The organism is Microbacterium sp. BWR-S6Y (genome assembly GCF_041379845.1).
GTDB lineage: Bacteria > Actinomycetota > Actinomycetes > Actinomycetales > Microbacteriaceae > Microbacterium > Microbacterium hydrothermale.
In genome coordinates this window covers 1-57,096 of sequence record NZ_JBFECV010000001.1, presented here as the reverse complement: position 1 = coordinate 57,096, position 57,096 = coordinate 1, and the positions used below count along the sequence as shown (strand labels likewise).

The 57,096-nt window shown below is 71.2% G+C and carries 49 protein-coding genes and 1 tRNA gene (1 of these 50 only partly in view); 30 read left to right on the top strand and 20 right to left on the bottom strand.

Features of this window, described 5'->3' with window-relative positions; genetic code table 11:
* Together AB1K56_RS00250 and AB1K56_RS00245 are read right to left on the bottom strand one after the other, a co-directional pair.
* Positions 1-624 carry the 5' portion of an AAA family ATPase gene (locus AB1K56_RS00250; protein ID WP_371204050.1) on the bottom strand. 138 nt of this gene lie to the left of the window's left edge, so the window shows 624 of its 762 coding nt (coding positions 1-624); it begins with the start codon at positions 622-624; the stop codon falls past the left edge of the window.
* 31 nt (positions 625-655) lie between these two features.
* Positions 656-2,227, bottom strand: coding sequence for a dolichyl-phosphate-mannose--protein mannosyltransferase (locus tag AB1K56_RS00245; RefSeq protein ID WP_371204049.1), 1,572 nt, complete (start codon positions 2,225-2,227; stop codon positions 656-658).
* 23 nt (positions 2,228-2,250) lie between these two features.
* Between AB1K56_RS00245 and rsmI the strand changes: the two genes are divergently transcribed.
* Positions 2,251-3,069 (top strand): 16S rRNA (cytidine(1402)-2'-O)-methyltransferase, encoded by an 819-nt coding sequence (gene rsmI / locus AB1K56_RS00240; protein ID WP_264631713.1) that lies wholly within the window; start codon positions 2,251-2,253, stop codon positions 3,067-3,069.
* Between the two features lie 84 nt (positions 3,070-3,153).
* Here the strand turns inward: rsmI and AB1K56_RS00235 are convergent, their stop codons facing one another.
* The 5 genes from AB1K56_RS00235 to AB1K56_RS00215 form a co-directional block, all read right to left on the bottom strand.
* Complete coding sequence (locus AB1K56_RS00235; RefSeq protein WP_371204048.1) at positions 3,154-5,379, bottom strand: glycosyl hydrolase 53 family protein; 2,226 nt, start codon at positions 5,377-5,379, stop codon at positions 3,154-3,156.
* A 37-nt stretch (positions 5,380-5,416) separates the two neighbouring features.
* A complete protein-coding gene (locus AB1K56_RS00230; RefSeq protein WP_371204047.1) occupies positions 5,417-6,316 on the bottom strand; it encodes a sugar ABC transporter permease in 900 nt (299 codons plus the stop codon).
* Entirely contained in the window at positions 6,313-7,947 is a 1,635-nt protein-coding gene (locus tag AB1K56_RS00225) for an ABC transporter permease subunit (protein ID WP_371204046.1), read from the bottom strand. Before AB1K56_RS00225 ends, AB1K56_RS00230 begins: the two co-directional genes overlap by 4 nt.
* A gap of 143 nt (positions 7,948-8,090) precedes the next feature.
* Positions 8,091-9,326 carry an extracellular solute-binding protein gene (locus AB1K56_RS00220; RefSeq protein ID WP_371204045.1) on the bottom strand — a complete coding sequence of 412 codons (1,236 nt, stop codon included), beginning with the start codon at positions 9,324-9,326 and terminating at the stop codon, positions 8,091-8,093.
* A 109-nt stretch (positions 9,327-9,435) separates the two neighbouring features.
* Positions 9,436-11,460, bottom strand: a complete 2,025-nt coding sequence (locus tag AB1K56_RS00215) for a beta-galactosidase (RefSeq protein ID WP_371204044.1) — start codon at positions 11,458-11,460, stop codon at positions 9,436-9,438.
* 169 nt (positions 11,461-11,629) lie between these two features.
* On the opposite strand from AB1K56_RS00215, the gene AB1K56_RS00210 reads away from it, so the two are divergent.
* The 3 genes from AB1K56_RS00210 (at position 11,630) to AB1K56_RS00200 (ending at position 15,241) form a co-directional block, all read left to right on the top strand.
* Entirely contained in the window at positions 11,630-12,646 is a 1,017-nt protein-coding gene (locus AB1K56_RS00210) for a LacI family DNA-binding transcriptional regulator (protein ID WP_371204043.1), read from the top strand.
* Positions 12,647-12,695: 49 nt separating this feature from the next.
* Positions 12,696-14,270 (top strand): methionine--tRNA ligase, encoded by a 1,575-nt coding sequence (gene metG, locus AB1K56_RS00205; protein WP_371204042.1) that lies wholly within the window; start codon positions 12,696-12,698, stop codon positions 14,268-14,270.
* An 80-nt stretch (positions 14,271-14,350) separates the two neighbouring features.
* Positions 14,351-15,241, top strand: a complete 891-nt coding sequence (locus AB1K56_RS00200) for a TatD family hydrolase (RefSeq protein WP_371204636.1) — start codon at positions 14,351-14,353, stop codon at positions 15,239-15,241.
* Positions 15,242-15,489: 248 nt separating this feature from the next.
* On the opposite strand, the gene AB1K56_RS00195 is transcribed toward AB1K56_RS00200, so the two are convergent.
* Complete coding sequence (locus AB1K56_RS00195; RefSeq protein ID WP_371204041.1) at positions 15,490-16,950, bottom strand: sugar porter family MFS transporter; 1,461 nt, start codon at positions 16,948-16,950, stop codon at positions 15,490-15,492.
* 66 nt (positions 16,951-17,016) lie between these two features.
* Between AB1K56_RS00195 and rsmA the strand changes: the two genes are divergently transcribed.
* A complete protein-coding gene (gene rsmA, locus AB1K56_RS00190) occupies positions 17,017-17,856 on the top strand; it encodes a 16S rRNA (adenine(1518)-N(6)/adenine(1519)-N(6))-dimethyltransferase RsmA (RefSeq protein ID WP_371204040.1) in 840 nt (279 codons plus the stop codon).
* 243 nt (positions 17,857-18,099) lie between these two features.
* Positions 18,100-19,038, top strand: coding sequence for a phosphodiesterase (locus tag AB1K56_RS00185; RefSeq protein ID WP_371204039.1), 939 nt, complete (start codon positions 18,100-18,102; stop codon positions 19,036-19,038).
* Here the strand turns inward: AB1K56_RS00185 and AB1K56_RS00180 are convergent.
* Positions 18,989-20,569 (bottom strand): stealth conserved region 3 domain-containing protein, encoded by a 1,581-nt coding sequence (locus tag AB1K56_RS00180; protein WP_371204038.1) that lies wholly within the window; start codon positions 20,567-20,569, stop codon positions 18,989-18,991. The genes AB1K56_RS00185 and AB1K56_RS00180 overlap by 50 nt on opposite strands.
* A 241-nt stretch (positions 20,570-20,810) precedes the next feature.
* Here AB1K56_RS00180 and AB1K56_RS00175 point away from each other — a divergent pair, with 241 nt between their 5' ends.
* The 7 genes from AB1K56_RS00175 (at position 20,811) to AB1K56_RS00145 (ending at position 27,799) form a co-directional block, all read left to right on the top strand.
* A complete protein-coding gene (locus tag AB1K56_RS00175) occupies positions 20,811-21,743 on the top strand; it encodes a 4-(cytidine 5'-diphospho)-2-C-methyl-D-erythritol kinase (RefSeq protein ID WP_136586507.1) in 933 nt (310 codons plus the stop codon).
* A gap of 376 nt (positions 21,744-22,119) precedes the next feature.
* The gene (locus tag AB1K56_RS00170; RefSeq protein ID WP_371204037.1) at positions 22,120-22,422 is read left to right on the top strand and encodes a DUF427 domain-containing protein; all 303 of its coding nucleotides are present in this window, start codon (positions 22,120-22,122) and stop codon (positions 22,420-22,422) included.
* A 13-nt stretch (positions 22,423-22,435) separates the two neighbouring features.
* The gene (locus tag AB1K56_RS00165; RefSeq protein WP_136586505.1) at positions 22,436-23,260 is read left to right on the top strand and encodes an ABC transporter ATP-binding protein; all 825 of its coding nucleotides are present in this window, start codon (positions 22,436-22,438) and stop codon (positions 23,258-23,260) included.
* Positions 23,257-23,940, top strand: coding sequence for an ABC transporter permease (locus tag AB1K56_RS00160; RefSeq protein WP_371204036.1), 684 nt, complete (start codon positions 23,257-23,259; stop codon positions 23,938-23,940). Before AB1K56_RS00165 ends, AB1K56_RS00160 begins: the two co-directional genes overlap by 4 nt.
* On the top strand, positions 23,937-24,698 hold the full coding sequence (locus AB1K56_RS00155; protein WP_136586503.1) for an ABC transporter permease: 762 nt from the start codon (positions 23,937-23,939) through the stop codon (positions 24,696-24,698). The genes AB1K56_RS00160 and AB1K56_RS00155 overlap by 4 nt, the downstream gene beginning before the upstream one ends.
* 38 nt (positions 24,699-24,736) lie before the next feature.
* Positions 24,737-25,654, top strand: a complete 918-nt coding sequence (locus tag AB1K56_RS00150) for an ABC transporter substrate-binding protein (protein ID WP_264631707.1) — start codon at positions 24,737-24,739, stop codon at positions 25,652-25,654.
* Between the two features lie 351 nt (positions 25,655-26,005).
* Positions 26,006-27,799, top strand: a complete 1,794-nt coding sequence (locus AB1K56_RS00145) for an ABC-F family ATP-binding cassette domain-containing protein (RefSeq protein ID WP_371204035.1) — start codon at positions 26,006-26,008, stop codon at positions 27,797-27,799.
* 58 nt (positions 27,800-27,857) lie between these two features.
* Here the strand turns inward: AB1K56_RS00145 and AB1K56_RS00140 are convergent, their stop codons facing one another.
* The gene (locus AB1K56_RS00140) at positions 27,858-28,370 is read right to left on the bottom strand and encodes a hypothetical protein (RefSeq protein WP_371204034.1); all 513 of its coding nucleotides are present in this window, start codon (positions 28,368-28,370) and stop codon (positions 27,858-27,860) included.
* Positions 28,367-28,819: a MarR family winged helix-turn-helix transcriptional regulator gene (locus AB1K56_RS00135; RefSeq protein ID WP_371204635.1), complete on the bottom strand. Its 453-nt coding sequence runs from the start codon at positions 28,817-28,819 to the stop codon at positions 28,367-28,369. The genes AB1K56_RS00140 and AB1K56_RS00135 overlap by 4 nt, the downstream gene beginning before the upstream one ends.
* Positions 28,820-28,947: 128 nt before the next feature.
* On the opposite strand from AB1K56_RS00135, the gene AB1K56_RS00130 reads away from it, so the two are divergent.
* From AB1K56_RS00130 to AB1K56_RS00100, 7 genes are all read left to right on the top strand, one after another.
* Positions 28,948-29,019 (top strand) — tRNA-Gln (locus AB1K56_RS00130).
* Between the two features lies 1 nt (position 29,020).
* Positions 29,021-30,469 carry a bifunctional UDP-N-acetylglucosamine diphosphorylase/glucosamine-1-phosphate N-acetyltransferase GlmU gene (glmU, locus tag AB1K56_RS00125; RefSeq protein ID WP_136586498.1) on the top strand — a complete coding sequence of 483 codons (1,449 nt, stop codon included), beginning with the start codon at positions 29,021-29,023 and terminating at the stop codon, positions 30,467-30,469.
* The gene (locus tag AB1K56_RS00120) at positions 30,459-31,493 is read left to right on the top strand and encodes a ribose-phosphate diphosphokinase (protein ID WP_371204033.1); all 1,035 of its coding nucleotides are present in this window, start codon (positions 30,459-30,461) and stop codon (positions 31,491-31,493) included. The genes glmU and AB1K56_RS00120 overlap by 11 nt, the downstream gene beginning before the upstream one ends.
* A gap of 364 nt (positions 31,494-31,857) precedes the next feature.
* Positions 31,858-32,355: a hypothetical protein gene (locus AB1K56_RS00115; RefSeq protein WP_371204032.1), complete on the top strand. Its 498-nt coding sequence runs from the start codon at positions 31,858-31,860 to the stop codon at positions 32,353-32,355.
* 5 nt (positions 32,356-32,360) lie between these two features.
* Entirely contained in the window at positions 32,361-33,257 is an 897-nt protein-coding gene (locus AB1K56_RS00110; RefSeq protein ID WP_371204031.1) for an FAD:protein FMN transferase, read from the top strand.
* Positions 33,258-33,288: 31 nt separating this feature from the next.
* Positions 33,289-34,842 carry an FAD-dependent oxidoreductase gene (locus AB1K56_RS00105; protein ID WP_371204030.1) on the top strand — a complete coding sequence of 518 codons (1,554 nt, stop codon included), beginning with the start codon at positions 33,289-33,291 and terminating at the stop codon, positions 34,840-34,842.
* Positions 34,843-34,885: 43 nt separating this feature from the next.
* The gene (locus AB1K56_RS00100) at positions 34,886-35,896 is read left to right on the top strand and encodes a S41 family peptidase (protein ID WP_371204029.1); all 1,011 of its coding nucleotides are present in this window, start codon (positions 34,886-34,888) and stop codon (positions 35,894-35,896) included.
* Between the two features lie 4 nt (positions 35,897-35,900).
* On the opposite strand, the gene AB1K56_RS00095 is transcribed toward AB1K56_RS00100, so the two are convergent.
* The 6 genes from AB1K56_RS00095 to AB1K56_RS00070 all read right to left on the bottom strand — a co-directional run bounded on the left by AB1K56_RS00095 (position 35,901) and on the right by AB1K56_RS00070 (position 41,590).
* On the bottom strand, positions 35,901-37,340 hold the full coding sequence (locus AB1K56_RS00095; RefSeq protein WP_371204027.1) for a sensor histidine kinase: 1,440 nt from the start codon (positions 37,338-37,340) through the stop codon (positions 35,901-35,903).
* 110 nt (positions 37,341-37,450) lie between these two features.
* Positions 37,451-38,185 carry a response regulator transcription factor gene (locus AB1K56_RS00090; RefSeq protein ID WP_264631701.1) on the bottom strand — a complete coding sequence of 245 codons (735 nt, stop codon included), beginning with the start codon at positions 38,183-38,185 and terminating at the stop codon, positions 37,451-37,453.
* Positions 38,186-38,190: 5 nt separating this feature from the next.
* Complete coding sequence (locus tag AB1K56_RS00085; protein WP_371204026.1) at positions 38,191-38,616, bottom strand: VanZ family protein; 426 nt, start codon at positions 38,614-38,616, stop codon at positions 38,191-38,193.
* Between the two features lie 50 nt (positions 38,617-38,666).
* Complete coding sequence (gene gndA, locus AB1K56_RS00080; protein ID WP_371204025.1) at positions 38,667-40,262, bottom strand: NADP-dependent phosphogluconate dehydrogenase; 1,596 nt, start codon at positions 40,260-40,262, stop codon at positions 38,667-38,669.
* 86 nt (positions 40,263-40,348) lie between these two features.
* Positions 40,349-40,867, bottom strand: coding sequence for a gluconokinase (locus AB1K56_RS00075; protein ID WP_371204024.1), 519 nt, complete (start codon positions 40,865-40,867; stop codon positions 40,349-40,351).
* Positions 40,868-40,894: 27 nt separating this feature from the next.
* A complete protein-coding gene (locus AB1K56_RS00070; protein WP_371204023.1) occupies positions 40,895-41,590 on the bottom strand; it encodes a FadR/GntR family transcriptional regulator in 696 nt (231 codons plus the stop codon).
* Between the two features lie 144 nt (positions 41,591-41,734).
* On the opposite strand from AB1K56_RS00070, the gene AB1K56_RS00065 reads away from it, so the two are divergent.
* Genes AB1K56_RS00065 through AB1K56_RS00055 form a run of 3 tightly spaced genes read left to right on the top strand, consistent with a single transcriptional unit; the run spans position 41,735 to position 44,920 of the window.
* A complete protein-coding gene (locus AB1K56_RS00065) occupies positions 41,735-43,123 on the top strand; it encodes a GntP family permease (RefSeq protein WP_136586488.1) in 1,389 nt (462 codons plus the stop codon).
* Positions 43,120-43,899, top strand: a complete 780-nt coding sequence (locus tag AB1K56_RS00060; RefSeq protein WP_371204022.1) for an SDR family oxidoreductase — start codon at positions 43,120-43,122, stop codon at positions 43,897-43,899. The genes AB1K56_RS00065 and AB1K56_RS00060 overlap by 4 nt, the downstream gene beginning before the upstream one ends.
* Positions 43,900-43,918: 19 nt before the next feature.
* The gene (locus AB1K56_RS00055) at positions 43,919-44,920 is read left to right on the top strand and encodes a zinc-binding dehydrogenase (RefSeq protein ID WP_371204021.1); all 1,002 of its coding nucleotides are present in this window, start codon (positions 43,919-43,921) and stop codon (positions 44,918-44,920) included.
* A gap of 53 nt (positions 44,921-44,973) precedes the next feature.
* Here the strand turns inward: AB1K56_RS00055 and AB1K56_RS00050 are convergent, their stop codons facing one another.
* Positions 44,974-45,885: an NAD(P)-dependent oxidoreductase gene (locus tag AB1K56_RS00050; RefSeq protein ID WP_371204020.1), complete on the bottom strand. Its 912-nt coding sequence runs from the start codon at positions 45,883-45,885 to the stop codon at positions 44,974-44,976.
* 99 nt (positions 45,886-45,984) lie between these two features.
* On the opposite strand from AB1K56_RS00050, the gene AB1K56_RS00045 reads away from it, so the two are divergent.
* The 4 genes from AB1K56_RS00045 to AB1K56_RS00030 all read left to right on the top strand — a co-directional run bounded on the left by AB1K56_RS00045 (position 45,985) and on the right by AB1K56_RS00030 (position 50,414).
* Positions 45,985-47,040 carry a D-2-hydroxyacid dehydrogenase gene (locus AB1K56_RS00045; RefSeq protein WP_371204018.1) on the top strand — a complete coding sequence of 352 codons (1,056 nt, stop codon included), beginning with the start codon at positions 45,985-45,987 and terminating at the stop codon, positions 47,038-47,040.
* Between the two features lie 37 nt (positions 47,041-47,077).
* On the top strand, positions 47,078-47,872 hold the full coding sequence (locus AB1K56_RS00040) for an IclR family transcriptional regulator (protein WP_371204017.1): 795 nt from the start codon (positions 47,078-47,080) through the stop codon (positions 47,870-47,872).
* 354 nt (positions 47,873-48,226) lie between these two features.
* Positions 48,227-49,642: an MFS transporter gene (locus AB1K56_RS00035; protein ID WP_371204016.1), complete on the top strand. Its 1,416-nt coding sequence runs from the start codon at positions 48,227-48,229 to the stop codon at positions 49,640-49,642.
* Positions 49,643-49,679: 37 nt separating this feature from the next.
* On the top strand, positions 49,680-50,414 hold the full coding sequence (locus tag AB1K56_RS00030; protein WP_371204015.1) for a fumarylacetoacetate hydrolase family protein: 735 nt from the start codon (positions 49,680-49,682) through the stop codon (positions 50,412-50,414).
* 69 nt (positions 50,415-50,483) lie between these two features.
* Here AB1K56_RS00030 and AB1K56_RS00025 read toward each other — a convergent pair whose 3' ends face one another.
* Positions 50,484-50,609, bottom strand: a complete 126-nt coding sequence (locus AB1K56_RS00025; RefSeq protein ID WP_264631692.1) for a hypothetical protein — start codon at positions 50,607-50,609, stop codon at positions 50,484-50,486.
* A gap of 296 nt (positions 50,610-50,905) precedes the next feature.
* On the opposite strand from AB1K56_RS00025, the gene AB1K56_RS00020 reads away from it, so the two are divergent.
* Both AB1K56_RS00020 and pth read left to right on the top strand, forming a co-directional pair.
* Positions 50,906-51,553, top strand: a complete 648-nt coding sequence (locus AB1K56_RS00020) for a 50S ribosomal protein L25/general stress protein Ctc (RefSeq protein WP_136586480.1) — start codon at positions 50,906-50,908, stop codon at positions 51,551-51,553.
* A 108-nt stretch (positions 51,554-51,661) separates the two neighbouring features.
* Entirely contained in the window at positions 51,662-52,246 is a 585-nt protein-coding gene (gene pth / locus AB1K56_RS00015) for an aminoacyl-tRNA hydrolase (protein ID WP_371204014.1), read from the top strand.
* Between the two features lie 55 nt (positions 52,247-52,301).
* Here pth and AB1K56_RS00010 read toward each other — a convergent pair whose 3' ends face one another.
* Complete coding sequence (locus AB1K56_RS00010; RefSeq protein ID WP_371204013.1) at positions 52,302-52,790, bottom strand: hypothetical protein; 489 nt, start codon at positions 52,788-52,790, stop codon at positions 52,302-52,304.
* A 98-nt stretch (positions 52,791-52,888) separates the two neighbouring features.
* On the opposite strand from AB1K56_RS00010, the gene mfd reads away from it, so the two are divergent.
* On the top strand, positions 52,889-56,476 hold the full coding sequence (mfd, locus tag AB1K56_RS00005; RefSeq protein ID WP_371204012.1) for a transcription-repair coupling factor: 3,588 nt from the start codon (positions 52,889-52,891) through the stop codon (positions 56,474-56,476).
* The last annotated feature ends 620 nt before the right edge of the window (positions 56,477-57,096 follow it).

Below are 57,096 nucleotides of genomic sequence, written 5' to 3'. Positions count from 1 at the left end.
GGCGAGCACGGGGGAGTGGGTCGCGCAGATCACCTGGGTGCCGCGGGAGCGCATGCGATCGAGCGAGGCCAACCAGCGCAGGGTCGATGAGAACGACAGGGCGGCCTCGGGTTCGTCGAGGCAGGCCAGCCCCGCGACGTAGCGTTCGTGGTCGAGGGCCTCGTCGAGCAGGCTGTTGAACGACTCGCCGTGGCTCATCGCGTGCAGATCGCGGGCGCCGTCGCGCAGGTCCTCCCGCCACGAGTAGTAGCCGTGCATGGTCTCGGCGCGCAGGAAGAACCCCCAGCGCGGAGCGCGGGGGCTGCGCTCGATGCGCAACCAGTCGCTCAGCGGGCTCTCGGTGCGACGGGTCTCGCCGCCGCCGTTGGTCGATCCGCCCTCGGCGGGCAGTCCCGCGGCCTCCGCGATGCCCTCGATGAGCGTCGATTTGCCCGACCCGTTCTCCCCGACGAGAAAGGTCACGCCGGGGCCGAACTCCCATCCGTCTCCGGCGGCGACGTCGAGGAACTGCGCCACCGCGGGGACGGTCGCAGGCCACGCGTCGCGATCGACCGGGGCGTCGGAGAACAGCCTGACCCGCTGCACCGGCCGCGGGTCGTGCAGCCAGTCGTCGCCTCGTGTCACGCTCGCCCCCTCGGCATCCGTCCCGATCCGGTCAGATCCAGGTGGGCAGCCAGTTGTGCAGGCGCCAGAACTCGTACGGCACGGGAAGTCCCGCCCAGACGGGGTACCAGAACGCCGAGACGACGACGCACAGCGCGAGGAAGGCCAGCACGACGATCTGCCCACCGGCGCGCGAGCCGCCTCTCACCCCCCGCGCGATCTCTCGCAGCGCGAAAGCCAGCGCGAGCACGAGGAAGGGCAGCATCGCGACGGTGTAGAACTGGAAGATCGTGCGCTCGGGGTACAGCAGCCACGGCACGTAGGTCGCCGCGAGGCCCGTCAGAACGAGGGCGTACCGCCAGTCGCGGACCATGACGAAGCGCACGAGCAGGAAGAAGGATGCCGCGACCCCCGCCCACCAGATGATCGGGTTCGCGATGCTCGAGATCGCCTCGGTGCATCCCGTGGGAAGCGTGCAGCCGTTGACGCCCGCGTCGTCCTGGTGCCAGTACATCGAGGTGGGACGGATGAGCAGCGGCCACTGCCACGCGGGGCTCGCGTAGCTGTGCGGGGTGACGAGCCCGACGTGGAAGGTGTACATCTCCTGGTGGTAGGCCCACAGCTGTCGGAGCGGCTCGGGCACCCACCCCCAGATGCCCGTCGCGGCGACCGGGGTGCCGCGCATCCACCCGCCGTTCGTGAACAGCCAGCCCGACCAGCTCGACACGTACACGACGACGGCGACCGGCACGAGCAGCACGAACGACACGAGGCCCTGGCGTACGGCATCCATCGGCCACTGGCCCACGCCCGCCCGGCGACGCGCGAGGGCGTCGGAGACGACGGCGTAGATGCCGACGGCGGCGATCACGTACAGTCCCGACCACTTCACGGCGGTGGCGGCTCCCGCGGCGGCGCCGGCGGCGAGCAGCCACGGGCGGTTCCACAGGATCGGTCCCCACATCGGGGGCTCGCCCCCGCGCGCGGCGACGAGGGCCGCGAGCCGCTCGCCCGAGCGCCGGTGGTCGAGGGCGACGAACCAGAACGTCAGCACGACGAAGAACGTCAAGAAGATGTCGAGCAGCGCGATGCGGCTGAGCACGATCCCGAGGCCGTCGATCGCGAAGAGTCCGGATGCCACGGTGGCCAACGGGAGGGAACCCGTGAGCGTGCGCGCGAAGAGGTAGATCACCAGCACGGTCAGCGTGCCGAAGACGGCGGCCGAGATGCGCCAGCCGGTGGCGGAGTCGGGTCCCAGAAGGGCCATGCCCGCCCCGATGAGGATGCGACCGAGCGGGGGATGCACGACGTAGCTGCCGATGCCGGTGAACACGTCGGTGTCGCCCGCTGCGAAGCTCGCGTCGGCGCCATCGGGCCACGTGGAGGGGAAGCCGAGCACCCACTGGCTCCACGCGTCTTTGACGTAGTAGGTCTCGTCGAAGACCAGCTGGTGCGGATTTCCGATGTCGATGAGACGGAGCACCGCGGCGAGGAGGGTGACGAGGGTCGGAGCGAGCCAGCGCCACAACCGCATGCCCCGCGGGGTCGCGAGCAGCGCGTCGCGCCAGCGATCGAGTCGCGTCCGCTCGGCGGCGGGGAGCAACGGAGGGACGGCGGTGGTCACGGCCCCCAGCCTAAGGTGGAACGGTGATCATCCTCGCGGCGACCCCCATCGGCAACCTGGGCGACGCCTCGAAGCGTCTGATCGAGGCCCTCGAGAACGCCACGGTGGTCGCCGCCGAAGACACCCGCACGACGCAGCGCCTGCTCGCGGGTCTCGGCGTCGAGAACCGCCCGCGCCTGATCGCCCTGCACGACCACAACGAGAAGGACCGGGCGGCCGAACTCGTCGAGCTCGCCCGCGAGGACGACCTGCTCGTGTTGAGCGACGCCGGGATGCCGACCGTCAGCGACCCCGGCTTCGGGCTCGTCGCCGCAGCGGCCGCCGCGGGGGTCACGGTCACCGCGATCCCCGGGCCGAGCGCGGTCGTGACGGCGCTGGCCGTCGCGGGTCTCCCCACGGACCGGTTCGCCTTCGAGGGCTTCCCCCGTCGGAAGCCCGGCGAGCGTCGCAAGGCTTTCGCGCAGCTCGCCTCGGAGGAGCGGACCCTCGTGTTCTTCGAGTCGCCGTCGAGGCTGGCATCCACTCTCGACGACCTCGCCGCGGCCTTCGGCGCCGACCGTCCCGCCGCGGTCTGCCGCGAGTTGACGAAGCTCTACGAAGAGGTCAGACGCGGAACGCTCGCCGATCTCGCGGCCTGGGCGGCCGAGGGCGTGCGCGGGGAGATCGCGATCGTGGTGGGCGGTGCGTCGGCGCGCGAGGTGGCGTTCCCGGATGCCGTGACCCAGACCCTCGAACTCGTGCGCAGCGGGACGCGGCTGAAGGAGGCCGCCGCCGAGGTGTCTTCTCAGACCGGGCACTCGTCGCGCGAGCTCTACCAGGCGGCACTCGCGGTCAAGCGCTGAGCGTGCCGCCGGTGTGAGGGGCCGGGGCGCATCGCCGCGTGCGCAGCGCGGCGACGTCGTCCGACCCCTCACCCGAGCGGCCCCTCAGGAGCGGCGGCGACGTCGCCGCAGCACGGCGCCGGTCGCGAGCGCGAGCACGCCCGCGGCGAGCAGACCGAGCGGAACGCTCGTTCCGGTCTCGGCGAGCCCCGGTCCCGCCGCCGAGCCCGGGGCGGTCGCGGCGCTCGGCGCGGCGGGAGCGGGTGCCGGACCGCTCGGCAGGGGAGTGGGCGCGGGCTCCGTCGGTGCGGGCGTCGGAGCCGGGGTGGGCTCTCCGGGCGTCGGCTCCCCGGGCGTCGGCTCACCGGGCGTCGGCTCTCCGGGGTCCCCCGGGGCGGGGATGGGGTCGCCGACGCGCTCGAGCACGAGGTCGTCGATGGTGCCCCACGCTCCGGCGGGGAGGTCGGCATCCACGCGAACCGTCAGGGCCTCGCCCTCGGCGATCTCGATCTCCGCCGTGCGCGGCTCCGACCACACGCGCCAGCCGGCCGCGGTGAACGGGGCCGTGGCGCTGTCGTCGTTCGAGGTCAGCGAGAGGGTCGCCGAGCCGTCGCCGAACGCGCCGCCCTGCAGAGCCCCCGCCGCGACGTAACGGCCGGCGGGCAGGCCCTCGACCCGCTGCGCGAGCGAGAGGGTCGCGGCGGCGGCGGCGAAGAAGTGCGCGGAGCGTTCCCCGGAGCGCGGGTCGTCGGTCGCCCGCAGCGACAGGGGGCCCTCGACCGACCACATCGAGACGTCGTCCTGCTCGAAGCCGGGGTTCGTCAGCAGGTTGACCGCCGAGACGGTCACGACGGCGAGGGCGGCCGCCCCGGTGTCGGTGGTACCGGCGATCTCGAAGACGCCCGGCACCGAGAGATCGGGCAGGGGCGACCAGGTCACGCGCCGCTGCTCGCTCGTCCCGTCGCTGAAGCGGACGGTGACCTGCGCGGGCAGCGTGACCGCGTCACCGACGGTCACGGACAGCCGCACGGTGTCGACGCCGGTCACCTCGCGGGGCGCCACGGCGCCGGTGCGGACGTAGGCGAAGGTGCGCAACGACTCCAGCGGCGTGCCGTCCACGTCGAAGAGCGACTGGTTGTCCCAGGCCGATCCGCCGAAGTACTCCCCGGCGTCTTCGGGGTCGTACTCGCCCGCGAAGCTCGTCGCCCAGCCCGAGCCGTCGCGCTCCCACAGCACGCGGTTCTGCGCCAGCTGGTCGGGCGAGCCGACGGGCAGCCACGCGGGCTCCCAGTAGTAGGCGCCGATACCGGCGTCGCCCACGTCGGCGACGGCCTGGACGACGTCGTGCAGCGCCGTGGCCTGACCCTGCACGCTCACCGGGTAGGCCTCGGCCTCGGAGGCCGTGTCGATCACGTCGGGGTGACCGTCGGCGTCGTCGAGAGTGCGCACCCACGACGTCTCGGCGACCATGACCTTCTTGTCGTAGGTGTCGGCGACCTGGCGCAGCACCGCGGTGAGGTTCTCGGTCGTGCCGTGCCAGAACGGGTAGTACGACGAGGCGAAGACGTCGTAGTCGACGTCGTTCGCCGCCAGCTCCGCGGCGTACGCCGCGTAGTGGCCGGGGCGCTCGGGGTTCGTGACGTGCACGGCCACGAGGGCGTCGGGCGCGATCTCGCGAACGGCGGCGGCTCCCGCCGAGAACACCCTCGCCATGTCGGGCCAGCCGGTCACCCCGGCCACCCCGCCGTTGGTTTCGTTGCCCACCTGCACGAGCTGCACGTCGACGCCCGCGGCGACGAAGGCCGACAGTGCATCGCGCGTGAAGTCCTCGACCGCGGCGGCGGTCTCGGTGGCATCCATCCCGGCCCACGCCTTCGGGGCCTTCTGCTTGGCGGGGTCGGCCCAGAAGTCGGAGTAGTGGAAATCGACGGCGACGCCGAGACCCGCGGCGGTCGCGCGCTCGCCGATCTCGACGGCCCGGTCCACACCGACGTTGCCGCCGCCGTACCCGCGGCCCGCAGCGTCGAACGGGTCGTTCCACACCCGCACGCGCACGTCGGTCACGCCGTGGTCGGCGAGCACGGCGAACAGGTCGGCCGGGGTGCCGTCGTCGTCGCGGAAGACCACTCCCGACTCCTCGAGCGACAGCACCGACGATACGTCGACACCGAGGGCGAAGTCGGATGCCAGGTTCTCGACGCGGGGGACGGTGATCCCCGCCTCGATCGGCTCGTCAGCGGGTACGGCCTGAGCCGCCGTGAGGGGCGCCACCGCGAGGGCAGCGCCGAGGGTCAGGGCCGCGAGGGCCGTGGGGCGGGGGTGTTTCGGCATCCGGATCTCCATCGATCGAGGACGGGGCGGTCGGGGCTCAGCCCTTGACCGACCCCTGGGTGAGGCCGCCGACGATGTAGCGCTGCAGCGACAGGAACAGGGCGAGGACCGGGATCGAGGCGAGCACCGAGCCCGCCGCGAACAGGCCCCACCGGGAGGTGAGCTGATTCGAGACCCACTGGTACATGCCGACGGCGAGCGTCCAGTTGTCCTCGGAGACGAGGATGATGCGCGCGAGGATGTAATCGCCGAAGGCGGCGATGAAGGCGAGCAGGGCCACGACCGCGAGGATCGGCGTCACGAGCGGCATGATGAGCCGCCAGAAGATCTGCGCGTGGGTCGCGCCGTCGATCTTGGCGGATTCGTCGATCTCGATCGGAATCGTGTTGAAGAAGCCGTACATGAGGAAGGTGTTCGCTCCCAGCGCGCCGCCCAGGTAGACGCAGATCAGCGCGAGCTTGCTGTTGATGCCGAGCGCGGGGACGATCTCGCCGATGGTCAGCAGCATGAGGAAGATCGCCACGAAGGCCAGCGCCTGGGGGAACATCTGCACGATCAGCAGCCCCGTGAGGCTCGCCCGCCGCCCCGAGAAGCGGAAGCGCGAGAACGCGTAGGCCCCCGCGGCTCCCATCAGCACCGCGCCGACCGAGGCGACGCCGCCGACGAGGAGGGTGTTGCCGACCCACGTCCAGTAGCTCGTGCCCGCGAGGGCGGCGTAGTTGGAGAAGTCGACCGCCGAGAAGAGGGCGCTCGACGACGCGAGGCTGCCGCGCGGGTTCAGCGAGGCCGACACGACGTAGACGAGGGGGAACAGTGCGTAGAAGGCCACGAGAGCGGCGACGGGGTACTTCCAGCCGACCTCGGCGAGCCACCGGCGCTTCTTCGCGGGGGTGGCGCGAGCGGCGTCGCGCCCGGTGCCGCGTGCGGTGACGGTCATGCGAACTCCTCCAGCTTGCGGGTCTGACGGAAGGCCAGCGCCGAGATGGCGCCGACGACGACGAACACGACGATCGACAGGGCGCTCGCGAGGCCGTAGTCGGCGGCTCCGCCCGAGACGCCGGAGATGTCGTAGATGGCCGAGATGAGGATGTCGGTCGAGCCCAGCGCGTAGGGCGCTCCGGGTATCGCCGGCCCGCCGTTGTTGAACATGTAGATGACGGTGAAGTTGTTGAAGCTGAACGCGAACGACGAGATCGCCAGCGGCGCGGTCGAGACCAGGAGCAAGGGCAGCACGATCGAGCGGAACGAGCGCCACCGGCCGGCCCCGTCGAGCTGCGCCGCCTCGAGGGTGTCGGAGGGGAGGGCCTGCAGGGCGCCGGTGCACACGAGGAACCAGTACGGGTAGCTGAGCCACACGTTCACCCACAGCACGGCGAGCTTGGCCAGGACGGGGTCGCCGAGCCAGTTGATCGGCAGGCCGAAGAAGAAGACGTCGTTGATGACGCCGAACTCGGAGTTGAACATGCCGCGGAACAGCAGCGCCGACATGAACGCGGGGAACGCGTACGGGAGGATGAACAGGGTCCGCAGGAACTTGCGCGCCCGCACCCGCGGGTCGTTGAAGATCAGCGCGAAAAGCAGCCCGAGGCCGAAGCTGACCACGACCGACAGGATCGCGAACGCGAAGGTCCACCCCGTGACCGACAGCAACGGTTGTAGCAGGGCGCCGTCGGTGAAGACGCGCAGGAAGTTCTCTAACCCGACGTTGACGTACCACCCCGTCGGCAGGCTCTGCCCGTCCGCCGATGTGAAGGTGCCCCGGTCGGTCGCGGCGTAGACCGTGCCGGTCGAGGTGTCGGTGATGGTCTGGGCGTTCTCGTCCCAGACGAGGGTCGAGGTGTACACGGTCGCGGTCGACCCGTCGCGCGTGCGCAGGGCCCCGTCGTTGGGGTCGTCCGACAGGGGGACCCGCAGCGCGGCGGCCGTGCTCTGCAGCTCGGGATCGGTGAGCAGCTCGGCGCGGGGGACCACGGTCCACCCCGCGACCTCGGTCGGCGCTCCATTGCGTCCGACGGCGCCGTCGACGGTGGTGAGCGGTTCGTCGGGGGTTCCCACGCGCACGACGTCGTCGTCGGCGATGGCGAGGCCGTACTGGCCGAGGCGCTCGACCACGACCATGGGGTAGCTGGGCGAGTCGTCGACCCGGCGCTCGCCCTGGATGAGGGTGGCATCCACCGCCTGCGACTGCGAGCCGGCGTGACCGGTGCCGTAGTTGGTGAAGGCGATATAGGCGGTGTAGCCGAAGATGAAGACCTGGAACGCGAAGAGGAAGATCAGCCCGGGCAGCAGGTACTTCAGCGGCAGGGCGCGACGCGTGAAGTAGACGACGTCGGCGGCGACGAGCAGGACGGCCGTGATCGTGGCCAGCAGCCACGAGTCCGCACCGACGGCGGTGAGGATCGTCAGGATGCCGAAGGCGTTGACGATCGCCATGATCGCGAGCTTCACGAGGAAGCCGACGCCGACGCCCCGCCACGCGCGGGCGTGCGACTCGCGGCGGTGTGCCGGCAGGGGTGCGGGGGCGGTGGGGGCGGCGCCCGGGGGCGCGACGGGTGGGGTGACCGACATGGATGCTCCGGATTCGTCGGGACGGTGCGGTGCGGGGCCGGAGGGGCCCTGCGGTGTGGTGCGGCACAGTGCACTGCCGCACGGTGTGGTGCGGTGCGGTGCCGTGGGCGGTCGCGGAGGATCGCGACCGCCCACGGCAGTCGTCAGCCGGCCAGCGTGCCCTGCAGGTCGGTGATCATGCGGTTCCACGTCGAGACGGGCTCGGCGCCGGAGATGATCTGCGCCTCAGCGGCGTTCCACAGGTCCCAGACCGACCCCATCTCGGGGATCGAAGGCATGGGCACGCCGTTCTGCGCCGAGGCGAGGAAGCCGGCGATGACGGGGTCGCTCGCGACCTCCTCGCCGAGAGCGGTGTAGGCGGGGATGCGCGGGTCGGCCTCGTAGAGGGCGCGCTGGGCGTCCTCGGTGCCGAGGTAGTTGACGAGGAACTCGGTCGCCAGCAGCGCGTTCTCGCTCTGCGCGCTGAGGTAGAAGCCCTGCACGCCCACGAAGGGAGCCGCGGTCTGTCCGCCCGCGCTCGGGATCGGGTTGACCGCGACGTCGATGCCGTCGAAGGCGCTGATCGCCCACGGACCCTGGATCGTGTAGGGCGCCTTGCCGGTCGCGAACAGCTCGTTGTTGATGTCGTAGTCGATCGTGGTCGAGAGGTACCCGGCCTGGCCATTGGTCGAGAGCCACTGCGCGAACGACTCGCCCGCGGCGCCGCCCATCCCGACCTCCGAGGTGTACGACCCGGTGGCGTCCTGCACGAAGACGGGGGCGCCGAACGAGGTCTGCAGCCCGTACATGGTGTAGCCGTCGCCGGTCTCGCCGGCGGTGTTGATGACGAAGGGCCGCTCGGCGCCCGAGGCCTGGCCGCGCTGGATCATGTCGTCCCACGTTGCGGGGGCCTCGGTGCCGACGAGCGCCGTGTTCTGCACGAGCGCGACCGTCTCGAGCGAGTAGGGCAGGGCGTAGAGCTGACCGTCGTAGGTCATCGCTTCGAGGGCGACCGGCTCGAAGTTCGCCGCGGTGTCGCCGAGGTCGATCGTGTCGACGACGCCCGCCGCCACGAGGGCACCGAGCCAGTCGTGCGCGCCCACGGTGATGTCGGGGCCTTCGCCGGTGGGCACCTGGGCGATGAAGTCGTTGCGGAGGTCCTCGAAGTTCTTCTGCACGAGGCGGACGGTCGCGCCCGTCTCCTCCTCGAAGGCCGCAGCCGCGTCGGTGATGGCCTGCTCGCGCTCGGCATCCGTCCAGACGACGATCTCCGGGCCGTCTCCGGCCGGGGCGGCGTCCGTGCCCGAGCCGCTTCCGGTGCAGCCGCTGAGCGCGAGGGCCGAGACGGCGAGGATGCCTGCCGATCCGAGCAGTGCACGTCTGTGTGCTGTCATGCGCATGGGAATCCCTTTCTGTGCGACCGCAGCCGTTGCGGTCGGGTTCGGTTCGTCCGCGACGGTCGCGGTCGAGGGTGGTGCCCGGGATCCGCGTCGACGCGGATCCCGGGGGTCAACGGGTGGCAGCCTCCGGGAGGGCGGAGCGGACCACGGCGATTCCGCCGGCGGGAACCGTGATCACCCCGTCGGTGGCTGCTCCGGTGAGCAGTTCGACCCCGTCGAGGTCGAGGGTCACGGCGTCGTCGCGGTGGTTCACGACGAAAGTGAAGTCGTGCGCGGCGCCTCGGCGCACCACGACCTCGCATCCCGCCGGAACGGAGGATGCCGACACCCCGGCGTCCGCGTAGGCGGCGGCGAACGTCGCGGCGAGGCCCGCGGCGTCCAGGCTCGTCGAGACGTACCAGCCCGTGCCCTCGCCGTGACGGCGACGCGTGATCGCGGCCCGACCCGCGGCGGGGCCGTCGGCGTAATGGGCGACGGTCTCGGCGCCGGCGACCACGAGGTCCTCGGCCCACGACCGTGCCGTCAGGCGGGTGCCGTCGGCGCGCTCGAGCGAGACGGTCTCCCCCTCGCGCAGGGGCAGGAACTCCTCCACGCGCACCCCGAGCACCTCGGCGAGAGGCGCGAGGTAACCGCCCGCGTGGACGGCGTCGTTCTCGTCGACGATGCCCGAGAAGAATGACACCACCAGGGTGCCGCCGCCGGCGACGTAGGACGTGAGGTTCGCGGCATCCGCCGTCGTGAGGAGGTACTGGGCCGGGACGACCACGAGGCGGTACCCCGACAGATCGTGGCCGGGCAGGGCGAAGTCGGCGGTGACGCCGTCGCGCCAGAGCTGCTCGTACGCGGCGCGCACCTGGGCCTGGTGCGTCACCTCGATCGAGGGGCGCCATTCGAGGTCCTGCGCCCAGAACGACTCGAAGTCCCACAGCACCGCGGCCTCGGCCTGCACGCGCGCTCCGCGCACCTCTCCGAGGCGGCCGAGCGCCGCGCCGAGGTCGACGACCTCCCGCCAGACGCGGGACTCGGTGCCGGCGTGGGGGAGCATCGCGGAGTGGAACTTCTCCGCCCCCGAGCGCGAGGCGCGCCACTGGAAGAAGAGGATCGCGTCGGCGCCGCGGGCCAGGTGGGTGAGGGAGTTGCGGGCCATCTCGCCCGGGCGCTTCGCGACGTTGCGCGGCTGCCAGTTCACCGCCGAGGTGGAGTGCTCCATGAGGATCCACGGTGCGCCGCCGCCCACCGATCGCGAGAGGTCGGCGGCGATCGCGAGACCGACGTGGCCGTCCGGATCGGCGGCCCACAGGTAGTGGTCGTCGGAGACGATGTCGACCTCGCGGCCCCACGCCCACAGGTCGGTGGTCCAGCTCTGGTTGGCCATGAAGTTGGTGGTGACGGGCTGCGTGGCGTGCGCGCGGATCGCGTCGCGCTCGATGCGGAAGCACGCTCGCAGCTGCGCGTCGGTGAAGCGCGCGAAGTCCAGGCGCTGCGCGGGATTGACGACGCTGGGCGCGTCGGCGGGGGCGCCCACGTGTTCCCACGCGGTGTAGTGCTGGCCCCAGAACGCGGTGCCCCAGGCGGCGTTGAGGCCGTCGAGAGAGCCGTAGCGCTCCGCCAGCCAGGCGCGGAACGCGGCGACGGAGGCGGGGGAGTAGTCCTCGCCGACGGGGACGCCGTACTCGTTGTGCACGTGCCACAGCACCACGGCCGGGTGCGCGGCGTAGCGGGCCGCCAGGGCGTCCGCGATGCGGGCGATGGCCGCGCGATACGCGGGGGAGGAGTGGGAGGCCATCCCGCGCGAGCCGAAGCCCATGGTGCGCCCGTCGCGGGTCAGCACGCGCGCCTCGGGGTGGGCGTGGAAGAACCACGCGGGCGGCGACGCGGTGGGCGTGCCGAGGTCGACGTGGATGCCGTTGGCGTGCAGCAGATCGAGAAGGTCGTCGAGCCACGCGAAGTCGAACACGCCCTCGGAACGCTCCAGGAGGGCCCACGAGAAGATGCCGACGCTGACGAGATTCACGCCCGCCTCGCGCATGAGTCGGACGTCCTCGTCCCAGACCGCGCGGTCCCACTGCTCGGGGTTGTAGTCACCGCCGTAGGCGATGCCGTCGAGAGCGGGCCAGGGGGTAACGCGGGTCATGACACTCCATCGGATCGTGGGGCGGTCCAGACTGGGACCGGTCACAGCCTCCGTCGTCCGTGGCGGCGCCCGCAACGTCGGACCCGGCTTCGTTACGTAACTGTGACCGGTCCCAGTCTCGGGCGCGTTCCGTTGATCCGCGGTGCGCGCGGGCCGATAGCATTCCCGCATGGAGCAGACCCCGACCGTGCGTCGCAAGCCGACGATCCGCGACGTCGCGGCGGCCGCGGGGGTGTCGCGTGGCACGGTCTCGCGCGTCATCAACGGCGGGCACTGGGTGTCGCCCGACGCGCGGGCGGCCGTCGAGGACGCCATCGAACGCACCGGCTACACCGCCAACCACGCCGCACGCAGCCTCGCCACCGGTCGCGCGGGATCCCTCGCGTTCCTCATGACCGAGCCGCAGCACCTGCTCTTCGACGATCCGACCTTCGCCCTCCTGCTGCGCGGCGCCGCCGAGGCGCTGTCCAAACGCCAGATGACCCTGGTGCTCCTCATCGCGGGCACCCCCGCCGAGCGCGCGAACGTCGCGCACTACGTCAGCGCCGGGCACGTCGACGGCGTCCTGCTCATCTCCTCGCACGAGGCCGACCCCCTGCTCGAGTCGTTGCTGGATGCCGGCATCCCGACCGTCGCGTGCGGGGTGCCCCTGGGCCACCGCGCCGAGGTGCTCAGCGTCTCGGTCGACGAAGCCGGGTCGGCGCGCACGATGACGGCGCACCTGCGCGCGCAGGGGCACCGGCGCATCGCGATGATCGCCGGACCCGACGACACCCCCGGAGGGCGATTCCGCCTGGTCGGGTTCCGCGACGAGATGGGCGACGACTTCGACCCCGCTCTCGTCGAGGTCGGGGACTACTCGCTCGATTCCGGCGCTCTCGCCATGGAGCGGCTGCTCGAGCGCGCCCCCGACGTCGAGGCCGTGTTCGCGGCATCCGATCTGATGGCCGCCGGGGCGGTGCAGACGCTGCGCCGCGCGGGGCGTCGGGTTCCCCACGACGTCGCCGTCGCGGGCTTCGACGACTCGGGCCTCGCCGCGACGCACGAGCCTCCGCTGACGACGATGCGACAGCCCTGGGAGCAACTGAGCGAGCGCATGGTCACCCTGCTGCTCGACGCGATCGACGGGCGCGAGGTCGAACCGGTGGTGCTGCCGACGACCCTCGTCGTGCGCGGCTCGGCCTGAGCGCCGTCATGCGGTCGGCCGTATCGGTGGCCGCCCGTAGAATCTCCAGGTGACTTCCGGCCGATCCTTCTACATCACGACGCCGATCTACTACCCCAGCGACCTGCCCCACATCGGGCACGGGTACACGACGGTGGCGGTCGACGCGCTCGCGCGCTGGCACCGTCAGGCGGGCGACGACACCTGGATGCTGACCGGCACCGACGAGCACGGGCAGAAGATGCTGCGCGCCGCCGCGGCCAACGGTGTGACCCCGCAGGAGTGGGTCGACAAGCTGGTCACCGAGTCGTGGTTCCCTCTGCTCGAGACCCTCGACGTCGCCAACGACGATTTCATCCGCACGACGCAGCCGCGCCACGAGGAGCGCGTGCAGGAGTTCGTCAAGGCGCTCTACGACCGCGGCTACATCTACGCCGGCGAGTACGAGGCGCTGTACTGCGTCGGTTGCGAGGAGTTCAAGCCCGAGGCCGAGATCGTCGACGGCACGGGCCCCTTCGAGGGGCTCAAGGTCTGCGCGATCCACTCCAAGCCCCTCGAACTGCTGCAGGAGAAGAACTACTTCTTCAAGCTCAGCGAGTTCCAGGACCGCCTTCTCGAGTTGTACAAGACCGAGCCCGACTTCGTGCGTCCCGAGTCGGCGCGCAACGAGGTCGTGTCGTTCGTGCGCAGCGGTCTCAAAGACCTCTCGATCTCGCGCTCCGCGTTCGACTGGGGTATCACGGTGCCGTGGGACCCCTCGCACGTGATCTACGTGTGGGTCGACGCGCTGCTCAACTACGCCACTGCGGTCGGCTACGGAACGGATCCGGAGCAGTTCGCGCGCCGCTGGCCCGCGTTCCACGTGGTCGGCAAAGACATCCTCCGCTTCCACGCCGTCATCTGGCCCGCCATGCTCATGGCCGCGGGTCTCGACGTGCCGCGCGGGGTCTTCGCCCACGGATGGCTGCTCGTCGGCGGCGAGAAGATGTCGAAGTCGAAGCTCACCGGCATCGCGCCCACCGAGATCACCGACGTGTTCGGCTCCGACGCCTACCGCTTCTACTTCCTCTCGGCGATCGCCTTCGGCCAGGACGGATCCTTCTCGTGGGAAGACCTGTCCGCGCGCTACCAGGCCGAGCTCGCCAACGGATTCGGCAACCTCGCCTCGCGCACCGTCGCGATGATCTCGAAGTACTTCGACGGCGTCGTCCCGTCGGCCGGGCCCTCCACCGACCTCGACGCGGCGATCCACACGATCGTGGCGGATGCCGCGACCGCCGCCGACGCCGCCATCGAGCGGTTCCGCATCGACGAGGCCATCGCGGCGATCTGGACGATCGTCGACGCCCTCAACGGCTACATCACCGAGAACGAGCCGTGGGCGCTCGCGAAGGACGAGGCTCAGCGCGAGCGTCTCGGCACGGTGCTGTACACCGCGGCCGAGGGCCTGCGCGCCCTCGCCGTGCTGCTGTCGCCGGTCATGCCGGAGTCGACCGCGAAGCTCTGGGTCGCGCTCGGGGCCGAGGGCTCGATCGGTGCGCTCGCCGACCAGCCGATCCGCGACGCGGGCACCTGGGGCGTGCTGCGTCCGGGGTCGTCGGTCGAGGCGCTGACGCCGCTGTTCCCGCGCGTCGAGCAGGCGTGACCACGGCGGCGTCCGCGCCGGGTGAGGGGTCGGTGCCCCGCCCGGCCGGCTCGACCCCCGTCGACCGCCCCCGTGACACGATCCAGGGCGGCGACCCGAGTCAGTACGTGCGCGAGCGCTCCACCGACGGCCGCCGCGACGTCAGCTATCCGCCCGCGCCCGAGCCCCTCGGCATCCCCGTCTACGACAACCACACGCACCTCGAGATCGAAGACGGCGAGACCGGACTCTCCCTCGACGAGCAGCTCGAACGCGCCCTCGCGGTGGGGGTGCACGGGGTCGTGCAGGCCGGCGGCGACGTCGACTCCTCGCGGTGGTCGGCGTGGGCGGCGCGCTCGCATCCGCGCGTGCTCGCGGCCGTGGCGATCCACCCGAACGAGGCGCCCGTCTACGAGCAGGCCGGAGAGCTGGATGCCGCGATCGCGGTCATCGACGAACTCGCGGGCGAGCCGCGGGTGCGGGCGATCGGCGAGACGGGTCTGGACTTCTTCCGCACCGAGGCCGACGGCATCCCCGCCCAGATCCGCTCGTTCGAGGCGCACATCGCCCTCGCGAAGAAGCACGACATCGCGATGCAGATCCACGACCGCGATGCACACGACGCCGTGCTCGAGACGCTCGCGCGCGTAGGGGCACCCGACAAGACGGTGTTCCACTGCTTCTCCGGCGATGCCGACATGGCGCGCATCGCCGCCGACCGCGGGTACTACCTGTCGTTCGCCGGCAACGTCACCTTCAAGAACGCGCAGAACCTGCGTGACGCCCTCGCGGTCACGCCCCGCGAGCGCATCCTCGTCGAGACCGACGCCCCCTTCCTCACCCCGGTTCCCTACCGCGGACGCCCCAACGCGCCCTACCTCATCCCGGTGACGCTGCGCTTCCTCGCGACGGAGCTCGGGACGGATGCCGACGAGCTCGCGGCCCAGGTCGCCGCGAACACGCTGCGCGTCTACGGCGCCTTCGAGGACTGAGCGCGCCCACGGCCGGCGGAGGTTCGCGGCGCCCGCGCGCCCGCGTCGTTCGCGCTTCGTCGGTGATTCGCGCGTTCTCAGTCTTAGGGCGCCGGATGGGGCTGAGGTTGTGCGGATCGCGGAGGCTACGCCCCAGCCCGCCCGCCCCGGGAATGACGGAGGCCGACGCCCCGTGGGGCGCCGGCCTCTCGGCATCCGGGAACCTCGCCGGCCGGGACACGCCCCGGCCGGCACGCATCCCGCCGGGATCAGGCCTTGGCCGCGTCCTTCGGCTTGCGGACGAACAGGGTCTCGGTCTGCTCGAGCTCCATGCCCTTGGTCTCGGGGATGCGCAGCAGCACGTAGAAGAACGACAGTGCCGCGAACAGGGCGTACATGCCGTAGGTGAGCGGCAGCGACCAGCTCGACATCGCCGGGAACGACACGGTGATGGCGAAGTTCGCGATCCACTGCGCTCCCGCGGCCACGCCGAGGGCCTTGCCGCGGATGCGGCTCGGGAAGATCTCGCCGAGCAGCACCCACACCAGCGGGCCCCACGAGGCGCCGAAGCCGACCACGAACACGTTCGCGGCGACGAGCGCGACCGAGCCCCACGGCGCGGGGAGCGACACGTCCTGGCCCGAACCCGTGGCGAATGCGAACGACAGCGCCATCGCGCCGAGCGAGAGGGTCATCAGCAGCGAGCCGGTGATGAGGATGGGCTTGCGGCCCACCCGGTCGACCAGGAAGATCGCGACGAAGGTGACGACCACGTTCGTGACCGAGGTGATGACCGAGATCAGCAGCGAGTTGCTCTCGTCGAAGCCGACTGCCTTCCAGAGGGTCGTGGAGTAGTAGAAGATCACGTTGATGCCGACGAACTGCTGGAACATCGACAGCAGGATGCCGGTCCACACGATCCCCTGCAGACCCAGCACGGGCCCGCGCAGCGACACGTTCTTGTTCTTGCGGTCGGCCTCGATGGTGTTCGACAGCTCGTTCATCGTCTTGTCGAGATCCGCGGGCGGCACCAGACGCGCGAAGATCGCCTTCGCTTCGTCGCGCTTGCCCTTCGCGAGCAGATAGCGCGGCGATTCGGGAACGGTGAACGACAGGATGCCGTAGACGGCGGCGGGGATCACGCCCACGAGGAACATCCAGCGCCAGGCCTCCAGGCCGAGCCAGAACTGGTTCGCGGCCCCGCCGGCGGAGTTCGCCAGGAGTGCGTCGGAGAGCAGGGCGCCGAAGATGCCGAGCGTGATCGCGAGCTGCTGGAGCGACGCGAGCGAACCGCGGATCTGACGGGGGGCGACCTCGGCGATGTAGGCGGGAGCGACCACCGAGGCGATGCCGATGCCCAGTCCGCTCAGCACGCGCCACAGGATCAGGTCGGGCACGCTGAAGGTGAGCGCCGCACCGATCGACGACACGAAGAAGAGCACCGCGCCGAGCAGCATGACCTTCAGGCGGCCCCAGCGGTCCGAGAGGGCGCCGGCGATGATGGCTCCCACCGCGCAGCCCAGCAGGGCGACGGCGACGACGAACCCGGTGAGGACCTCCCCCAGCTCGAAGTTGCCGTCGACCGCGTCGACCGCGCCGTTTATCACGGAGGAGTCGAATCCGAAGAGGAAGCCGCCCACCGCGGCCGCGACCGAGAGGCCGATGGCGCGGCGCCCGTAGGGGCTTCGCAGGGTGAAGGCGTTTGCGGGGATGGACTGCGTTTGACTCACCTGTCCACGCTACTCCCGGCGTGCTCGCAGCAAGGGTTCTGGCGAAGCCCTGACTACAGTGGAACAATGCCCGTTTCCCTCCTCGGTGCCGCCGAGATCCGTCGGCTCGCCGCCGACCTCGACGTGACCCCGACGAAGAAGCTCGGGCAGAACTTCGTCGTCGACGCCAACACCGTCCGCAAGATCGTGCACGCGGCCCGGGTCACGGCATCCGACCGGGTCGTCGAGATCGGGCCGGGGCTCGGATCCCTCACCCTGGCGATCCTCGAGACCGGCGCCTCGATGGTCGCGGTCGAGATCGACCACCGCCTCGCCGAGCGGCTTCCGTCGACCGTCGCGGCCCACGGCGTTCCCGCCGATCGCCTCACGGTCATCGACGCCGACGCGTTGCGCGTCACCGAGCTCCCCGGCGCGCCCGAGGTGCTCGTCGCGAACCTCCCGTACAACGTCTCGGTTCCCGTCTTGCTGCACTTCCTCGAGACTTTCCCGTCCCTGCAGCGCGGCGTCGTCATGGTGCAGGCCGAGGTGGGGGAGCGGCTCGCCGCCCCTCCCGGGTCGAAGATCTACGGCGCTCCGAGCGTGAAGGCCGCCTGGTACGGGTCATGGCGCCTGGCCGGAACCGTCTCGCGCCAGGTGTTCTGGCCCGTTCCGAACGTCGACAGCGTGCTGGTCGGCTTCGACCGCGACGCCGAGCCGCGCGGCACCGAGGAGCACCGGCTGCGCACGTTCGAGATCGTGGATGCCGCGTTCCAGCAGCGTCGCAAGATGCTGCGGCAGGCGCTCGCCGGCGTCCTGGGCGGTACGGCGGCGGAGGCGTCCGCGCGCCTGGAGGCGGCGGGCGTCGACCCCACGCTCCGCGGCGAACAGCTCACCGTCGACGACTACGCCCGCATCGCGGCATCCTGACCCTCGCGCGTCCGGCCCACCGCCCACGCGCGTCGCCGCCCGTTCGCGTGAGTCGCCGAGAACTGTCGCTTCGGGCTGCGCTCAGGCGACAGTTCTTGGCGACTCGCGCTGATCGCCGCGCCGGGGCGGGCGAATTCTCGTCGTGTTCATCGCGCGTTCCTGAAACATGCCGGTAACATTTCGAGCCAACCGGGAGCATCACGCCGGTGACGAGGTCGTACCCGACGGCCCGAGAGGAACGAGATGCGTTACGCCGAGTACCCCCGTGCCGAGCGGGTGCTGCTGCACCTGAGCGACACCCACCTCCGTGCCGGCGGTGCGCCGCTGTACGACGACGTCGACTCCGAGGCCTACCTCGCCCGGGCGGTCGCGTCGATCGAGGCCTCCGGCATCCGTCCGAACGCCCTCGTCTTCACGGGCGACCTCGCCGACTTCGGCGAGACCGACGCGTACGACCGCGTGCGCGCCCTCGTCGAGCCGCTCGCGGAGCGACTGGCCACGCGCGTGGTCTGGGTCATGGGCAACCACGACGACCGTGCGGCCTTCCGCTCGCGGCTGCTGCCCGGTGAAGACGCGGCCGATCCGACCGACCCGGTCGACCGCGTCGACGAGTTCGACGGACTGCGCATCGTCACCCTCGACACCTCGGTTCCGGGGGCCCACCACGGCGAGGTCACCCCGGCGCAGCTGCGCTGGTTGGCCGAGGTGCTCGCCACTCCGGCGCCGCTGGGCACCATCCTCGCGATGCACCACCCGCCGGTGCCGAGCGTCCTCGACCTCGCCGCCTCGGTCGAGCTGCGCGACCAGCGCAGCCTCGCGCAGGTGCTGCGCGGCACCGACGTGCGCGCGATCCTCGCCGGGCACCTGCACTACTCGACCTTCGCGACGTTCGCCGGCATCCCCGTGTCGGTGGCCTCGGCCACCTGCTACACGCAGGACCTCATGGTCCCCGTGGGCGGGACGCGCCCCCAGGATGCCGCGCAGGGGTTCAACCTCGTGCACGTCTACGACGAGACGGTCGTCCACTCCGTGGTGCCCCTCGCGGCGAGCGCCGCGCTGCAGTACGTCGACGCCGAGGAGTCGCAGCGTCGCCTGCACGAGGCGGGGATCGCCGTCCCCGCGTCGCGCGAACTCAGCGGACGGGTGTCGCCGCCGACGACGCCGCTGCCGATCCTGCGCTGACCGCCGGCTTCTCCCACGGCGCGGCGACCGGGAAGTACCGCTCGAGGCACGCGCGCAGGGCGGGAACGCGCACTTCCTCGGGGATCTCGGGGACGCTGCCGTCGTTGAGGCAGAACATGTCGGTGTCGCGGCGCGAGACCAAGCGCTCCATGGTGCGCAGCGAGTCGAGCTGCGTGGTCTGCACGTAACGGGTACGGGGCTCAGTGGTCACGATCGCGCGACCGGTGGCCAGCGCGTAGTAGTGGTAGAGGCTGTTGGTCACCGAGATATCGGTCGCCGAGCGGAACCGGCTCGCCGCGGTGCGGGCGTAGTCGTCGGCGAACTCGCGCTCGAGCTCGAACGCGACGGAGCGGCGCAGCGGGGTCGCGCAGTGCTCGAGGTCGAGGGTGATGACGCGACCGAAGCGCTCCTTCAGCAGGGCGCGGTTCACGCGGAGGCCGTTGTCGTGGCCCGAACGCTCGACGTGCGCGGGGCCGCTGCCGATGCGGACGCCGCTCTCGACGAACCGGCTGACCCCGCCGCCGCTGAAGAAGAGCTCGGGGGTCACGGGGCGGCCGAAGAACATGTCGTCGTTGCTGTAGAGGAAGTGCTCGGCCAGGCCCGGGATGCGGTGCAGCTGCGCCTCGACGGCGTGCGAGTTGTGCGTGGGGAGTACCGAGGGGTCGGCGAAGAACTCCTCGCTGCGCACGATCGTCACCTTCGGGTGGTCGGCGAGCCACTCGGGAGTGGGGGAGTCGGTCGCGATGAAGATGCGGCGCACCCACGGCGCGTACATGTGGACGCTGCGCAGGGCGTAGCGCAGCTCGTCGACCTGGCGGTAGCGGGCGGCGTTGTCGTCGCCGTCGCCGACGACGTAGCCCTTCATGCGGGCGGCGCGCTGCCGCTGGAACTCGCTCGATGAGCCGTCCACCCACGAGAACACCATGTCGACCTCGGCGGTGAACTCGTTGGGGTGAGGGTCGAACATGCCCGACACGGTCGTCCAGCGACGGCCGTAGCGCTCGATCTCGACGAGGTCGAGGTCGGCCGCGGCGAAGCGGCGGCGGGTGAGGGCGCTGGGCCGCGGGGCCTCGATGGTCTTGTCGCCGAACCGCCAGAGCTCGAGGCGCGGCGCGAGCGAGGCGCCGTAGCGGTACGAGCCCTCGGTCGAGGTGCGCGGACGGAAGACCGCGTACGCCTGCACCGAACCGGTCGACGGGTGCACGCTGTGCGCGGGAACGGGGTCTTCGCCGCGCGCCTTGAGGTAGAACGGCCCCAGTTCGGGGTCGCGCAGCGCGGTGAGCGCGGCTTCCGCGTCGGCGGTGTCGACGACGAGCTTGGGGCGGCGGTTGGCGTCGCGCACCAGGAGGACGCGGACGCCCGCGTCCTCGATGGCGGATGCCGCGGTCAGCAGGTCGTCGCTCTCGGCGATCGAGGGCGTCGAGTGGTCGTCGACCACGTGCAGGATGCCGTCGTGCATCCGGATATCGGAGCGGGAGAGCAGCGCGCGCCAGGGGTCGGTGTCGATCGACAGGGGGACCATCGGGCGCATACTGCCTCCTCGGGGGATAGGTGACGGGTTCCGGACACCGTAGGGTTCCGGGGTTACGAAGACGTTTCGGCGGCGGCGCCGAACGGCGGGGAGCGGAGCGCTACTGTCGAAGAGTGACTTTCATCGCTCGCTCCGGCCCGGTCTTTCCCGAACCGCCGTACGAGCGACGGCGGGAAGCGGGCCGACATTCCAGTTTCGCACACGCCGGGGCGGGTCGGCGCACGAGCGGACGGGGCCGTCGATGAGCCTCGCGACGCCCGCGTCCGTGCGCGTGCGCGCGCCCGGGAAGATCAACGTCTTCCTCGAGGTCGGCGACGTCCAGGCCGACGGGTACCACGAGCTGGCCACGGCCTTCCAGGCCGTCTCGCTGTACGAGGAGATGGTGGCGACGCCGTCCGACGACATCACCCTGTCGGTGACGGCGAAGGGACCGGTCGACATCGAGGGCGTGCCCACCGATGACCGCAACCTGGCCGTGCGGGCAGCCCGTCTGCTCGCGCGCACGGCCGGCGTCGACCGCGGAGCGCATCTCGCGATCCGCAAGTCCGTGCCGGTGGCGGGAGGCATGGGCGGGGGCTCCGCTGACGCCGCCGCCGCGCTCGTGGCGTGCGATGCGCTGTGGGGACTCGGAACGCCGACGTCCGAGCTCGCGCACCTGGCCGCGCAGCTCGGCGCCGACGTGCCCTTCGCCCTCCTCGGCGGAACGGCGGTGGGCACCGGTCGCGGAGACGAGCTCAGCCCGGCGCTGGCGCGCGGGCGCTTCGACTGGGTGCTGGTGCCGAACGAGGTCGGAATGTCGACGCCCGTGGTCTATGGCGAGCTCGACGCCCACCGCGAGCGGCACGCCGTCGACATCGGTCCGGCTCCGCGGGTGCCGGGCGTCGACCCCGCGGTGCTCCACGCGCTCCGACAGGGGGATGCCGAGATGCTCGCCCCCGCGCTCCGCAACGACCTGCAGGCACCCGCGCTGCACCTGCGCCCGGATCTCGCCCGCGTGCTCGAACGGGGCGAGAGCTCCGGAGCGCTGGCCGGGATCGTCTCGGGATCCGGCCCGACCCTGGCCTTCCTCGCCGCCGACGAGGCGTCGGCGATCGATCTGCAGGTGACGCTGAGCGCGGCGGGGCTCGTCGCCCTCCACGTCCACGGTCCCGTGCCCGGGGCGCGCGTCGTCTGAGGGCTCCACGGCTCCCGGTCCCTTCGACGAGCTCAGGGACCTCGGATGCGGCGGAGGTGGCTGAGCCTGTCGAAGCCACCGGTAGCCGTGCGCTCGCGGTGCTCAGGGACCTCGGATGCGACAGAGGTGGCTGAGCCTGTCGAAGCCACCGGTAGCTGTGCGCTCCCGGTCCCTTCGACGAGCTCAGGGACCTCGGATGCGACAGAGGTGGCTGAGCCTGTCGAAGCCACCGGGCCCCGGCAGCCGCGGCACCATAGCCCAGGTCGACACACGGGGCAATCTTCGTTCCGCTGCGCCTCGCGATCGCTAGCCTCGACCGAGGTGGAGCGCCACCGCTGGGTGCCGTGCCCGCGGGGTTCCACGAAGGGGGTTTCCCATGAAGGCAGTGCTCGACGGCGTCGTGATCGCCGAAGCCGACCGCGACGACCTGGCGTCGATCGAGGGCAACTGGTACTTCCCGCCGCAGGCGGTGCGCGAGGGGGCCCTGGAGAAGAGCCCCACGGCCTACACCTGCCCGTGGAAGGGTGCCGCGCAGTACTGGAACGTCTCCCTCGACGGAGCCGAGCTGAAAGACGGCGCCTGGTCGTACCCCGACCTGCGCGACGGTGCGGTCGAGCGGGTCGGAAAGGACTTCGCCGGCTACGTGGCCTTCGACCGCAAGGTCGTGGTCTCCGACTGAGGCGGCGATTCGCATGATCGAGTTCTCGGCCGTCTCCAAGGTCTTCCCCGACGGCACCCGGGCCGTCGACGATTTCCACCTCGTCATCCCGTCGCGCAAGACGACGGTGTTCGTCGGGTCGTCCGGATGCGGCAAGACCACCCTCCTCCGCATGATCAACCGCATGGTCGAGCCCTCGTCGGGCACGATCTCGATCGACGGCGACGACATCGGCGGCAAGCCCGCCGTGCAGCTGCGGCGCAGCATCGGCTACGTGATGCAGAACTCCGGACTCCTGCCGCACTTCACGGTGGCCGACAACATCGCGACCGTTCCCGTCCTGCAGGGGCAGAACCGCAAGACGGCGCGCACGCGCGCCCTCGAGCTCATGAAGACCGTCGGCCTCGACACCGCGATGGCCGACCGCTACCCGAGCCAGCTCTCGGGCGGCCAGCAGCAGCGCGTCGGCGTCGCCCGCGGTCTCGCCGCCGACCCGAACATCCTGCTGATGGACGAGCCTTTCGGCGCGGTCGACCCGATCGTGCGCGACGAGCTGCAGCAGGAGCTGCTGCGCCTGCAGAGCGAGATCGGCAAGACCATCGTGTTCGTCACGCACGACATCGACGAGGCGTTCCTGCTCGGCGACCAGGTCGTCATCTTGGAGAAGGGCGCCAAGATCGCCCAGGTCGGCACGCCGAGCGAGATCGTGGAGAACCCCGCGAGCGACTTCGTGGCGAGCTTCATCGGCGCGGTCAAGGGCAAGCGCGCCCTCCACCTGAAGCAGACGGCGACCGGGACGGTCGTCGTGGACGCCGAGGGGCGCACGCAGGGCTCCCTCGTGGAGGACGCGCGCCCGTGAACTGGGTCGGCAACAACCTCGACCTGATCGGGCAGCTGACGCTGGTGCACCTGCGTCAGAGCCTGATCGCGCTCGTCGTGGGCTTCGTCATCAGCATCCCGCTCGGCTGGGTCGCCTGGCGCTACCGCCTCGTGCGCAGCGGCGTCATCACCATCACGGGACTGCTGTACACGATCCCCTCCCTCGCCCTGCTCATCCTCGTCCCCGTGGTGACCGGCTGGTACAGCATCGTCAGCGAGACCAACCTCATCGTCGCCCTCGCCATCTACGCGGTGGCGATTCTGGTGCGCGCGGTCGCCGACGGGCTCGATTCAGTGGATGCCGGGGTGCGCCAGGCATCCACGGCGATCGGCTACGGCTCGTTCCGCCGCTTCGTCGCGGTGGAGTTCCCGCTCGCCGGACCCGTGGTGCTCGCGGGTCTGCGCGTGGCCTCGGCGAGCACGATCGCACTGGCCACGGTCGGCATCCTGGTCGGCATCCAGAACATCGGCTACCTGTTCACCAACGGTCTGCAGCGGCGCATCATCCCCGAGGTGTTCGCGGGGGTCGTCGCGGTGGTGGTGCTCGCGCTCGTCATCGACCTGGTGCTCGTGCTCGCGGGGCGCCTGCTCATGCCGTGGACCCGGCGCGTGTCGGCCACGCCGTCCCGTCGGCGCGCACGGACGGCGGTGCCCGCATGAACCTTCTCGGAGACGCCATCGGGTGGATCTTCTCCGGCGACCCGGGTCGCGGATTCGACGCCATCCCGCTCGCCATCGGCGTGCAGCTGCTCTACACGCTGATCGCCGTCGTCATCGCGGGCGTCATCGCGATCCCGCTCGGGTGGTACATCGGTCACACCGGCAAGGGGCGCGAGATCGCGGTCGCCATCTCGGGTGCGGCGCGCGCCATCCCCTCGTTCGGCCTGCTCATCCTGCTCACCCTGCTCCTGGGCGTGCTGCACAAGCCCGAGGCGGCGGTCATCTCGTTCGTCGTCCTCGCGATCCCGTCCCTCCTCGCCGGTGCGTACACGGGCTTCGAGGCGATCGACCGCCGCGTCATCGACGCCGGCCGGTCGATGGGCATGACCGAGGCGCAGATCCTCTGGCGCATCGAGGTGCCGCTGGGCCTGCCGCTGCTGGTCGGCGGCATCCGTGCGGCGACGCTGCAGGTGCTGGCGACGGTGACCATCGCCGCCTACATCGGTCTCGGCGGGCTCGGGCAGTACATCATCGCCGCGATCCCGCTGCGCCGCTTCGACATCCTCATCGGCGGCGCGATCCTCGTGGCCGTGCTCGCCCTCGTCATCGACGGACTGTTCGCCCTGCTCCAGCACCTCGTCGTGCCCCGCGGCATCCGTGCCGCCGGTTCCGCGCAGCCGCAGCGGCGCTCCGCCCGCCAGCGCCGTGCCGAGGCCATCGCCGTCGGTGCGCCCGCCGCACCCGCCACGACTCCCTGACCCACCCGAATCCCGCATCACCAGAAAAGAGAGCACCCATGTTCACAGCACGAACCCGGAAGGGCCTCGGCGTCTTCGCCGGCCTCGCTGTCGCCTCCGTCGCCCTCGCCGGCTGCAGCGGCGGCTCGAGCGACCCGCTGAGCAACGGCGGCGGAGACGCGTCGGCGTCGTCGGACACCATCGTCGTCGGCTCGCAGGCCTACTACTCGAACGAGATCATCGCCGAGATCTACGCGCAGGCCCTCGAGGGCGCCGGCAAGACGGTGACCCGCCAGTTCCAGATCGGTCAGCGCGACGCGTACATCCCGCTGCTCGAGGACGGCACCGTCTCGGTGTTCCCCGAGTACACGGGCAACCTCCTGCAGTTCTTCGACGCCGAGACGACCGCCCGCACCGCGGACGACGTCTACGCGGCTCTGCCCGCGGCGCTGCCCGAGGGCCTCGAGGTCCTCGACCAGTCCGAGGCGACCGACCAGGACTCGTACACCGTGACGAAGGCCTTCGCCGACGCGAACGGCCTCACGAGCATCGCCGACCTGTCCAAGGTCACCTCGGGTCTGACCCTCGGCGGCAACGCCGAGCTCGCCGAGCGCCCCTACGGCCCCACCGGACTGCAGTCCACCTACGGCGTGAACGTGCAGTTCTCGCCCACCGGTGAGACCACGGTCGACGACCTCGTCGCCGGCACCATCCAGGTCGCCAACGTCTACACCGCCGACCCGCGCATCCAGACCGACGACCTCGTCACGCTGACCGACCCGAAGGGCCTGTTCCTCGCGTCGAACGTCGTGCCGGTGGTCAACTCGAGCATCGCGTCCGACGTGTCCGACGTGCTGAACAAGGTCAGCGCGGCGCTGACCCCCGAGGGCCTCGTCGAGCTGAACGTGAAGTCGACCGTCGACCAGGAGTCGACGCCCGACATCGCCAAGGAGTGGCTCGCCGCCAACGGCTTCTGAGCCCCTCCACCCGCCACGGGGCCGTCCGGTTCGCCGGGCGGCCCCGTCGTGGTTGCGGCGGAGTGTCGTCCGGTTCGCCGGGCGGCCCCGTCGTGGTTGCGGCGGAGGCGCCCGGCGCGCGCGAGACGGCGTTCTGCTGACATTTCGGCGGCATCCTGCAACCGAGTTGTCAGGGCGATGCTGTTTCGCGGGCTGACCGCCCCGCCCCGCCCCACCGAGCCCCGCTCCGCGCCGCCCCGCCCCGCCCTGCTCCGCCACCGAGCCCACGCCCCGCATCGCGTTCCCGCCCGCCGCAGTGCGGACCGGGCAGCGGATGCCGGGAGCCCGGCCACCGCGTAGCCTGGGACGGATATGGCACATCTGCTCGGGGGCGAAGCCCTGCACCTGGAATACCCGACCAAGGTCGTCTTCGACTCCGTCTCGCTCGGCGTGAACGAGGGCGATCGCATCGGCATCGTCGGCCGCAACGGCGACGGCAAGTCGAGCCTGCTCGGCATGCTCGCCGGCATCCGCGAGCCCGACGGCGGGCGCGTGACGGTGCGCGGCGGGGTGACCGTGGGGGTGCTCGACCAGCAGGACACCCTCGACGACGACGACACGATCGGCCACGCGGTGGTCGGTGACCGGCCCGAGCACGAGTGGGCGGGCGACGCCCGCACGCGCGACGTCATCGCGGGGCTTCTCGGCGACCTGCCGTGGGACGCGCGGCTCGGCGACCTGTCCGGAGGCCAGCGCCGCCGGGTCGCCCTCGCAAAGCTGCTGTCGGGCGACTGGGACGTGCTCTTCCTCGACGAGCCCACCAACCACCTCGACGTCGAGGCCATCACATGGCTCGCCGGACACCTCAAGAAGCGCTGGGCGCCGTCGGCCGGCGGACTGCTCGTCGTCACGCACGACCGGTGGTTCCTCGACGAGATCTGCAACACCACGTGGGAGGTGCACGACCGGATCGTCGAGCCCTTCGAGGGCGGGTACGCGGCCTACATCCTGCAGCGCGTCGAGCGCGACCGCCAGGCGGCATCCATCGAGCAGCGCCGACAGAACCTCGCCCGCAAGGAGCTCGCGTGGCTGCGCCGCGGAGCCCCGGCGCGCACCTCGAAGCCGAAGTTCCGCATCGACGCGGCCAACGAGCTCATCGCCGACGTGCCCGAGATCCGCGACAAGGTCGCGCTGCAGTCCCTCGCGGTCGCTCGCCTCGGCAAGGACGTGGTCGACCTGCTCGACGCGGGCGTCGCGTTCGGCGACAAGACGGTGCTGAGAGACGTCGAGTGGCGCATCGCGCCGGGGGAGCGCACCGGCATCCTGGGTGTGAACGGCGCCGGCAAGTCGACCCTGCTCAACCTCGTCACCGGGTCGCTCGAGCCGACGTCCGGGCGGGTCAAGCGCGGGAAGACCGTCAAGGTGGCCACGCTGAGCCAGCGGTTGGACGAACTGGACCAGCACCTGAACGACCCGGTGCGCGTGGTGATCTCCAACCTCCGCACCACCTACGCCTTCGGCACCGGATCGAAGGCCCAGGAATTGACTCCCGGGCAGCTGCTGGAGCGTCTCGGATTCTCGAGCGCCCAGCTCTCGACACCGGTCAAAGACCTCTCGGGTGGGCAGAAGCGCCGCCTGCAGCTGCTGCTCGTCATCCTCGACCAGCCCAACGTGCTCATCCTCGACGAGCCCACCAACGACCTCGACACCGACATGCTCGCGGCGATGGAAGACCTGCTCGACTCGTGGTCGGGCACCCTCATCGTCGTCTCGCACGACCGGTACTTCCTCGAGCGCGTCACCGACCAGCAGTACGCGATCCTCGACACGAAGCTCCGCCACCTCCCCGGGGGAGTCGACGAGTACCTGCGCCTGCGGGCGCTCCAGGATGCCGAGCCCTCCCGCCCCGCGGCATCCGGTGCTCCGACGACCCCCGCGGGCCTGCAGGGGGCCGATCTCCGCGCCGCGCAGAAGGAGGCTTCGGCCGCCGAGCGCAAGATCGAGAAGCTGCAGCAGCAGATCGATCGGGCCAAGGCCGCCCTCGCCGACCACGATCAGGCCGACTACGTCGGTCTCGGCAGGGAGATGGAACGCATCGGCGCGATGGAGGCGGAGCGCGACGAGCTCGAAGGGCGCTGGTTCGAACTGACCGAGGCGATCGGCTGACGCCGCCTCGCGGGAGACACCGGCGCGATCCCGCGCCGCGCGCGGTCGCCGCGGGCGGTCAGTGGATCGCGTACTCGAGGATGGCGATGAACACGCCGAGGCACGCGGTCGCGAACGCGCCGAGCAACCGCACGGGCAGGCGCGCACCACGGCGACGGTACGCGCTGTAGCCGAGCAGGCCGAGGACGACGAAGGTCGACAACATCGACAGGTCGGCGGCGTCGTCGATCGAGACGCCGGTCAGACCCGCCCACACGAGCACCAGCACCGACGGTACCGACGCGTAGAGCATCCCGGCCCCGTGACGCATGCCCTCGCGGGTGGCGTGGCGCAGGCCGTGGTCGGCGTGCTCGGTGAGGGTGTGCGCGAACACGTGCGCGATGAAGAAGACGATGAGCGAGGTCGACGCGCTCAGCAGCACCTCCCACACCGATTCGGCGTGGTCGTCGGCGATGGTGACGAAGGCCGCGAATACGATCAGGCCGTAGATCGCGGCGGGGGAGCGGAAACGCACGTCGAACCAGGCGCGCACGCGCGCCCACCGCGACGGGGTCGTGGTCGACGCGCTCACGCGTCGAACCCGAGGCTGAGCTTGCGCAACAGGGTCGCCAGGCGCTCGCGGTCGCTCTTGGCGAGGCCCTCCAGCAGCAGGGCCTCGGCGTCGACGAGGCGGGTGATCGCGGCATCCACCCGCACGCGTCCGTCGTCGGTCAGGGTCACGAGGATGCTCCGTCCGTCGCCGGGGTCCGCTTCGCGGCGCACGAAACGGCGGGCGACGAGCCGGTCGATGCGGTTGGTCATCGTTCCGCTCGAGACGAGGGTCTGCTGCAGCAACTGCTTGGGGCTCAGCTGGTACGGCTCGCCCGCGCGTCGCAGCGCCGACAGCACGTCCCACTCCCACGACTCGATGTCGCTGCGTCGGAAGGCCTCTTTGCGCGCGATGTCGAGGTGGCGTGAGAGGCGGGCGACGCGCGAGAGCACTTCGAGCGGCGAGAAGTCGAGGTCGGGTCGCTGCCGCATCCACGCGTCGACGATGCGGTCGACCTCGTCGCTGTCCCGGCTCACGGTCTCATTATGGCCTTCGCCGCCGCGCGGACCGTCGCGAGGGGGCGGTGTCTGGCAGACTTGACCGGTGCCCGCGGGCACGGTCCGCCGTGGTGTAACGGCAGCACGACAGCCTTTGGAGCTGTTAGGTCCAGGTTCGAATCCTGGCGGCGGAGCATGACATCACCGACCGAGTTGGCCGTCGTCGTCCTCGCTGCGGGTCAGGGCACCCGCATGCGGTCGCGTCTCCCCAAGGTGCTCCACCCGGTGGGCGGTCGACCGCTCGTCGGGCACGTGCTCGACACCGCGGCATCCCTCGATCCGGCGCGCATCGTCGTGGTCGTCCGGCACGAGCGCGAGCTCGTCGCCGAGACGGTCGCGGAGCTCGCTCCCGGCGTCGTCGTGGTCGACCAGGACGAGGTCCCGGGCACGGGGCGCGCGGTCGAGGCCGCCCTCGACGCGCTCGACGGGTTCGAGGGCGACGTGCTCGTGCTCAGCGCCGACGTGCCGCTGCTCGAGACCGGCACCCTGACCGAGCTTCTCGCCACGCACCGCACCGGCGGAACGGCGGTCACCCTGCTCAGCGCCCGTGTCGACCAGCCCTTCGGCTACGGCCGCATCCTGCGCGACGAGACCGACGGCGTGCGACGCATCGTGGAGCAGAAGGATGCCACGGCCGACGAGGCCGCGGTCACCGAGATCAACGTCGGCGTCTACGTCTTCCAGGCGGCACCGCTGCGCGCACAGCTCGCCCTCGTCGGCACGGCCAACGCGCAGGGCGAGAAGTACCTCACCGACGTGATCGGCCTCCTGCGCGACGCGCAGCTCGGGGTCGCGGCATCCGTCACCTCCGACGCCGCGGCCGCGCTCGGCGTGAACGACCGCGTGCAGCTGTCCGAGGCCGGACGCACGCTGAACGCCCGCACCGTGCGGCGGTGGCAGCTCGAGGGCGTCACGGTCGTCGACCCGGCGACGACCTGGATCGACGTCACCGCGACGCTCGCCCCCGACGTGACGATCCTGCCGAACACGCACGTGCGCGGGGCCACGGTCATCGCCGCGGGCGCGACCATCGGTCCCGACACCAGCCTCGTGGACTGCGAGATCGGCGAGGACGCCACCGTCACCCGCACCGACGGCACGCTCGCGGTCGTCGAGGCCGGCGCGACGGTGGGCCCGTTCGCCTACCTCCGTGCGAACGCGCGGGTCGGCGTCAACGGAAAGGTCGGAACCTTCGTCGAGGTGAAGAACTCCTCGATCGGCGAGGGCAGCAAGGTCCCGCACCTGTCGTACATCGGCGACACCGAGATCGGGCGCGGGGTCAACCTCGGCGCCGGCGCGATCACCGCGAACTACGACGACATCGCCAAGCACCGCACGGTGATCGGCGACGAAGTGCACAGCGGATCGCACAACGTCTTCGTGGCGCCGGTTACGATTGGAGCCGGTGCCAAGACGGGTGCCGGGGCGGTGATCCGCAAGGACGTTCCGGCCGGTGCTCTGGCGCTCAGCGTGTCCCCCCAGCGCAACATCGAGGGGTGGGTCGAGAAGAACCGACCGGGCACCGCGGCGGCCGACGTGGCCGCGCGGGCTCGGGCTGAACAGGAAGCGGCCGATGGCTCGTAAGAAGAATCGTGTAGACCTCGACCGCGACAACGGGATCGCCCCCGGACTCGTCGCCAAGACCAAGAAGCGGCTCGTCGTCGCCTCGGGCCGCTCGCACACCGAGCTGGCCGCGCAGGTCGCCCAGCACCTGGGGACCGAGCTGGCCCCCACCGAGCACCGCACCTTCGCCTCGGGCGAGATCTACACCCGCTTCGAGGTGTCGATCCGCGGATGCGATGTGTTCGTCGTGCAGTCCTTCGGCCCGCCCGTGAACGAGTGGCTCATGGAGCTGCTCATCATGCTCGACGCCCTCAAGCGCGCCTCGGCCAAGCGCATCACGGTCGTCGCCCCGTACTTCCCGTACTCGCGTCAGGACAAGAAGGGCCGCGGTCGCGAGCCGATCAGCGCGCGCCTCGTCGCCGACCTGCTCAAGACCGCGGGCGCCGACCGCATCATGAGCGTCGATCTGCACGCCGCGCAGATCCAGGGCTTCTTCGACGGCCCCGTCGACCACCTCTTCGCCAAGCCCGTGCTGCTCGAGCACTTCGAGCAGGGCTTGACCGGTGAAGACCGCGAGACCCTGACCGTCGTCTCTCCCGACATGGGCCGCGTGCGCGTCGCCGACACCTGGTCCGACAGCCTCGGCGCGCCGCTCGCGATCATCCACAAGCGCCGCGACCCGAAGGTCGCGAACCAGGTCTCGGTGCACGAGATCGTCGGTGACGTGAACGGCCGCACCTGCCTCCTCGTCGACGACATGATCGACACCGGCGGAACGATCCAGAAGGCCGCGCAAGCCCTCAAGGCCTCCGGCGCCCGCAAGGTCATCGTCGCCGCGACCCACGCGATCTTCAGCGACCCCGCGACCGAGCGTCTGCAGGATGCCGCGATCGACCAGGTCGTCGTGACCGACACGGTTCCGATCCCCGAGGAGCGCCGTTTCGAGCGGCTCGAGATCCTCCCGATCGCGCCGCTGCTCGCGCGCGCGATCCACGAGGTCTTCGAGGACGGCTCGGTCACGAGCATGTTCGGCGGCGACGCCTGAGCGCTTATCCTGCCCTCCCGTGACGCAGCCGTCTCCCCCTCGGGAGGCGGCTGCGCCCGTTCTCCGGCCGGCCGAGGGCGTGAGCCGGCGCGGTCCGCGGTGCGGGCGTGGGGTCGTGTCCGGTTCCGGTCTCGATGCCGGCGCAGCCGCGCGCTCCGCGCGTGCCGTCGTGCGGAGTCCGCCGCGACACGCCGTCTCCGGATGCCGCGGCGCGGCGTGTCGAGTGGGATCTCCGCAGGACGGTCGGGGGGACGGCCCGCCCTCGCTCATAGCCCGCACAAAACAATGAACCGGGGAGCGGTGAAGGTCGTGTCCCTACCGTGAGTACGAACGCGCCGCGAGGCACGACCGAAGGAGGACCCTCATGATCCGCACCACAGCCGTACCCCGTCCCGTCCGCGTCAGCACCGCCCTGCTGGGCGTCGCCGGCATCGTCACCCTCGCCGGGTGCTCGACGGGCGCGTCCGACGCCGCCGCTCCCGCCCCGGCCGAGACGACGACCGCGCCCACCGCGTCGTCGGCCCCGAGCACGAGTGCCTCGGATTCCACGAGCTCCGCCTCCGGCACCTACACGGACGGCACCTACGAGGCGACGGGGCAGTACTCCACCCCCGAGAGCGTCGAGACGATCGACGTGACCCTCACGATCGCCGGCGACACCGTCACCGCGGTCGAGGTGACCGGCGACCCGCAGGCGGCCGAGTCGAAGCGCTACCAGAGCGAGTTCATCGGCGGCATCCGAGACGAGGTCGTGGGCAAGAAGCTCGACGAGATCTCGGTGAGCAAGGTCGCGGGATCGTCGCTGACGAGCGGCGGCTTCAACAAGGCGGTCGACACGATCAAGACCGAGGCCAAGGCCTGACCGACATGAGCATTCCGACCGCGACGGGTTCCACCTGGACCTTCGACGCGATCGGCACGTCGTGGGCGATCGATTCGGCCGCTCCGCTGCCGTCGATCGCCCGCGACGCGGTCTCCGCCGTGATCGAGCGCTTCGACCGCGCGTGGTCGCGCTTCCGCGACGACTCGCTCGTGACGGCCCTCGCGGAGGGGCGCACGGCATCCGTCGCCCTGCCCGTCGAGACGGACGCGGACACGGATGCGGATGCGATGTTCTCGCTGTACGACGAGCTCGACCGGGCGACCGCCGGCGCGGTGAACCCCCTCGTCGGAGACTCCCTCGCCCGACTCGGTTACGACGCCCGCCTCACCCTCGCGCCCCGGGGGGACGCCCGCCCGGCCGCCGCGTGGCGCGACGTGCTGTCGTGGTCGGACGGAGAGCTCGCGCTCGCCCGCCCGGCGACGGTGGACGTCGGCGCCGTGGGCAAGGGGCGGCTCGTCGACCTCGTGCTCGCGGCCCTGGCCCCGCTCGTCGACGGCGACCTCGTCGTCGACGCCTCGGGAGACCTCGCGGTGCGCGGGGCGGCCGTGCGGATCGGTCTCGAGCACCCCTACGACCCCACGCGCGCGATCGGAGTGGTCACGGTCGAGAACGCGGCGCTGTGCGCCTCGGCGATCAACCGTCGAGCCTGGGGCGACGGGCTGCACCACGTCCTCGACGCCCGCACCGGTGTCCCCGTCCGCGCGTACGCGGCGACCTGGGCGCTCGCCGACACCGCGATGCGCGCCGACGCCCTCGCCACGGCGCTGTTCTTCGACGGAGGGCCCGAGCTCGCGGCATCCTGGAACGCGCCCTGGGTACGCATGAGCACCGACGGGCGCGTCGAATGGTCGCCCGGTTTCCCGGGCGAGATCTTCTCCTGACCCTCTTCACCCCTCGGAAGGGATCCCTGTCATGAGCACCACGCTCACCGCCGGTTCGACCCGCGTGCTCGGCGTGATCGGCCGCGTCTCGATGTACCGCTTGATCCTGTCGTCGCTGGGGCTGCTCGCCGTCATCGCCCTCGTGCTCTCGTTCGCGGGGCTCGTCGTGCCCGACCCGCTCGAACTGGTCGTGAGCGCCGTCGTGCTGGTCGCCGCGTGCGCGGTGACCGATCTCGTCGCGCAGGGCCTGCTCCGCTCCCCGCGCCGCCTCGAGTCCTCGCTCATCACGGCAGCGATCCTGCTGTTCGTCCTGCGCCCCACCGTCGAGCCGCTCGGGCTGGCCGGTCTCGCCCTGGCCGGGGTGGTGGCATCCGGATCGAAGTACCTGCTCGCGTGGCGCGGGCGCCACCTCTTCAACCCCGCCGCGACCGGCGCCAGCGTGCTGACGATCGTGAGCATCTGGGCTCCCGACCTGGGGTCTTCGGCGTGGTGGGTGGGTTCGCCGTGGCTGGCCGCCCCGGTGATCGTGCTGGGCGTCCTGCTGCTCCTGCGTACCGACAAACTCCCGATCGTCACGACGTTCTGGATCGTGGCGATGGCGGTCGCGTTCACACGCACGACGATCCAGTTCACGGCGGCCGGCTTCCCGGTCGACGTGCCGGCGGTGCTGCTGCAGGTGGCGTTCTCGTCGCCCTTCCTCTTCCTCGGTGCGTTCATGCTGTCGGAGCCGCTGACCCTGCCCCCGCGGCGCGCCCAGCAGATCGTCGTGGCCGTGGTCGTCGGCATCCTGGCCGGCTGGCCCCTCCCGATCGGCGACATCACGCTCGGCCAGGAGCGCGCCCTGCTGGTGGGCAACCTCGTGGCGTTCCTGTTCTGCCTGCGGCAGGCGGTGCGTCTGCGCGTCGAGCGTCGACGCGATCTGACCCCCACGGTGCGCGAACTCACGTTCCACGCGGCGCGTCCCTTCTCGTTCGCGCCCGGCCAGTACCTCGAACTCGACGTACCGCATCGCCGCCCCGACCGTCGCGGCACGCGGCGCGAATTCTCGATCGCCTCGGCCCCCGAAGACCTGCCCGAGGTGCGCATCGCCTACAAGGACGGGTCGCAGTCGTCGTACAAGCGCGCCCTCGCCGCCGTCGAACAGGGCTCGACGCTCGCGGTCACGGGGGTGTGGGGGGACTTCGTGCTGCCCGCGCGTCCGACCACGCCGGTGCTCCTGGTGGCCGCCGGTATCGGCGTGACCCCGTTCGTCGCGCAGCTGCGCCACCTCGTCGCCTCCGGCCAGGAGCGCGACGCGGTGCTGGTGTACGTCGTCTCGGAGGCGGCGGAGCTCGCCTTCCGCGACGACATCGCCGCCAGCGGCATCCCGGTCGTCGTCTTCTCGCGCGACGAGCCGCGAGACCTCCCGTCGGGCTGGACGTGGGCAGGACCGGAGCGGGTGGATGCCGAGGCGCTCGTCCGCGTCGTCCCCGACCTCGCCGAGCGCGCGGCCTACGTCTCGGGTCCGCCGCGGCTGATCTCGGCGCTGTCGCCGGCGCTCGCGAAGGCGAAGTCGCTGACGACGGACGCCTTCGCGGGGTACTGACCCGCGGGTGGCGGTACGGGACGGGGTCGACGAGAGTGGGGGGATGGATCCCCGCGCCGCCGACCCTGCCCGAACCGCGACGCGCGCCCGCCGTCGACTCGTCGTCGCGGCGATCCCCGCACTCGCGGCGGTGGTGCTCGGCGGATGCGTCTCGTCAACCGACGACGACGTCGCCGCCTACGTCGACCGCGCGATCACCGAGATGCGCGACGGCCTCCACGGCGACACCCCCGAGTTCGAGGATGCCGTCGCGGCGGCCTCGACCGAGCTGAAGGCTCGCGAGACGATCGACGACACCCATGCCGGCCTCGCAGATCTCGCGGTGGCGGCGGGCGGCATCCATTCGTTCTTCCTCACCCCCGCGGAGGTCGCCGCGTGGCAGTCGGTGGATCAGCCGGGGGCGACGTTCCCGGTGCCGTCGGTGTCGACCTTCGACGGGATCTCGACCGTCACCCTTCCGTCGTTCAGAGGCCAGTCCGCCGAGGCCATGGAACGCTATCGGTCCGCGGGGCTGTCGGCGATGAGGCGGGCGAGCGAGGCCACCAGCTGCGGGTGGATCGTCGACCTGCGCACGAACGGCGGGGGCGACGCCTGGCCCATGCTCGCCGTCGCGGCCCCGCTCCTCGACGACGGCGACGTCGTGGGTCTGCGTTCGCGAGAGGGTGAGACGGCGTGGGCGCGGATCGAGGACGGCGGTGTCGTTGCGACGCCCGGAGGGCCGGGCACCGAGACGCCGGGCGGCTTCACGATCGACGCTCCCGTCGCCCTGCTGACGTCGACGGCCACCGCGAGCGCCGCCGAGATCGTCGCGATAGCCTTCGCCGGCCAGACCGACACCGTGCGGGTGGGGGCTCCGACCGCCGGGCTGACCACGGGGAACGAGATCCGCGAGCTCAGCGACGGGGCCTGGCTGGTGCTGACCACCTCGTACGACGTCGACGGCACGGGCCGCGTGTACGACGGCCCCCTCGAGCCCGACGTCGTCGCCCCGCCGGGTAGCGTCCCGAGCGACCTCGAACGCGCGCGCGACGCGCTGCGCGCGCGCTGCACCTGACGCGTCACACCGGGTCGGCGGGCTTCGCGGGCAGGCGCACCTCGAAGGTCGTGTCGCCGGGGGCGCTGCGCACGGTGATCGTTCCATTGTGCGCGTCGACGATCGCGCGGGCGATCGAGAGCCCCAGGCCCGTGCCGCCGGTCTTGCGGTCGCGCGAGCGGTCGGCGCGCGCGAAGCGCTCGAACAGCTGCGAGGCCACGGAGGGGTCGATGCCGGGACCGTCGTCGTGCACGCGCAGCACCGCTTCCGAGCCCTCGTGCGCCACCGAGACGGTCACGGTGCTGCCGGCGGGGGTGTGGGTGCGGGCGTTGGCGAGCAGGTTCGCGATCACCTGGTGGAGTCGCGAGGCATCGCCGGCGAGTTCGACGGGCTCGTCGGGGACGTCGATGCCCCAGGAGTGATCGGGGCCGGCCGGGCGCGCATCTCTCACGGCTTCGACGGCGAGCTGCGTGAGGTCCACCGAGCCGTAGACGAGCTCCTGCCCCTCGTCGAGCCGGGCGAGCAGCAGCAGGTCTTCGACGAGCGTGGTCATGCGCAGCGACTGCGCCTGGATCCGCTCGAGCGACTGCTCCGTCGTCTCGACCGCGAGGGCGGTGCGCTGGCGGCTCTCATCGTCCTGCGCCTGCCGCATCGCGCGCAGCGACAGCTCGCTGAACCCGCGGATGGATGCCAGGGGCGTGCGCAGCTCGTGACTGGCATCCGCCACGAATCGGCGCATCAGCTCCTCGTTGCGCTGGCGGGCGGTGAGCGAGGCGTCGACGCGGTCGAGGAGGGTGTTCAGGGCGAGGCCGACCTGTCCGATCTCGGTGTGGTCGTCGACCTGCTCGGCGGGGACGCGCTCGGTGATCGAGACGTCGCCCTGGTCCATGCGCAGCGAGGCGACGCGCGTGGCGGTCTCGGCGACCGCGCGGAGGGGGCGCAGACCGAGACGGATGACGATGGCGATGACGACGGCGAGCAGGAGCAGGCCGCCGGCCGTGACCAGCGCCACGGTGGTCAGGATCGACCCGATGTACCCGGTGACCGTCGACAGCGGCAGTCCCACGAGGAACACCCCGTCGCCGCCGGGGGTGCGGTAGGAGCGCACCAGGTACTCGCCGAGGTTGGGGAGATCGACCGTCTGATTGGACGTGTCGGCGGACTGCAGGGAGTCGGCGATCCCGCTCAGGTCGTCGGCCGTGAGCGCGCGCGTCTGCCCGTCGGCGACGACCGCGCCCGTGATCGTCGAGCGCGAGTTCATCACCAGCAGGGTGCCCGGCTCGCGGGGGCCCGACTCGAGCACGTCCTCGGCGGTGTTCTGGAACGCGATCCGCGACTGCACCGCCGACGCGGCATCCGTCACCGAGGCGTCGAGGTTGTAGTACAGGATCTGGCTGAGGATCGCGCTGGTGGAGATGCCGATCATCACGAGGATGAACGCCACCATTCCGATGACCGCCGTCATCAAGCGCGCCTGCAGCGTCCAGGGCCGGCGCCGCAGGCGCTGCAACCGGGTTTCGGCGGAGGGCGCGGGCGCGGCAGGGGGGACCGGCGGGGCCGGCCGCGGGGGCAGGGTCACTGGGGGGCTTTGATCATGTAGCCGACGCCGCGGACGGTGTGGATGAGCGGTTCGTTGCCGGCGTCGATCTTCTTGCGCAGGTACGAGATGTACAGCTCGACGACGCTGGAGCGGCCGCCGAAGTCGTAGTTCCAGACGCGGTCGAGGATCTGCGCCTTCGACACGACGCGGCGCTGGTTGCGCATGAGGAAGCGCAGCAGCTCGAACTCCGTCGCGGTCAGCTCGATCTCTTTGTCGCCGCGCACGACCTCGTGGCTGTCCTCGTTGAGCGACAGGTCGCCCACGCGCAGGATCGGCTCGGAGTCGCGGGTGAGGGCGGTGCCCGCCCGACGCATCAGGCCGCGCAGGCGTGCCACGACCTCTTCGAGGCTGAAGGGCTTGGTGACGTAGTCGTCGCCGCCCGCGGTGAGGCCGGCGACGCGGTCGGCCACGGCGTCCTTTGCCGTGAGGAAGAGCACGGGCACGTCGTTGCCCGAGTGACGCAGGCGCTGCAGCACGGCCATTCCGTCGAGGTCGGGCATCATGATGTCGAGCACCATGGCATCCGGTTCGAAATCGCGGGCGGCTGAGAGCGCGTCGAACCCGGAGCCGGCGGTCTTCACCTCCCAGCCCTCCATGCGCAGGGCCATCGACAGCAGGTCGGTGAGCATCTGCTCGTCGTCGACGACGAGCACGCGCAGCGCGCTCCCGTCGGGGCGGGTGAAGGCGGGGGCGGCGGCGGTCGCGGTCATGGAACTCATTGTGCGCTCGTATCTATGAGCTTTCTATGGCGCGGCTTATGGGATTCCTGAGAACGCGCGATCCGGCGGCTGAGCACTGTCGCCAGGCCGACTCCGAGGGCCGCTCCCAGCGTGTTCGCGACCACGTCGCGCACGTCGGCGACCCGGGTCGGCAGGAACAGCAGCTGGATCGTCTCGATCGACGCGCTCACGACCATCCCCGCCAGGATCCCCTGCCACCAGGGGCGGCGCCACGCGACCGCCAGCACCCCCAGCGGGGCGAACATCAGCACGTTCGCCGCGAACTCCACCCCGTCGAAGGTGACCCACGCCGTGACGGGCCACGACGCCAGGGCGCGCAGGACGCCGTGCAGGATGCCGCCCACCCGGTCGTCGTAGATCGAGGGGCGCAGTGTCATCCACCACACCGCGAACGCGTACACGCACGAGGCGGCGACGAGCAGTGCCCGTCGCCGCCTCGCCCGACCGATGGTCAGTGGGTGTCTTCCGCCTCGATCTCGGTGCGATCGCCCGACCAGAGGGTGTGGAAGGTGCCCTCCTTGTCGATGCGGCGGTAGGTGTGCGCGCCGAAGAAGTCGCGCTGGCCCTGGATGAGCGCGGCCGGCAGACGCTCGGCGCGCAGGCCGTCGTAGTACGCCAGCGACGAGCTGAAGGCGGGGGCGGGGATGCCGCTCGCCGCCGACAGCGAGACGATGTGGCGCCAGGCGTCCTGGGCGCGGCCGAGGGCCTCGACGAAGTACGGGGCGGTCAGCAGCACGGGCAGTTCGGCCTCGGCGTCGTACGCCTCGGCGATGCGGTTGAGGAACTGCGCGCGGATGATGCAGCCGCCGCGCCAGATCTTCGACACCGCGCCGAGGTCGATGTTCCAGTCGTACTGCGCGGCGCCCGCGCGGATCTCGTCGAAGCCCTGCGAGTAGGCGACGATCTTCGAGGCGTACAGCGCCAGGCGCACCTGCTCGATGAACGCGTCGGCATCCTCGCCCGAGAGCACGTCGGTGCCGGAGGGGCCGGGGAGCTCGCGCGAGACCTCGCGCTGCTCGGGGTGGCTCGACAGCGACCGGGCGAAGGTCGCCTCGGCGATGCCCGAGACCGGCACGCCCAGATCGAGGGCGGTCTGTACGGTCCACGCTCCGGTGCCCTTGGCGCCGGCCTGGTCGAGGATGACGTCGATGAGGGGCTTGCCGGTGTCGGCGTCGGTCTGACGCAGCACCTCGGCGGTGATCTCGATGAGGTACGACTCCAGCTCGCCACGGTTCCACTCTGCGAACACGTCGGCGATCTCGGCGGGGGTCTTGCCCGTGGCACGGCGGATGAGGTCGTAGGCCTCGGCGATGAGCTGCATGTCGGCGTACTCGATGCCGTTGTGCACCATCTTCACGAAGTGACCCGCGCCGTCGTGGCCGACGTGCGTGACGCACGGCTCGCCCTCGGCGACCGCGGCGATCGACTTCAGGATCGGGCCGAGCGTGGCCCAGGCTTCGTCGGAGCCGCCGGGCATGATCGAGGGGCCGCGCAGGGCTCCCTCTTCGCCGCCCGAGACGCCCATGCCGACGAAGTTGATGCCCGTGTCGCGCACGGCCTTCTCGCGGCGGATGGTGTCGGTGAACAGCGCGTTGCCACCGTCGACGATGATGTCGCCGGGCTCGAAGACCTTGACGAGCTCGTCGATGACGAAGTCGGTGGGGCGACCGGCCTTGACCATGATGATCGCGGTGCGCGGCTTCGACAGCGAGGCGGCGAAGTCCTCGTACGAGAACGACGCGACGAAGTTCGCCTCGGGGTGCTGCTCGAGCACGTGATCGGTCTTGTCCTTGCTGCGGTTGAAGATCGCGACCGTGTTGCCCTCGCGGCTGGCGAGGTTGCGGGCGAGGTTCGAGCCCATGACGGCCAGGCCGACGACGCCGATGTTGGCGCGGCCGTCGCCCTCGCCGGCGGGACGCGAGCCCGCGTCAGCGGTGGGGCGGTCCACCTCTTCGATGCCGGGGGCGCCCTCGTGCACCTGTGCGGCCTGGTGCGGGGCCTGGTCCTGATCGTTCGAGGGGCCGGTCGGGGGAGTGGTCGACGTCATGCGTTGCTCCGTATTCAGGTGCGAAGGGGGTGGGCGGGCTCACGCGGGCCGCCTCCGTCACTTTATCGGCTCGGCCCGCGTGTGGTTCAGGATGGGGTGTGCGTGAGCTGGAGGCGGTCGACGACCTCCTGCACCTGCTCACCCGGGGTCAGGTCGAGGTCGACGCGGATCGCCTGCTCGTCGGCATCCGGCATCTCCAGCGTCTCGAACTGCGACGTCAGCAGCGACGGCGGCATGTAGTGCCCCTGGCGGCGCAGCAGGCGCTCGAGCACGAGCTTCGGGTCGCCCATCAGCAGGACGAAGGTCACGTCGTCGCGCCGCAGCACGTCGCGATAGCTCCGCTTGAGCGCGGAGCACGTGACGATCCCGGGCCGCCCGGCGGCGATCTGCCCGTCGATCCATCCCGCGACCCGATCGAGCCAGGGCCAGCGGTCGTCGTCGTTCAGCGCGTGACCGGAGGCCATCTTCGCGACGTTCTCGGCGGGGTGCAGGTCGTCGCCCTCTTGGAAGTCCCACCCGAGGCGACCGGCGAGCATGCCGGCGACGGTGGACTTGCCGGTGCCGGCGGGGCCCATGAACACGAGGACGGGGACAGGGACGGTCATGGCTTCTCTCTTCGTCGGGGGAAGGGGTCAGATGGTCAGGCGGACTTCGCTGAGGACGGCCGCGACGTACCGTCGCGTGTGCTCCTCGGCGGCGTCGGCGTCGGCCCGGGCGATCGCGGCGGCCGTCGCCACGTGGTTGTCGAGCGCGTCGGGGTTCGGGATGCCGGGCGTCAGGCCGTGCATCGCGCGTCCCTCGATCGCGGCGGCGATGGGGGCTCGTGCCGCCGCGAGCATGAGGTTGCCGCTGGAGAGCAGGATCAGGTCGTGGAAGGCGATGTCGGCGGCGAGGTAATCGGGGGAGTTTCCGAGGCCCGCGGCTCCGAGCCGGTCGAGTTCCTCGGCGAGGCGGAGGATCTCGCCGCGCTGCAGGTCGGTCGCGCGGCGGGCGCTGAGGCGCGCGGCCACGGGCTCGATCGCGGCGCGCAGCTCGGTCGTGTTGACGATCAGTTGGTCGCGGCGCCGCCCGGCCAGCTGCCAGCCGATCAGCCGGGTGTCCAGGGCGCTCCAGTCGACGGCCGGGCGCACGGTGATCCCGACGCGGCGGCGCTGCTCGAGCATGCCCATGGCCTCGAGCACGCGCACGGCCTCGCGTACAACGGTCCGCGAGACGGCGTACTCCTCCTCGAGGGCGGCGAGGGTCAGCACGTGACCGGCGGGGAGGTCGCCGTCGACGACCCGCATGCCGATGGCATCCACCAGCGATCCGTGTGAGGCGCGGGCCATGACCCCTCCTTAGGTCGGTTGATACGACCTTATCTTGTCAAAAATATGATCATTATGTGAAGATGCCGTGACCGCCCCGGCGGACGCACGGCGTTCACAGCATGCCCCACCCCGCGTCCGACCGGCTGAATCAACGGAGATCTCTTGGACGACTGGACCCAGACACTCGGCACGGCGCCCCTGCTCGCCATCGCCGCGGGCGCGATCGCGCTCATCCTCGTGCTCATCATCTGGCTGAAGGTGCACGCCTTCCTCGCGCTCATCATCGTGTCGCTCGTGACGGCGTTCGTCGCCGGCATCCCGGTGTCGACGATCGTGACGACCCTGACCGGAGGATTCGGAGGAACCCTCGGCACGGTCGCGCTGCTCGTCGCGCTCGGGGCGATGCTCGGCCGCCTCATCGAGCACTCCGGCGGCGCGCAATCGCTCGCCGAGACGTTCGTGCGGGTGTTCGGCGAGAAGCGGGCGCCCTTCGCGCTCGGCATCGTTTCGCTCATCCTCGGCTTCCCGATGTTCTTCGATGCCGGCCTGGTGATGATGCTCCCCATCATCTTCGCGATCGCCCGCCGCGTCTCGGGCAACAACGTGCTGCTGTTCGGCCTCCCGGCCGCCGCCGCCTTCTCGGTCATGCACGTCTTCCTGCCGCCGCACCCCGGTCCCGTCACCGCGAGCGGTCTGTACGGCGCCAACCTCGGTCTCGTCCTCATCGTCGGCCTGCTCATCGCGTTCCCGATCTGGTACCTCTCGGGTTACCTCTGGGGCAAGTTCATCGCGAAGCGCATCGTGCTGCCGGTCCCCGCGCTCTTCGGCGACGTCGACGCCGACCAGCCCGCCAACCCGCCCAAGCCGCTCACGGTCATCGCCGTGCTGCTGCTGCCGATGCTGCTCATCTTCCTCAACACGGGTCTCACGACCCTCGGCGCCGCCGGCGTCGTCCCCACCGACAACACGCTCGTGCAGGTGCTCATCCTGCTCGGCAACTCGCCCGTCGCCCTGCTCATCACCGTGCTGGTGGCCACCGTCGTGTTCGGCTTCCGCCGCGGCGAGAACGGCACGGCGCTCGAGAAGGTCGTCGACTCGGCCCTCGGCCCGGTCTGCTCGGTCATCCTCATCACCGGCGCCGGCGGCATGTTCGGAGCCGTGCTGCGCGCGTCGGGGATCGGCGATGCGCTCGCCGACAGCCTGAGCGACCTCGGACTGCCGGTCATCGTCGCCGCGTACATCATCGCCGTGATCCTTCGCCTGGCCCAGGGCTCGGCGACCGTCGCCCTCGTCACCGCCGCGGGCCTCGCCGCCCCGGCCGTCATGGCGGGCGACTTCTCGCCGCTGCAGGTCGTCGCCATCACCCTGGCCACGGCGGCCGGATCCGTCTTCGCCGGTCACGTCAACGACTCCGGCTTCTGGCTCGTCGGTCGCCTGATGGGCATGGACGTCAAGACCACGCTGAAGACGTGGACCGTGCAGCAGGCGATCGAGTCGGTGCTCGGCTTCCTCGCCGCGCTGCTCGTCTTCGGCATCGGAGCCCTCCTGTGAACGGCGCGAACGCCGACCTGTTCGACGTCTCGGACCGCCTCGCCCTGGTCACGGGGTCGTCCCGCGGCCTCGGTCGGGCGCTCGCCCTGACGCTCGCGCGCGGGGGAGCCCGGGTCGTCGTGCACGGACGCGACGCGGCCGCCGTCGAAGCCACCCGCGCCGAGGCCGAGGAGCTGTCGGGCCGTCCCGCGCACGCGGTCACGTTCGATGTGACGGATGCCGCGGCGGTCGAGTCCGCGGTGGGCGAGCTGCTCGCGCAGGTGGGCGTCCCCGACATCCTCGTCAACAACGCCGGGGTGCAGCGCCGTGCGCCGATCCACGAGTTCGCCGTCTCCGACTGGGACGACATCGTCGCGGCCAACCTCTCCGGGGTGTTCTACGTCTCGCGCTTCGTCACGCCCGCGATGGTCGCGCGCGGCTCGGGCAAGATCGTCAACGTCGCCTCGGTGCAGTCGCGCCTCGCGCGCCAGACGATCGCGCCCTACTCGGCGACGAAGGGCGGCGTCGCGCAGCTGACCGCGGGGATGGCCGCCGACCTCGCGCGCTTCGGCATCCAGGTCAACGCCCTCAGCCCGGGGTACTTCGCGACCGAGATGAACCGCGACCTGGTCGACGACCCCGACTTCACGCGCTGGTTGACCCAGCGCACGCCGGCCGCGCGCTGGGGGGACTTCGACGAGCTGCGGGGAGCCCTGCTGTTCCTCGCCTCCGACGCGTCGAGCTTCGTCTCGGGACAGAACATCTTCGTCGACGGCGGGATGACGGCGGTCGTCTGACCGCGGAGAGGATGCACCGATGAAATCGCTGCTGATCGAGAAGGCGCTCACCGCCGAGGTGCGCGAGGTGGCCGCGCCCGAGCCCGGCGACGGCCAGGTGCGCCTGCGCGTGGAGTACGTCGGCATCTGCGGATCCGACCTGCACTACTACTACGAGGGCGCCAACGGGGCGTTCGTCGTGCGCGAGCCGCTGGTCCCCGGTCACGAGCTCTCCGGTCGGGTCGATCTCGACCCCTCCGGAGCCCTGGCTCCGGGGACGCCGGTCACCGTGCACCCCGCGCGCTTCGGAACGCCGCGCGAGGGCATCGAAGATGCGCCGCACCTGTGGCCGGGCGGGTCGTACCTGGGCAGCGCCTCGACCTGGCCGCACACGCAGGGCGCGGCATCCGAGTACCTCGTCGTCGAGTCCGACATGGTGCGCGTGCTGCCGCAGGAGCTGCCCGTGCGCCGCGCGGTGCTGGCTGAGCCGCTCGCCGTCGCCCTGCACGCGCTCGGCAAGGCCGGAGACGTGGAGGGGCTCGAGGTGCTGGTCACCGGGTCGGGACCGATCGGCCTGATGGCCGTGGCCGCCGCGGTGGCGGCGGGAGCCCGCGTCACGGCGACCGACGTCCTCGCCGGTCCGCTCGAGCGCGCCGCGGCCCTGGGGGCGGCCGCGACGGTGGATGTGTCGACCGAGGCGGTCGAGGCGAACGCCTACGCCGTCGTCCTGGAGTGCTCGGGAGTGCCCGTCTCGATCTCGACGGCGCTGAAGGCCGTGCGTCCCGGCGGCACCGTCGTGCAGGTCGGAATGCTTCCCGACGACCCGCGCCCGGTGAACCTCGCCCCCTTCATCTCGAAAGAGGTGCGGTACCTGGGGGCGTTCCGCTTCCGCGACGAGATCGACCGCGCGGTGGAGCTGCTCGCGACCACCCCGGGCATCGAGAGCGCCCTGACGCACGAGTTCGCGGTGACGGATGCCGCCGAGGCCTTCGCCACGGCCCGTGACTCGCAGCGCTCCGGCAAGGTCGTCTTCGCGCTCTGAACGACGACGAACGCCCCGGTGGCCGTGGCCCCCGGGGCGTTCTCGTTCGCCCGTCAGTCGGCGCTGCGCTCGGCCGTGAAACGCCGGGTCACGGCGATGTCGCGCTCGCCGAGGCCGCGCTCGACGATCTCGTCGAAGGTCGCGCGCAGGGCGGGCAGCAGCGCGGGTCGCGTGTCGGTCGCCGCGGCCACGTCGGCGGCGAAGCCCAGGTCCTTCACCATGTACTGCGCGATGCCGCTGGGGGAGTCGTCGCCGCGCACGAGCTTGTCGCGGCGACTGGCCAGCAGGTTCGAGCCCGCATAGCCGCCGCCGAGCAGGTCCCAGAGGGCCGCCGGGTCGACGCCCGAGCGGGCGGCGAGCTCGGTCGCTTCGCCGAGCGCGACGATGGTCGCCGCGACGACCATCTGATTGCACGCCTTCGCGACCTCGCCGGCGCCGAGCGGTCCCAGGCGCACCGGGGTGCCGCACGGCTCGAGGAGCGACGCGGCGAGGTCGGTGTCGGCCGTGTCGCCGCCGAGCATGATCGACAGGGTCCCCGCCGTCGCGCCGTCCTGCCCGCCCGACACGGGGCAGTCGACGACGCGGATGCCGTCCGGCAGGCGCTCGGCGAGATCGCGCACGCCCACGGGCGACGAGGTGGATCCGATCATGAGGAGGAGCTCGCGGCCCTCGACGCCCGCGAGGAGTCCGTCCGGACCCTCGAGGTGCTCGTCGAGCTGGGGGAGGTCGGGCAGCATCACGAGGATCGCGTCGCACGCGGAGGCGAGGTCGCGGGCGGTGGGAGCCCAGTGCGCCCCGGCGTCGATGAGCGCGCGCCGTTCGCGTCGGGCGTGCACGGTGAGCGACCCCCGCGCGTCGAGCAGGTGCCGAGCCATCGGCTCGCCCATCGCCCCCAGTCCCCAGACGCCGACGCGGACGTCGGAGGAAGCGGGGAGCGGGCCGGACTCGTCATCGAGGGTGGTCATGGCGGCATCCTATCGACTGGACAACAGGTTGAACAGAGTTCAGTATGGTGTACCACGACGAGGTGCCCGCGGACCGGGCCCCGACGGAGGGAGACGACGATGTCGACGAGCGAAAGCCTACGCGCGGTGGTGGCGGTGCCGCTGAGCGAGGAGCACTGCCGGCTGATCGAGCGCCTCGAGCCGCGCCTCGAACTCGTGCGCGACGCTTCTCTCGTGCGCCCGATGCGCGGCCCCGCCGACTGGTCGGGCGACCCGGCGCACGAACGCACCCCCGCGCAGCAGCAGGCCTTCGACGACCTGGTCGACTCCGCCGACGCTCTCTTCGGCATACCCGACGTCGACCCCGCCGCCCTCGCGCGCACGGTCGCCGCCAATCCCCGCCTCCGGTGGGTCATGACCACCGCGGCCGGCGGGGGAGGGCAGGTGAAGGCCGCGGGCCTCGCGCCCGAGGCCCTCGACCGCATCCTCTTCACCACGAGCGCCGGGGTGCACGGCGGCCCGCTCGCCGAGTTCGCCGTGTTCGGCGTGCTCGCGGGCGCCAAAGACCTCCCGCGTCTCGCGCAGCAGCAGGCCGACCGGCAGTGGACCGATCGCTGGGAGATGCGCCAGGTCGACGAGATGACCGTGCTGGTCGTGGGTCTCGGCGGCATCGGAGCGGAGTGCGCGCGCCGGTTCCACGCGCTCGGCGCGCAGGTCTGGGGGACCACCCGCTCCGGCGCCCCCGTCGAGGGGGTCGATCGCCTGATCCCCCTCGACGAGCTCGTCGCCGCCGTGTCGGAGGTGGATGCCATCGTGGTCACCCTCCCGGGAACGGATCAGACCCACCACCTCATCGGCGCCGAGGTCCTCTCGGCGGTGAAGCCCGGCGTGATCCTCGCGAGCGTCGGTCGTGGCACGGTGATCGACGAAGAGGTGCTCCTCGACGCCCTCGACGACGGTCGCGTCTCGTTCGCCGCACTCGACGTCTTCGAGACCGAACCCCTCCCGACCGACTCGCCGCTCTGGCGGCATCCGCGCGTGCTGGTCAGCCCGCACACCGCGGCGCTGAACCGCAAGGAGGAGGAGCGCATCGCCCGTCGCTTCGCCGAGAACGCCACGCGCCTTCTCGATGGCGAGCCGTTGCGCGCCGTTGTCGATACGGTCGAGTTCTACTGAGGCGCCGCGCGAGCGGCATCCGAGAACGGGAGTCCCGATGAGCGACGACGACGCGACCGCGTTCGCGCGCGATCCCGCCCCCGCGGTGGGTCGCAGCATCCGGCTGCTCGGCCTCCTCGCCGAGGCCGGACGCACGCTCACGCTGACCGAGCTCGCCTCCGGGCTGGGCCTGGCGAAGTCGTCGACCGCGAACCTCTGCCTCTCCCTCGAGGCGGGTCGCATGATCGAGCGCGTTCCGCTGGGGTATCGACTCGGCATCCGCACGGCCGAGCTGGGCGGCGCCTTCGCCGCGCAGTTCAATCAGGTGCGCGAGTTCTACGCCGTCTGCGAGAGCTCTCCCGTGCTGCAGAGCGAGCTCGTGCAGGTCGCCGTGCTCGACGACGCCGACGCGCTCTATCTCGCGCGGTACGAGGGCTCGCGCTCGGTGCGTCTGGGAACCCCGCTCGGGTCGCGACTGCCGGCCGCGCTGTCGGCGACCGGGCGGGCGCTGCTGATGACGCGCGCCGACGACGACGTCCGCTCCCTCCTGTCGCGCGAGGGTTCCGTGCCGAAGCTCACCGAGCACAGCACGGTCGACGTCGACGCGGTGCTCGCCAAGCTGGCCGCCGCGCGCGAGCGCGGGTGGGCGGTCGACGAGGAGGAGTCCTTCCGCGGCATCGTCGGCGTCGCCGTCCCGCTCGAGGGATGGGCGCCGGGAGATCCTCAGCTGGCCCTCGGCGTCGGCATCCCCGCCGCGGATGCCGCTGCCGAGCGCGTCGCGCGCGTCGGTGCGGCGTTGCGCGAGGCCGCCACGGCCCTGACGAACCCGTTCAGCGCGTCGCGCACGGCCTGACCCGCGCCCTGCCGCTGCCGCCGGCTGTGGCCCCGCCGCGCGCGCGGGCTGCGCCCCGGCGTTGTCGCCTCGCCGCCTGTCGCGCCGCCGCGCCTCGGCGCTGTCGCCTCGCCGCCTGTCGCGTCGCCGCGCCTCGGCGCTGTCGCCCCGCCGCTTTTTCCCATTCGGCGCGAATCCCGCTTCGCGGCGGACATCTCCCGTCCCACGCGACGAAAGACGCCCCGAGCCCCTCCCGCGGCCGCCCCGCACTCCGCGGCCGCCCCGACCGGCATCCCACATCTGTCCAACATATTGAACTGTGTCCACTCCGTTGGTACAGTCGGCCTGTCGTAAGACCCCAGCCGATCGAAGGAGATGGCCGTGACCACCGCATCCACACCGACGCCGCAGCCGCAGGATGACCCCGAATACGCCGCGAACCTTCGCCGCGCGACACTCGCGTCGAGCATCGGCAGCGCGCTGGAGTACTTCGACTTCGCGCTCTACGGCCTGTCCACGGCGCTGATCTTCAACGTCCTGTTCTTCTCGCAGGACAACCCGGCCCTCGCCACGGTGGCCGCCTTCGCGACCTACGGCGTCGGCTTCCTCGCTCGCCCCTTCGGTGGGCTGTTCTTCGGCGTCCTCGGCGACAAGCTCGGGCGCAAGTGGGTCCTCGTCATCACGATCCTGCTCATGGGCGGGGCGTCCACCGCGATCGGACTGCTGCCGACCTACGAGGCCGTCGGCATCCTCGCGCCGATCCTGCTCGTCATCATGCGACTTCTCCAGGGCTTCGGGGCGGGAGCCGAGCAGGCGGGAGCGACGGTGCTCATGGCCGAATACGCCCCGGTGAAGCGCCGCGGGTTCTTCTCGGCGCTGCCGTTCATCGGCATCCAGGCGGGAACCCTGCTCGCCGCCGTCGTGTTCAGCCTCATCTCCCTCCTGCCCGAGGATCAGCTGCTCAGCTGGGGCTGGCGCGTGCCGTTCCTGTCGTCGTTCGCGCTCATCCTCCTCGCGCTGTTCATCCGCATGCGTCTGCGCGAGACCCCGACCTTCATCGAGCTCGAGAAGAACGAGCAGATCGCCGAGCGCCCGATCCGTGACATCTTCACGCGCGGTCTCCCGGGCGTGATCGTCGGCATCGGCCTGCGCATGGCCGAGAACGGCGGCTCGTACATGTTCAACACGCTCGCGCTGACGTTCTTCGTGGCCTCGGTCGGCGGTCAGGCCGACCGCAGCCTGCTGACGTGGGGCGTCACCCTCGGCTCGCTGATCGGCATCTTCTCCGTGCCGCTGACCGGGGCGCTCTCCGACCGCATGGGGCGGCGCACGGTCTATCGCGCGGGAGCGGTCTTCATGCTCGTATTCACGTTCCCGGCCTGGTGGCTGATGTCGCTCGGCAGCTACCCGATCACCATCGCCGTCATCGCGATCGGCATCGGTGTGGCCGTCAACTCGATGCTCGGACCCCAGTGCGCGATGCTCCCCGAACTCTTCGGCAACCGCCACCGCTACCTGGGCGTCGCGATGGCGCGCGAGATCTCCGCCGTCCTGGCCGGCGGCCTCGCCGGTGTGCTGGGCGCGTACATCATCGCGGTGAGCGGGGCGAACTGGTTGCTGCTGGCGATCTACATGGCGACGCTCGCGCTCATCACGACGGCGTCGACCTTCCTCGTCCCCGAGACCCTGCGCCGCGACCTCACGCGCACCGACGATGCGATCAAGGTGTCGCGTGAAGAAGCCGGCGAGGGCGTGGATGCCACGACCGTGACCGTGCGGACCATCCGATGAGCCGCGGAGCCCGCCGCCGTCGCGGGGCGTGGTCCTGATGCGCATCGCGCGCGTCGCGACCCCCGACGGCCCGCGGACCGTTCGGGTCGTCGACGAGGGACTCATCCCGATCACCGATCCCTACGCCGCCTTCGCGGCGGGCGTTCCGGTGCAGGACGCCGGCGGCCCGGTGCGGGGGAGCCTGCTCGCTCCCTGCGTGCCCACCGTCGTGGTCGGGATCGCGCAGAACGGACCGGACCACGCGTCGCCCGTGCAGGCGTGGCTGAAGAGTCCGCGCACGATCGTCGGGCCGGATGCCGAGGTGCGGCTCCGCCGCGACGCGGGGGCGACGGTGGCCGAGGCGGAGGTGGCGGTCGTGATCGGCCGCCCGACCGCGGGGCTGACGGCGCGCAACGCCCACGAATTCGTGCTCGGGATCACGGCGGTCGACGATCTGTCGAGCCCCGAGCGGGCGGCATCCGATCCCCGCAACTTCGAGTCGAAGTCGGGGGCGGGCTACACCCCGCTGGGTCCCGTGATCGACACCTCTCTCTCGATCGACGACGACCTGCCCCTGGGGCTCGTGGTCGACGGGGTCGATCGAGCGGTCACGTCGGCGGGGCGACTGCCGATGTCGCTGCGGCAGTGTCTCGCCTACGTGGCGAACTGGAGCGAGCTCGGTCCCGGAGACGTCGTCATGATGGGCGCCCCGTTCTCGCAGGCGCCGATCCGGGCCGGGGAGAGCGTCGAGGTGAGGGTCGGCGATCTGCGACTGCACACGCGCACGGTGTGAGCGCGACGGCGTCTCGCTCGACGGATGCCGAGTGCGCGGGGTGGCGGGACGTGTCGCCGCCGCGGCGGGTCAGTGCTTCTTGTACGAAGCGTTGCGTCCGAGCGAGAAGAGGGCTCCGACGGCGGCGATGGCGCCGAAGGTGGCGAGGCCGCCGATGACCCAGAGCACGACGTGAGAGAAGAAGCCGCTGTCCATGATGATCCTCCGGGTCGGTGTGGCTCCTCGATCCTACCGTCGCCGCCGTGTGCTCCCGTCCGCCGGCGACGACGACGGGTCGAGACGCGCCGCGGTCGCTGCTAGACTTCCGGGGTACTTCGGCGAGGGATGCCATCGCCGTGCGCCCGCAGGGTGCACCCGGCATCCGTGATCGACGCGGTGATGCAGGCTCCCGGCTTTCCTCACGCGCTCGCGTTCGAGTCGAATCCAGACCACACAGGTGCGGACACCGTCCGCTCACAAGCTGCGGGACACGAGCCCGCGAGGAGAACATCATGTCGGAAGACAACAAGGTCGTCGCGGAGCTCCGCGAGAACTTCGGCAAGGGCTTCGCCCGTCGCCTCCGCGCCGCGGGCAAGATCCCGGCCGTCATCTACGGTCACGGCACCGAGCCCCAGCACGTCGCGCTGCCCGGCCACCAGGTCGCGCTGCTCATCCGCCGCGCCAACGCGCTGCTCGACCTCGACATCGCGGGCAAGGCTCAGCTCGTGCTGGTCAAGGACGTCCAGAAGGACCCCGTGCGCCAGATCATCGAGCACATCGACCTCATCGTCGTGAAGAAGGGCGAGAAGGTCCAGGTCGACGTTCCCGTCGTCCTCGTCGGCGAGCCCTTCCCCGGCACCGTCGCGATGCTCGACGCCACCTCGGTGTCGCTCGAGGTCGAGGCCACCCACATCCCCCAGAACGTCGAGGTCGACGTCGAGGGCGCCGAGGACGGCACGCAGATCACCGCCGCCGACCTGACCCTCCCCAAGGGCGCGACCCTGGTCACCGAGCCCGAGACCCTCGTCGTGGGCGTCTCGATCCCGCTCGACACGATCGCCGCCGACGAAGAGATCGCCGAGGCCGACGCCGAGGTCGCCGAGGAGCAGTCCGAAGAGGCCGAGACGGCCGAGTCGGACGCCGAGGGCGACGACAAGTAATTCCGACACGGGCCGCGACAGCGGTTCGTCGACGACGAGGGGGCGCGTTCTCGCGCCCCCTCGTTGCTGTTCACGGGGTCCGCGCGCGGATCCGGAAGGATGGATGCCATGGCGGACACCTGGCTCATCATCGGTCTCGGCAATCCCGGTCCTCGGTACGAGGCCACGCGCCACAACATCGGGCAGATGGTGATCGACGAACTCGCCGCCCGACGGCGCGAGGGATTCCGTGCCCACAAGGCGAACGCGCGCGTCGCCGAGACCTGGGTGCGCCCGGGGGCGGCGAAGCTCGTGCTGGCGAAGCCGAACAGCTTCATGAACGTCTCGGGTGGTCCGGCCTCCGGTCTCGCCCGCTTCTACGGCATCGATCCCGACCGCGTCGTGGTGGTGCACGACGAGCTCGACATCCCGTTCGACACCGTGAAGCTCAAGACCGGTGGGGGCCACGGCGGGCACAACGGCGTGCGCGATGTCGCGAAGGCCCTCGGCACGGCCGAGTTCCCGCGCGTGCGCGTGGGCATCGGTCGCCCGGTCGGTCGGCAGGACCCCGCCGACTGGGTCCTCGACCCGTTCAGCTCCACCGAGCGCACGACGCTGCCGATCCTGGTCTCCGACGCGGCGGATGCGGTGGAGCTCCTCGTCGACGAGGGACTGCTCGCCGCCCAGCAGCGTTTCCACGCCCCGCGCGCCTGATCTCCGGCGTTCTGCGCACCGCCCTCGGGAGTGCGCGCCCGCGACCGTCGCGAGCTCAGACGGAGACCCCGCCCGCACCCGGGAGGGTGGCCACTCCGCCGACGAGGGCGAGGGCCACGAACAGCCCGAAGACGACGGGGCCCAGGACCCCGATGACGATGGCCGCGATCCCCGCGCCGCGGCCGGTCCCGCGGACCGTCGCGACGATCCCCAGCACCACGGCCGTCAGCCCCACCACGGTCGCGACCCAGAAGGTGATCTCTCCCGCGAGCACCAGATCGCGGACCGGCGACAGCACGCGCAGGTCGATCGTGTCGGGCGTCGCGGCGAGCAGACCGGGGCCGGCGCCCCGCGCGATCCGGAACGCCACGAAGCCGGCGATGGCGGATGCCAGCACCCCGGCGCACAGCGCCAGGACGAGCGCCCACGTGCCGAGCGGCCGGCGTCGACGGGGCGCCGGCGGGGGAGCGAGCAGGGTTCCGACCGGCGGGGCGACGTGGGGTGCCGCGAAGACGGGACCGTCCGGAGCGCTGGGGGTGGACATGCCGACACTCTACGCACGGGGCCGGCGGGGGAGCGGGGGAGGGAGACGAGGCTGTCCAGCCCCGCCCGGTGTCGGTGGCCCCGCGTAGACTTTCCCGAGTGACAGTTCCCGGGATCGTCCGCGCCCTCGAGCAGGCTGAGTCGTACCGCGAGGCCGCTTCCGCGGCATCCGCCGACCTGTCTCTCTCCCTCGTCGACGGCCTCGACGCGCCCGTCATCGCGGGTCTCCTCGAGCGCCGTCGCTCCACGGCGAGCCCGGGCGCCGTGCTCGTTATCGCCCCCACGGGGCGTCGCGCCGAATCCCTCGGTCCGGCGCTCGAGGCCGTGCTCCCCGGAGCCCAGGTGCTGCACTTCCCGGCGTGGGAGACGCTGCCGCACGAGCGGTTGAGCCCCAGCCCCGAGACGGTGGGCCGCCGGCTCGACGTGCTCCGCCGCATCGCGGCCTGGGAGGGCGACGCCCCCCTGGTCGTCACCGCCTCGGTGCGCAGCGCCCTGCAGCCGCTCGCCCCCGGCCTCGGCGACGTCGAACCGGTCGAGCTGTCGGTCGGCGGCCGCGGTCACGAACTTGAGAGCGTGACGACCCGCCTCGTCGAGCTGGCCTACCACCGCGTCGACATGGTGTCGCGCCGCGGCGAGTTCGCCGTGCGCGGCGGCATCCTCGACGTGTTCCCGCCCGTGGCCGACCACCCCTATCGCGTCGAGTTCTTCGGCGACGAGGTCGATCAGATCCGCGCCTTCTCGGTCGCCGACCAGCGTTCGCTGCCCGGAGAGGTCACCGGCGTCACCCTGGTGCCCAGCCGCGAGCTCCTGCTGACGCCGCAGGTGCGCGCCCGCGCCGCGGCCCTGCGCGACGGCTATCCGGGGTTGCGCCAGCTGCTCGAGAAGATGGCCGAGGGCATCCCCGCCGAGGGCATGGAATCCCTCATCCCCGTGCTCGTCGACGACCTCGTCACGCTCGTCGACTACCTCCCCGGCGGCAGCGCCGTCGCCCTCGTCGACCCCGAGCGCTCGCTCGCGCGCGCGACGACGCTCGGCGACACGAACCGCGAGTTCCTCGAAGCGGCGTGGTCGGCCGCGACGGCCGGCGCCGACACCCCGGTCGACCTCGACTCCGGCGACTTCGTCACCCTCGACGATCTGCACGAGCGCGCGAGCGGGCGCGGGGGCGTGTGGTGGCAGCTGAGCGCCTTCGACTCGGGAGCAGCGGATGCCGAGGACGAGGGCCTCGTGAGCGGCGACGACTCCGCGCACCGCATCAAGGCCGACGCCGTGCCCTCGTTCCAGGGCAACGTCGACGGCGCCACCGCGCACGTCGGGCAGCTGCTCGCCGACGGCTGGTCGGTCGTGGTCACGGCATCCGGTCCGGGCATGGTCGACCGCGCGCGCGACGTGCTCGCGGAGCGGGGGATCGCGGCGCGGCGGGTCGACGAGGTGCGTCTCCCGCCCGAGCCCGGGGTCGCGCACGTGGTCTGCGCCCCGCTCGAGCGCGGGTTCCAGCTCACCGAGGCGCGTTTCGCCGTCATCAGCGAGACCGAGTTCTACGGTCGCTCGGTCGGGGGCGACAACCGGGGCGCGAAGAAGCTCGCCTCCCGCCGCCGCAACGTCGTCGACCCGCTGCAGCTCAAGCCCGGCGACGTCGTCGTGCATGCGACGCACGGCATCGGCAAGTTCCTCGAGCTCACGCAGCGCGAGGTCTCCAGCGGCGGCCGCAACGCCGTGAAGACGACCAAGGAGTACCTCGTCCTCGAGTACGCGCCCGCCAAGCGCGGATACCCGGGCGACAAGCTCTTCGTCCCCACCGACCAGCTCGACCTGCTGTCGAAGTACGTCGGCGGCGAGGCGCCGACCCTGTCGAAGATGGGGGGCAGCGACTGGGCCGCGGCGAAGGGGCGTGCCCGCAAGGCGGTGCGCGACATCGCGGTCGAGCTCGTGAAGCTGTACTCGGCGCGCATGGCATCCAAGGGCTACGCCTTCGGTCCCGACACCCCGTGGCAGCGCGAGCTCGAAGAGGCGTTCCCGTTCGCCGAGACGCAGGATCAGCTGCAGACGATCGACGAGATCAAGGCCGACATGGAGAAGCCGATCCCGATGGACCGCCTGCTCTCGGGCGACGTCGGCTTCGGCAAGACCGAGGTCGCCGTCCGCGCGGCGTTCAAGGCCATCCAGGACGGCAAGCAGGTCGCGATGCTCGTGCCCACCACGCTCCTGGTCAAGCAGCACCTCGAGACCTTCGCCGAACGCTTCGCCGGGTTCCCGGTGACCGTCCGGCCGCTCTCGCGCTTCCAGACCGACAAAGAGGCGAAGGCGACCCTCGCGGGTCTCACCGACGGCACCGTCGACATGGTCATCGGGACGCACCGCATCCTGACCGAGAAGGTGATCTTCAAAGACCTGGGTCTGATGATCATCGACGAGGAGCAGCGTTTCGGTGTCGAGCACAAGGACGCGCTGAAGAAGCTCAAGACGAACGTCGACATCCTCGCGATGAGTGCGACGCCCATTCCCCGCACGCTCGAGATGGCGGTGACGGGCATCCGCGAGATGTCGACGCTCGCGACCCCGCCCGAGGATCGGCATCCGATCCTGTCGTACGTGGGCCCGCGCAACGACAAGCAGATCGCGGCGGCGATCCGACGCGAACTGCTGCGCGAGGGGCAGGTGTTCTACGTGCACAACCGGGTCTCGTCGATCCAGCGGGTCGCGGCGCACCTCGCCGAGCTCGTCCCCGAGGCGCGCATCGTCGTGGCGCACGGACAGATGGGCGAGCACGCCCTCGAGCAGGTCGTCGACGACTTCTGGGAGCGCCGCGCCGACGTGCTGGTCTCGACGACGATCATCGAGACGGGCCTCGACATCTCGAACGCGAACACGATCATCATCGATCGCGCCGACAAGTACGGACTCTCGCAGCTGCACCAGCTGCGCGGACGCGTGGGACGCGGCCGCGATCGGGCGTACGCGTACTTCCTGTACGACGAGATGAAGCCGCTGTCCGAGACCGCGGCCGACCGCCTCGAGACGATCGCCGTCAACAACGACCTCGGCTCGGGAATGCAGGTGGCCCTGAAAGACCTCGAGCTGCGCGGGGCGGGGAACCTCCTCGGCGCGGAGCAGGCCGGTCACATCGCCGGCGTCGGTTTCGATCTCTACCTGCGGATGATCGGCGAGGCCGTGTCGACGTTCCGCGGCGAGGACGTCGATGGCCCCACCGAACTGCGTCTGGAGCTGCCCGTCGATGCCCGTCTGCCGGAGTTCTACATCGACAGCGAGCGACTGCGACTCGAGGCGTACCAGAAGCTCTCGGCCGCGGCATCGGCCACCGCCAAAGACGACGCGATCGATCTCGTCGTCGAGGAGCTCCGCGACCGGTACGGCGAGCCGCCGGCCGAGGTCGAGGGTCTCGTCGCCGTCGCGCGCCTGCGGCGTCGGGCGGCGCAGGCGGGTCTCGCCGATGTCGTCGCGATGGGGTCGAACCTGCGTATCGCCCCGGCGAACCTCGCGGAGTCGATGCGCGTCCGCCTCCAGCGCCTCTACCCGAAGGCGAAGCTCGTGGCGGGAGGCGACGCGATGGTCGTCCCCCTGCCTCAGGATGCCGACGACGCGAACCTCATCGCCTGGGTGCGGCAGCTGCTCGATGCACTGTGGCCTCTTCCCGTCGAGAAGAGCGCCGAGACGGCGAACGCCTGAGCGCCTCCGCGCTCACCGCTGCGTGGAGCCCGGTCGACGTCGTGTCGGCCGGGCTCCCGCGTTTCCGGCGTGTTTCCGCGGAATGACGGGTGCGACACGCCCGGGTGTTGGGGTGGATTCGACGGGTGGTCGGTTCGGGCGTAAGTTATTACTTGTTCGCCCCACAGGGGAGAGCGGAGCGGCCGGAAGGCCCCGCAGCCCCTCACGTGACGAACCGCCCCCGACATCGGATGTTGAGAGTTTCGATTCTCTGGTCTACAGTTGGGATTCTGCCGCTCGGCGCATCTCCTTGATTCTGCTTCTGTGAAGTGGGTTTCGTGGTGCGTGGGTGGCGTAGGTAGTGAACTGCCTCACAGTAGGTCTTGGTGACTGTTTCTGTGGGTGCGTCCGTTCCTTGAGAACTCAACAGCGTGCACTTGTCAAATGCCAATTTATTCCTCGTCGGTCTGACTTTTGTTGGATTGCGAGAAATTCCTTTGGATCAAAGACCAGCCTCTTTTTGGGGTTGGCGTATGGATACGTCAGTAATGATGTTTCTCTTTGGTCAGTTTCAAACTCGCTGCGGTCACTGTTTTCCCGGTGGTTGTATGCATTTCTTTTTTACGGAGAGTTTGATCCTG

Bases quoted from the DNA above. Each gene is read 5' to 3' on its own strand.
- rsmA (WP_371204040.1), top strand. From the start codon at position 17,017: ATGCCCGTTTCCCTCCTCGGTGCCGCCGAGATCCGTCGGCTCGCCGCC.
- AB1K56_RS00055 (WP_371204021.1), top strand. From the start codon at position 43,919: ATGAAATCGCTGCTGATCGAGAAGGCGCTCACCGCCGAGGTGCGCGAG.
- AB1K56_RS00095 (WP_371204027.1), bottom strand. From the start codon at position 37,340: ATGACGGCGGTCATCGGAATGGTGGCGTTCATCCTCGTGATGATCGGC.
- AB1K56_RS00090 (WP_264631701.1), bottom strand. From the start codon at position 38,185: ATGACCGCGACCGCCGCCGCCCCCGCCTTCACCCGCCCCGACGGGAGC.
- AB1K56_RS00110 (WP_371204031.1), top strand. From the start codon at position 32,361: ATGAGCATTCCGACCGCGACGGGTTCCACCTGGACCTTCGACGCGATC.
- pth (WP_371204014.1), top strand. From the start codon at position 51,662: ATGGCGGACACCTGGCTCATCATCGGTCTCGGCAATCCCGGTCCTCGG.
- AB1K56_RS00120 (WP_371204033.1), top strand. From the start codon at position 30,459: ATGGCTCGTAAGAAGAATCGTGTAGACCTCGACCGCGACAACGGGATC.
- AB1K56_RS00170 (WP_371204037.1), top strand. From the start codon at position 22,120: ATGAAGGCAGTGCTCGACGGCGTCGTGATCGCCGAAGCCGACCGCGAC.
- AB1K56_RS00100 (WP_371204029.1), top strand. From the start codon at position 34,886: ATGGATCCCCGCGCCGCCGACCCTGCCCGAACCGCGACGCGCGCCCGC.
- AB1K56_RS00165 (WP_136586505.1), top strand. From the start codon at position 22,436: ATGATCGAGTTCTCGGCCGTCTCCAAGGTCTTCCCCGACGGCACCCGG.
- glmU (WP_136586498.1), top strand. From the start codon at position 29,021: ATGACATCACCGACCGAGTTGGCCGTCGTCGTCCTCGCTGCGGGTCAG.
- AB1K56_RS00150 (WP_264631707.1), top strand. From the start codon at position 24,737: ATGTTCACAGCACGAACCCGGAAGGGCCTCGGCGTCTTCGCCGGCCTC.
- AB1K56_RS00210 (WP_371204043.1), top strand. From the start codon at position 11,630: ATGGAGCAGACCCCGACCGTGCGTCGCAAGCCGACGATCCGCGACGTC.
- AB1K56_RS00185 (WP_371204039.1), top strand. From the start codon at position 18,100: ATGCGTTACGCCGAGTACCCCCGTGCCGAGCGGGTGCTGCTGCACCTG.
- AB1K56_RS00020 (WP_136586480.1), top strand. From the start codon at position 50,906: ATGTCGGAAGACAACAAGGTCGTCGCGGAGCTCCGCGAGAACTTCGGC.
- AB1K56_RS00215 (WP_371204044.1), bottom strand. From the start codon at position 11,460: ATGACCCGCGTTACCCCCTGGCCCGCTCTCGACGGCATCGCCTACGGC.
- AB1K56_RS00010 (WP_371204013.1), bottom strand. From the start codon at position 52,790: ATGTCCACCCCCAGCGCTCCGGACGGTCCCGTCTTCGCGGCACCCCAC.
- AB1K56_RS00075 (WP_371204024.1), bottom strand. From the start codon at position 40,867: ATGACCGTCCCTGTCCCCGTCCTCGTGTTCATGGGCCCCGCCGGCACC.
- AB1K56_RS00045 (WP_371204018.1), top strand. From the start codon at position 45,985: ATGTCGACGAGCGAAAGCCTACGCGCGGTGGTGGCGGTGCCGCTGAGC.
- AB1K56_RS00220 (WP_371204045.1), bottom strand. From the start codon at position 9,326: ATGCGCATGACAGCACACAGACGTGCACTGCTCGGATCGGCAGGCATC.
- AB1K56_RS00035 (WP_371204016.1), top strand. From the start codon at position 48,227: ATGGCCGTGACCACCGCATCCACACCGACGCCGCAGCCGCAGGATGAC.
- AB1K56_RS00050 (WP_371204020.1), bottom strand. From the start codon at position 45,885: ATGACCACCCTCGATGACGAGTCCGGCCCGCTCCCCGCTTCCTCCGAC.
- AB1K56_RS00145 (WP_371204035.1), top strand. From the start codon at position 26,006: ATGGCACATCTGCTCGGGGGCGAAGCCCTGCACCTGGAATACCCGACC.
- AB1K56_RS00175 (WP_136586507.1), top strand. From the start codon at position 20,811: ATGAGCCTCGCGACGCCCGCGTCCGTGCGCGTGCGCGCGCCCGGGAAG.
- AB1K56_RS00040 (WP_371204017.1), top strand. From the start codon at position 47,078: ATGAGCGACGACGACGCGACCGCGTTCGCGCGCGATCCCGCCCCCGCG.
- gndA (WP_371204025.1), bottom strand. From the start codon at position 40,262: ATGACGTCGACCACTCCCCCGACCGGCCCCTCGAACGATCAGGACCAG.
- AB1K56_RS00115 (WP_371204032.1), top strand. From the start codon at position 31,858: ATGATCCGCACCACAGCCGTACCCCGTCCCGTCCGCGTCAGCACCGCC.
- AB1K56_RS00105 (WP_371204030.1), top strand. From the start codon at position 33,289: ATGAGCACCACGCTCACCGCCGGTTCGACCCGCGTGCTCGGCGTGATC.
- AB1K56_RS00180 (WP_371204038.1), bottom strand. From the start codon at position 20,569: ATGCGCCCGATGGTCCCCCTGTCGATCGACACCGACCCCTGGCGCGCG.
- AB1K56_RS00230 (WP_371204047.1), bottom strand. From the start codon at position 6,316: ATGACCGTCACCGCACGCGGCACCGGGCGCGACGCCGCTCGCGCCACC.
- AB1K56_RS00030 (WP_371204015.1), top strand. From the start codon at position 49,680: ATGCGCATCGCGCGCGTCGCGACCCCCGACGGCCCGCGGACCGTTCGG.
- AB1K56_RS00235 (WP_371204048.1), bottom strand. From the start codon at position 5,379: ATGCCGAAACACCCCCGCCCCACGGCCCTCGCGGCCCTGACCCTCGGC.
- AB1K56_RS00155 (WP_136586503.1), top strand. From the start codon at position 23,937: ATGAACCTTCTCGGAGACGCCATCGGGTGGATCTTCTCCGGCGACCCG.
- AB1K56_RS00225 (WP_371204046.1), bottom strand. From the start codon at position 7,947: ATGTCGGTCACCCCACCCGTCGCGCCCCCGGGCGCCGCCCCCACCGCC.
- AB1K56_RS00135 (WP_371204635.1), bottom strand. From the start codon at position 28,819: ATGCGGCAGCGACCCGACCTCGACTTCTCGCCGCTCGAAGTGCTCTCG.
- AB1K56_RS00025 (WP_264631692.1), bottom strand. From the start codon at position 50,609: ATGGACAGCGGCTTCTTCTCTCACGTCGTGCTCTGGGTCATCGGCGGC.
- AB1K56_RS00070 (WP_371204023.1), bottom strand. From the start codon at position 41,590: ATGGCCCGCGCCTCACACGGATCGCTGGTGGATGCCATCGGCATGCGG.